Source organism: Magnetospira thiophila (assembly GCF_054657015.1).
On the sequence record NZ_BAAHXF010000001.1, the window covers coordinates 1,247,427 to 1,301,531 of the forward strand.

Genomic DNA, 54,105 nt, shown 5'->3' on the forward strand with positions numbered 1-54,105 from the left:
CCAGTTCATCCGGTCGGATGAATGGCACCTCGCAGCCCCACTGCTCGGCCACGGCAATAATCTCCGCATCGTCGGACGATAGAATCAGCCGGTCGATATAGCTTGAATTTTGGGCCGCCTCGATGGTCCAGGCCAGCAACGGTTTGCCGCCAAGATCGAGAATATTCTTGTGTCGCAGCCGCTCCGATTTGCCGCGCGCCGGAATCACCGCCAGAACCGTTTTACCCTCGATCATCTTCCGGCCATCCCTGCCAAGGGAAATTATCCCCTCCGTTACGTCCTCGGGGTCGATTCGCATTTCGCCCGAGGACCCGTTCGGCTACCCTCGGGGCCGAACCAGCGGCTCCCCCATCATTAGGATACAGTATTGAATGTCAATGTTTTCACCCGCAATTCTGCCGATTGTGTTTCTGGTCATCTCCAATACGTTCATGACTTTTGCGTGGTATGGACATCTCAAGTTTACCGACAAGCCGCTGTGGCTTGTGGTGATCGTCAGCTGGTCCATTGCCTTCGTCGAATATTGCTTCGCTGTGCCGGCCAATAGAATGGGACACGCCGTTTATTCGGCGGCCGAGCTCAAGACCCTCCAGGAAGTGGTGACTTTGGTCGTGTTTGCCGCGTTCTCGTTTCTGTATCTCGATGAACGCCTCAACCTCAACCACGCCATTGGATTTACCCTGATCTGCGCCGGAGCCTTTTTTGTGTTCAAGGCGCCCCTTCGGTAACCGGGTTCAATTTTTTCGCAACACCAACGAAAAATTGTTCGAGGGCATGGGGATCTTTTGCACCAGTTCGAGACCGTGGCGGGCCGCTTCGGCTTGGACATCGGCCAGATCTCGCACCCCGAATTCCGGGTTCAGGCTTTTCAGCCATTGTTCGAATTGTTCATTGCTGGGGGCCGTCTGCTGGCCGTCGATCCGGTAGGGTCCATAAAGATAAAGCAGGCCGCCCGCCTGTAAAATCGCGCCCGCCCCGCGCATCAGCCCTTCGGTGCAGGCCCAGGGGCTGATATGCACCATGTTGATGCAGATCACCGCTTCGGCGCTTTCCAGGGGCCACGGCCACCGGGCGACATCCAGCACCAGCGGCGGTTTCACGTTGCCATGGCGGGCCTGGGCGGCCCAGGCGGCGATGCTGGGTGATGCCTCCGGGTCGGCATCGCTGGGTTGCCAGGTCAGGTCGGGAAAATGGTCGGCGAAGTAGGCGGCGTGCTCTCCGGCCCCCGAAGCGATTTCCAACACCCTGCCGGTGGTCGGCAACAGATCCCGCAGCACCTGCAGGATCGGCTCCCGGTTGCGGGCGGTGGACGGGGCGAAGCGGCGCGGGTCCGCAGGGTCGGAGGGCTGTTGCATGTCCCAAATCTGGGGCAGGGGCAGGGGCAATTCAAGGGCTTGAGCCCGCCTGATGGCTGTGATAGGCAGAGCCATGCTTGATCGTCTTCGCCGCCTCTTTGCCGCGCCTGCCAACGACAACGCCGACGGACTGGATATGTCCGAGGCGGTGGCCGCCCTGCTGGTCTATGCCGCCCATGCGGATGGCCAGTTCGAAAGCCGCGAGCGTGAGACCATTTCCCGGTTGCTGTCCCGGCAGTTCGACGTCTCTCCACCCCAGGCTGACGCCTTGATCGCGGCGGCCGAATTGCGGGTCGAGGACTCGGTCGAACTGTATGGCTTCACCCGCGCCGCCAAGGATGTCATGACCCACAAGGAACGTCTTGATTTGATGGAAATGATGTGGGAAGTGGTGCTCGCCGATGGCGTCATCGACGATTTTGAATCCAACTTGATGCGGCGGCTGGCCGGTCTCATTTATGTTTCGGACCGCGAAAGCGGCGAAGCCCGGCAACGCGCCGCCGAACGAATGACCCCTTAATTCCATCCCTGACGCTCTGGAGACCCTGAATGACCTACGTCGTCGTCGAAAACTGTATCAAATGCAAATATCAGGACTGCGTGGAAGTCTGCCCCGTGGATTGTTTTTACGAGGGGGAGAACTTCCTGGTCATCCATCCCGACGAATGTATTGATTGCGGGGTCTGCGAGCCCGAATGCCCGGCCGAAGCCATCGTGCCCGATACCGATGACGGACTGGAGGAATGGCTGGAAATCAACGCCAAGTACGCCGCAATCTGGCCCAATATCGTGCGCAAGGGCGATGCCCCGGCGGACGCCGCCGACTGGGACGGCAAGCCGGATAAAAAAGCCCTGCTCAGCCCCAATCCCGGTGAAGGATCGGAATAAAACACCGACTTTCGGGCCACGGAACCTCCCTCAGTCGTATTTGAGGCCTGTTTTTTCGCCCTATTTTGTGCTATAAGGCTGCCGCCGGTCCCCCTGGGATCGGCGTTGGTTGTTGGGATCTTGGATGGGTTTGTGTGGATTCCGGGGGCAGCCGTTCGACATCACGGCCCAGTTTGCAATGGTCTCGCCGGATTTTCCGGGCGGGAGGGTCATTTGTCGGCTGTCTTGCGTCGATGCACTTGAGTTGAACATTGGAGAATTGACTATGCCGAAGTTGGACTTGGCTTTCACCACGGGTGATTTCGTCGTTTACCCGACCCATGGGGTCGGCAAGGTGCTGGGAATCGCCACCGAGTTGATCGCCGGTTACGAATTGCAGTTGTTCGTTATTTCCTTCGACCAGGAACGCATGACTTTGCGCGTCCCGGTGTCCAAGGCGGGAACTTCCGGCCTGCGTAAGCTGAGTTCGAAAAAGATCATGGATCAGGCGTTGACCACCCTCAAGGGTCGGGCGCGCGTCAAGCGGACCATGTGGAGCCGTCGGGCCCAGGAATACGAGGCCAAGATCAACACCGGTGATCCGGTCTCCATTGCCGAAGTGGTGCGCGACCTGCACCGCAACGTCGGTCAACCGGACCAGTCGTTCAGCGAGCGTCAGATCTATGAGGCGGCCCTCGACCGTTTGGCCTGCGAATTCGCCGCCATCGAGAAAATCGACAAGGACAAGGCGACCGAAAAGCTGGAGCAGGTTCTGACCGCCGCCTGAACCCGGGCCGGGTCAAAAAATAAAAAGACGGTTGTCTCGAGGCAGCCGTCTTTTGTTATGTCCGGCGAAGTGATACACAGGTGCCCTCGGAATTTTCAGGAACAGGACCCAGGCATGGCGGGCAAAATGGGCTCGGAGGCCGATTGGTTTACCCAGCTACCGGCGGAAGGCCGTCGCTGGGCCGTGGGGGCCATTCATAGCGACGTGGACAAGCTGCGCGCCCTGCACGGCGAACTGCGCCGCCGACTGGGCCCGGACGACGGCGTGGTCTATCTGGGCAATTACACCGGCTATGGCCGCGAAGCCATCGAGACCCTCAACGAATTGCTGATGTTCCGCCGCTGGATCATGGCCCGCCCGGGGGCCCAGTGCCGCGACGTGGTGTTCCTGCGCGGCATGCAGGAAGAAATGTGGCACAAGCTGTTGCAGATCCAGATCGCCCCCGATCCGCGCGGCATTCTCATGTGGATGCTCGACCGGGGAATCGGCCCGACCATTCAGGCCTATGGCTCGACGGTCAGCGAGGGTCTCAGCCGCGCCGAAAGCGGCCATCTGGCGCTGGCCCAATGGACCAGCCGCCTGCGCGACGCCCTGCGCCGCCATGACGGCCACAATGCCTTGATGAGCGCCCTGCGTCGGGCCGCCTATACCGCCGATGGTGACATGCTGTTCGTCAACGCGGGCATTGATCCCGACCGCCCCCTGTCGGCCCAGACCGACAGTTTCTGGTGGGGGGCCCGGGGCTTCGATTCGCTGACCACGCCCTATGAGGGATTTGCCCGGCTGGTGCGCGGTTTCGACCCGCGCAACAAGGGCGTTCTATATGGTGACCACAAAGCCTCCATTGATGGCGGCTGTGGCCGTGACGGCAAGCTGATGGCGGTCTGTTTCGCCTCGGCTCATCAGATCGTTGATGAAATCGAAGCCTGAGGACATCGGAAGAGAGCCCGTTCAGCATTCAGATTTCATATGAAATCAACGGATACTCGGCCAGCGGTTCATAGAAAGCGCCCTCGCGGCTCAAGTGGCTGCGAAACAAAGTAAAGCGCGACACCTCGAAGACCTCGGACAGAAATTGCGCATGGCTTTCCAGATACGAGGCCGCCTGATCCAGGGTCAGATTCTTGGATCTTGCCAAGGTGACATGGGGTTTGAACTTGCGCGGCTCCGGCGGCAGGCCTGTCCGCACCACCGCCGATTCGACTTTGCTGAACAGGTGCAGCAGTGGCGAGCTCTTGTCGGTTCCGGCCCACAGGGATTTGACCTTGTCGCGCTTATCGAAGCAGCCCACGCCGGACAGGACCATGGGGAAGCGGGGGGCATAAATGCCCGACAGCGCCGCATCCAGGTCTTCAGCCAGATCGCCATCCACCTCGCCGATGAAGCGCAGGGTCAAATGGAAACTCTGCGGCTGCACCCAGCGCACGCCGGGCACCCCGTGACACAGCCGCGCCAGTGACTCCTGGACCGAAATCGGAAAGGGAATGCCGACAAACAGGCGCAACATGGCGGGGCTCCTGGATTATGGGGCCGGATAGGGGCTTGCGTCGTGGATCGCCTCAATGGCTGAATAAATGTTATCGGACAGAGTGATATCGAAACTGTCTAAATTCATCTTCAGTTGCGCCAAGTTGGTCGCCCCGATGATCGTACTGGTCACGAAGCGTCGGGAATGAACGTAGGCCAGGGACATTTGCGCCGGATCAAATCCATGATCCCGGGCCAGACCCACGTAAGCCGCCGTGTCTCTTTGAGCGCGATCAGATAAATAGCGCCCGAACCGTTCCCACAGGGTACAACGCGCCCCGGCCGGTCGTGCCCCGTTCAGGTATTTTCCTGATAGCACCCCAAAAGCCAGCGGCGAATAGGCCAGCAGACCGCAGTCCTCTCGGATCGCCACTTCGGCCAGCCCGACCTCGAAACTGCGATTGAGTAGGGAATAGGGGTTTTGAATCGACTGCATGCGCGGCAGGCCCAGACTCTCCGCCGTGGCGAGAAATTTCATCAGCCCCCAGGCGGTTTCATTGGACAATCCCAGATGGCGGATTTTCCCTGCCGCCACCTGCTCGGCCAGAATTTCAAGCACCTCGGCAAAGGCCGTAAAATCCTGGCCGTCTTGATGCACGTATCCCAACTGGCCGAAATAATTGGTCGCCCGCTCCGGCCAATGGAGCTGATAAAGATCAATATAATCGCTGCGCAGGCGCTTCAGGGAGGCGTCCAGGGCGGCCACAATATTGGCCCGGTCGAACCGCATTCGGGGTCGGATATGGGCCACGAACTCCCCCGGCCCGGCCACCTTGCTGGCGATGATCAGATTATCCCGACCGCCGCGCGCCGCCAGCCAGGACCCGATATAGGATTCCGTACGCCCCTGAGTTCCGCCACGCGGTGGGACCGGATACATCTCCGCCGTATCAATGAAATTGACCCCATGGTCCAGTGCCATGTCCAATTGGGCATGGGCTTCGGATTCCGTATTCTGTTCGCCGAACGTCATGGTCCCGAGACAGACCCGGCTGACCTGCAAGTCAGTTCGACCCAGTCGCGCATAATTCATTCCGAGCGCCCCCTGTTGCCGCTACAAAAATAGCGTCATCACCCCGGTATAGCCATAGAGACGATTATGTGAAATTTCACCGTTGGCGAAAAAGCCGATCATCGGGATATCGCCCAGAACCTCACGAATCAGCGCGCTTTCGGCCCCCAGTTCGCCGAACATATGCGGCCCCCGGGCCAGACAGGAAACATAAATCGCCCCGCGCGGCGGCCCGGACAGACGCTGTTGCATTTTCTGCAGGGCCTTCAACAGGTCGCTGCGGGCGCTTTGCGGATCGCGGCGCACGAACATTATCCGGTCCCCCGGCTGCACCGTGTCGCCGACGCCGATCCAGCCGCGCGCCGGGTCCACCGCCAACAGATTGCGCACCAGATAATCTCCGGTATCCGAACCTTCCACCGGCAAGGCCACCTGTACGTAACCGGCCAGCCGCGCCAGATCCCGGGACAGCAGTTCGCCCACGTCCTCCTTCAGCACCTCCAGCGCCGGGCGGCCGTCCAATCCCACCACCACGTTGTCCAGACAGTCGGAAATCACATGCGACCCGGCCAGCGGTGCGCAGCCCTGGCTGAGGCCGGTCATCACCGCGACCTCGGGGGCGAACAGAACCCCCGACAGCCCGCCGCCGGTCACCGTGTCGGCAATGGAATAATGGGCCTGCCGGGACGAGGTCAGGCCGCCGACCAGATACAGGTCCAGTTCCTCATCCATGGCGGTGAGAATAGCCGGAATGTCGGCGTTGGTCGGATCGCCATGCACCAGCGCGAAGGTCGGCTGATGATCGCTGATCCAGGACTGGACGGCGGTGGAAAAATCCAGCGATTCCGTGGCGATCGAAGAGAACGGTTGGCAGACGTCCCCCGGCCAGTCGGCGATCATCACGGCCAGGGCGGGCCGGTCGAAGATCTCGGTGCCATTGGCATGAATGCCCCGTCCGAGAGTGCCGGTCCAATGGGCCAGCCCGGTTTTCTGGCGCAAATAGGTCAGAATGCTCCCCAGATCCTCGGCCAGCGCGTCGGTGGCATAGACAAAACCCAGGCAGGCCCCCTCGGGCAGCGGCAGCAGCGCATCCACACAGGCCTTGGCCGCATGGGCCCAGTCATCCTCAATAGCGATGGCGGTCTTGAATGTTGAGGTCATGGGCTCTCCGCGAGTACCTTCTCCATATAGGGAAGCAGTGCCTTCACCACCACCCCCACACCGGCTTCATTGGGGTGTAACCCGTCCTTTTGCAGCAACTCTGGATGGGCCGCCACGCCGTCGAGGAAAAACGGCTGCAACAGAATATCATGCTTGGCCGCCAACCGGGCATAAAGCGGATTGAACTCGGCGGCATAGTCGGGACCGAGATTGGGCGGTGCCAGCATTCCGGCCAGCAGCACCCGCGCTCCCCGTTCCCGGATGATCTGAATGATGGCGTCCAGATTGGCTTCGGTCAGCGCCGGATCGAGCCCGCGCAGCCCGTCGTTGGCCCCCAGTTCGAGCACCACCACCCGGGGCCGGAGCGCCATCAGCCATTCAATGCGGCTCAGACCGCCCGCCGTGGTATCGCCGGATACCCCGGCATTGATGATTTCCACGTCATGGCCGCGCTCCCGGAGCGCCTGTTGCAGACGCCTGGGGTAGGAGGCCTCTTCGGGCAGGCCATACCCGGCGGTCAGGCTGTCGCCCAAAGCCAGAATGCGCAGCGGCTCTTCGGCCAAAGCGTGACTACTTAGCAGCAGAATCATCAGCCCCGCGTTGACAAGGCGGCGGAGCAGGCCATATGCGGAAGGAAAGGGAGCCACCGAACATGATCTCCAAACAAGTGGGACGGGAATCGGACGACGGCGACGCCGTCCGACTGTCGGACATTCATCTTAGCCTGACCAGTGCCGCCGGTCCGGTCAATATCCTTCGTGGCGTCAATTTGACCGTCGCCCGGGGCGAGGCGGCGGGAATTGTCGGTCCGTCGGGCTCCGGCAAGACCACGTTGTTGATGGTCATCGCCGGGCTGGAGCGCCCCACCTCGGGCCGGGTGCGGGTCGCCGGGACCGATCTGGACGGGCTCGACGAGGACGCGCTGGCCCGTTTCCGCCGCCAACAGGTCGGCATCGTGTTTCAGAATTTTCATCTGGTCCCGACCATGACGGCGCTGGAAAATGTCGCCCTGCCGCTGGAATTCGCCGGGATCGACAATGCTTTCGACCGGGCTCGCGACGGCTTGCAGGCGGTCGGTCTGGCGCATCGCTTGAGCCATTATCCGGGTCAGTTGTCGGGCGGCGAGCAGCAGCGGGTCGCCCTGGCCCGTGCCTTCGCCCCCGAACCGGCCTTGCTGCTGGCCGATGAGCCGACCGGCAATCTGGACCACGACACCGGCCAGACGGTGATGGACCTGTTGTTCGATCTCAAGGCGCGGCGCGACACCACCTTGTTGCTGATCACCCATGATTCCGAGTTGGCCCAACGTTGCGGACGCCATATCCAGGTGGCTGACGGACAGGTGACCTCGTGAGCCATTGGGGACTCGCCCTGCGACTGGCCCGACGGGAGTTGCGCGGCGGACTGGCCGGATTCAGGGTGCTCATCGCCTGCCTCGCCCTGGGTGTCGCCGCCATTGCCGGGGTCGGTACCCTTGATGCCGCCCTCAGCGAGGGGCTGCGCGCCGATGCCCGCAAGCTGTTGGGCGGCGATCTTTCGGTCAAGCTGGTGCAGCGCCCGACCACCCCCGATCAACGGGCCGCCCTGGCGGCGGCGGGAACCCTGTCCGAGGTGGTGGAAATGCGGTCCATGGTCCGCCGTTCGGACGGTCAAGGCCGCCGCTCGCTGATCGAATTGAAAGCGGTGGACGGGGCCTATCCCCTGGTCGATTCGGTGACCCTGGAGGGCGGGGCGTCCCTGGCCGAGGCCCTGGCCCGGCGCGGTGGTCATTGGGGAGCGGTGATCGATTCCAATCTGCGCGTCCGCCTGGATTTGAAAATCGGCGATCTGGTGCGGATCGGGGCGGCAGAATTCGAGATTCGCGACGTCATCCAACGCGAGCCCGACCGGGTAGCCAGCGTGTTTTCCTTCGGCCCCCGGCTGATGATCGCCATGGACGGCCTGCAAAGCACCGGGCTGATCGTCCCCGGCTCCCAGATTCGCTATCTGACCCGCCTTTTGCTGCCGCCGGGCGGTGACGGGGGGCGGGTGATCGCCGACCTGGAGGCGCGGTTTCCCGACGCCGGATGGGATCTGCGCGGCACCGACGAGGCCGCACCGGGCATTTCCCGGTTCATCGAACGCATGGCGCTGTTTCTGTCTTTTGCCGGGCTGACTGCGTTGCTGGTCGGCGGCATCGGGGTAAGCAACGCGGTGACCGCCTATATGGACGGACGGGCCACCACCATCGCCACCCTGAAGTGCCTGGGCGCTTCGGCGCGGCTGGTGTTCCGCATCTATATGGCGCAGGTGCTGGTTTTGGCCGCCGGGGCGATTGCCCTGGGACTGCTCATCGGGGCGCTGGTGCCGCAGGTCGCCGCCTGGGCGCTGGACGGTCGCCTGCCGGTGCGCATCGTGCCCGGTCTGTATGGCAGCGAATTGGCGCTGGCTGCCCTGTTCGGCCTGTTGACCGCTGTCACTTTCGCCGTCTGGCCGCTGGCCCGGGCGCGCGGTCTGCCCGGCGGGGCCTTGTTCCGCGACACGGTGGCCCCGGCGACGGGCCGCATTCCCTGGGCCGACAAGATCCAGGTGGCGCTGGGCGGGGTGACGCTGGCCGGGCTCACCATCGCCACCGCGCCGCGCCGGGATTTCGCCTTGTGGTTCGTCATCGGGGCCGCCTTGACCTTGCTGTTGCTGCGCGGGGCGGCCTGGGGGATCGCCGCTCTGGCCCGCCGCCTCCATCCCCGTCGCCCCAGTTGGCGGCAGGCGCTGGCCAATCTGCACCGACCCGGCGCGGCCACGGCCAGCGTGGTGGTGTCCCTCGGTCTGGGGCTTACTGTTCTGGTCGCCGTCGGATTGATCGAGGGCAACCTGCGCCAGCAAATCGAACAGCGCCTGCCCGAACGCGCCCCCTCGTTCTTTTTCATCGACATCCAGCCCGATCAGGTGGCCGACTTCGACCGATTGGTGGCCTCCCATGCGGGCACCTCCGACCTGCAACGGGTGCCCTCGGTACGCGGTCGCATCGTCGAGATTGCCGGACGCCCGGTGGATCAGGTGGAAGTCGCCCCGGACAGTCAATGGGCCATTCGCGGTGACCGGGCCCTGACCTATGCCGCCCAACCCTCGCCCGACGCCAAGATTATTGACGGCCAATGGTGGCCCGCCGACTACCAGGGCGATCCGCAGATCAGCCTCGACTCCGGATTGGCCCGCGGCTTCGGAGTCGGGATCGGTGATACCCTGACCCTTAACGTGTTGGGACGGCGCATCACCGGCACTATTACCAGCCTGCGTCGCATCAACTGGCGTTCGCTGCGCTTCGATTTCGCACTGATTTTATCGCCGGGCCTGCTGGAAGACGCCCCTCACGCCCATATTGCCGCCGCCCATGTCACCCCGGATCAGGAGGAAAGCCTGGAACGGGCGGTCGCCGATGGCTTCCCCAATGTCTCGGCCATCCGGGTGCGCGAGGCCCTTGATGCGGTCAGCGCCATTCTGCAAGGCATCTCTCAGGCGGTGCGGGCCATCGCCGCCGTCACCGTGCTGGCCGGTATGCTGGTGTTGGCCGGGGCCATCGCGGCGGGCCGCACCCGGCGCTTGCAAGACGCGGTGCTGTTCAAGGTCCTGGGGGCCACTCGGGGCATGATCCTGCGCGGCTTCCTGCTCGAATACGGGTTGCTCGGGCTGACCACCGCCCTGATTGCCGCCGCCGTCGGCAGCGCCGTCGCCTGGGCGGTGATCGTGCATCTGATGAACTCGGAATGGGTCTTCCTACCCGCTGTTGTCGTTCTGACCACCGCCCTGAGCCTCGCCGTCACCATCGGTCTGGGTTTCATGGGCACCTGGCGGGTGCTGGGCGAAAAAGCGGCACCGCATTTGCGGAATGAGTGAGCTGCCCCAAAAAGGACACAATCTCACCACGGTCCCACCATTGATTTTTCCACGGGTCCTGCCATATTAATCGCAGGACGAAACAACTTCTTCGGAGTGAGGAATCCCATGGCTTTCAATCAGAACGACCGGTTCCAGGGGCGCAGTCGTGCCGAACATATGAGCCCCGCTGAGGCCCATGCCGCCGGGATTGATGTCGGCCTGCGCAAGTACATGCTCAGTGTTTACAACTACATGGCCGGGGGCGTCGCGCTGACCGGGGCGGTGGCCTATCTGGCCGCCAACACCCCGGCGATCCTCAACCTGCTCTATTCGGTGGGTGCCGATGGGCGGGTCGGCCCGTCCGGACTCGGGTATCTGGTGATGTTTGCGCCGCTGGCCTTCATCCTGGTGATGAATTTCGGCCTCAATAAAATGAGCGCCTCGACCCTGCAAATGGTGTTCTGGGCCTTTGCCGCCACCATGGGCCTGTCCCTGTCGCATATTTTCCTGACCTATACCGGGGTCAGCATCACCCGCGTGTTCTTCATCTCGGCGGCCTCCTTCGCTGGCTTGAGCCTCTATGGCTACACCACGAAAAAGGACTTGTCCGGCTTCGGCTCGTTCCTGATCATGGGGCTGATTGGCATCATCATTGCTAGCATCGTCAATATCTTCCTGGCCAGTTCCGCCCTGCAATTCGTCATTTCGGTGGTCGGTGTGCTGGTGTTCGCGGGCCTGACCGCCTACGACACCCAGAAGATCAAGTCGATCTATTCGATCACCGATGGGGCCGAGGTGATGGCCAAGAAGTCGATCATGGGCGCGGTGAACCTGTATCTGGACTTCGTCAACCTGTTCATGATGCTGCTGCAGCTGTTCGGCAATCGCGAGTAACCCAGCCGCACAACAATCAAAACCCCCGAGGGTCCGCCTTCGGGGGTTTTTAATTTCAGGGCGCGTCCGCTGTCCCTGACGCCGGTTCCTGCGAGACCGCTTCCCGGTTCTGGTCGGGACGGAACACCATGTCGCGCAGGGTGACGATGCCCAGCGGTTCCCGTTGCGGGTCCAGCACCATGGCCCGCGAAACGCCGAACTTGGTCAACAGCCGCATGGCATAGCGGATATCCATGTCCCCATGCACGGTGATCACCGGCTTGCTCATGACCTCGTAGACATTGACCCGCTCCGGTGCCCGATCCTCGGCCATCACCTTGCTGGCGATGTCGCTGACCGAGATCAGCCCGTATTCATCGTTGCGATCCCGCCGCTCCACGGCCAGCGAACCGGCCCCGTTGGCCCGCATCATGTCGATGGCATCCTGTACCGTCGCGGTGCGGGCAATCTTGTTGATCACGTGGGTCATGACATCTTTCACTCGGACAAGGTCGGTCATCACGCGCTCCTTAGATCTTGCTGTCGACTTCTTCAAGCAGGGTCGGCAACTGGGTTTTCAGACCCACCGCATCAGCGATGGCCATTTCGAAGGCAATTCCGGCCCCCGGCTCCGTATCAAAATCCCCCGCCTCGGCAATGGCTTCGAGAATAGGCCGGGCCAGGGGCTCGGCCACCAGGAACAGCACCAGATCCCGCTGGGAAGCCAGATCCAGGCCGAGAAAGGTCTTTTCCGGCTCCAGCCCCTCGCCCCGCGCGCCGTTGAGCACCGTGGCCCCGGTCGCCCCGGCCTGACGGGCCGCCTCCATGATTTTGCTGGTCTTGGTATCGTTCACCAAGGCGATGATCATCCGGAGATTCATGTCTCATCCTCTTCCGTGGTTTTTCGTTCGTGCCGTTTCGCCAACCAGTCGGTCAATTGCGCATAACCCATGACGGTCATCATGGGGAACAGGCTGGCGAAGGCGATCAATCCAAATCCATCCACCAAGGGGCTGCGGCCCGGAACGCTGGCGGCCAAGCCCAGACCCAACGCCGTCACCACGGGAACGGTGACCGTCGAGGTGGTCACGCCACCGGAATCGTAAGCCAGCGGGATGATGAACCGGGAGGCCCGCAGGGTCTGCAAAATCACCACGACATAGCCTGCCATGATGTACCAATGCAAGGGCGTTCCCGTGACAATGCGAAAGGTGCCCAGGGAAACCCCGACCGCCACCCCCAGCGCCACCGCCATGCGCAGCCCGAACGCCTTGAGGGTGCCACCGGAAATCTGTTCCGCCTTCAGGGACACGGCGATCAGCGCCGGTTCCGCCACGGTGGTGGCGAATCCGACGGCGAATCCGAATATGTAGATCCACATGTAATCCTGCCAACCGGCCAGGGAGAGATCTTTCAGCCCCAGAAAGGCCGGATCGGTCAACTGTTCCGCCATGGCCCGTCCGATGGGAAACAGCGCCTCCTCCAATCCCACCAGGAACAGCGCCAGTCCGATGATGACATAGACGAATCCGCCCAGAATCCGCCCCAGGTTGGCGGGCACCTTGCGGATCACGGCAATCTGAAACACAAACAGAATGATCGCGATCGGCAACACATCCAGGATGGTCGCCCACAAAATATCAGCCAGGAGCAGAAACTGTCCCATCACAGAATCATCCCGTAGGCCAGGACGAAGATCATCGGCGTCAGGCTGGCGAAGGCGATCAGCCCGAAACCGTCGATCAACGGATTGCGGCCCTTGATCACGCTGGCCAGACCGACCCCCAGCGCGGTCACCAGGGGCACCGTGATGGTCGAGGTGGTCACACCGCCGGAATCATAGGCCACGCCGATGATCTCTTTGGGGGCAAAAAACGTCATCACCACCACGATCAGATAGCCGCCGATGATCAAATATTGCATCGGCCATCCCTTGATGATGCGGAACACCCCAAGCACCAGGGCCGCTCCCACTGACAGGGCGACGGTGAGTCGCAGTCCCAGGGCATAACTGTCCATGGCCTGGGCGCTGTCTTCGATGGCCTGCGCCTTGGCGGCGACCCGGGCCGCCTCCTGGGCGACGGCGGTCAGCGCCGGTTCCGCCGCCGTGGTGCCGAATCCGAGACAGAAGGCGAAGGCCAACAGGGCCGACAGGCTGCCTTTTTTGGCAAAGGCCTTGGCCATCGCCTCGCCGAGCGGAAATAAACCCTGCTCCAGCCCCTGCACGAACAAGGCCAGTCCGAGCACCACCAGCAGCAGACCGATCACGGTCTGCAACAAATTGGGAAAAGGTTGTTGGACCACCACGACCTGAAAAAAGGCGATAACCAGAATAATCGGCGCCAAATCCCGGATGGCGTCCACGATCAGTCTGGAAAATCGGGTCAGGAAAAACGTCATGGCCTCCCGACGGGTTGGTTTATTTAAGTATAATCAAAAGGATGAGGAGACGTCCAGCCCGGGACGCCCTCAATCCCCCAGCAGGTGCAGGACCACTTGGCGCTGGTGCGGGCGGGCCCGATGCTCGAACACATACAGCCCCTGCCAGGTGCCGAACAGCGCCCGCCTTCCGGCTACCGGCACGCTCACCGAGGTATTCGTCAGGGCACATTTGATATGGGCCGGCATATCGTCGGGACCCTCGTTCTGATGGGTGAACCAGGGCTGGTTTTCCGGCACCAGACGGCAAAAAAACTGGTCCAGGTCCCGCTGCACCGCCGGATCGGCATTTTCCTGAATGGTCAGACTGGCCGAGGTATGGCGGATGTAGACGGTCAGCAGGCCGTTTTGAAACCCGCTGTCGTGAATCCAGCGCTGCACCTGGACGGTGATTTCATGCAGTCCCCGTCCGCCGGTAGAAACATCGAGATATGTCTGAATCTGTCGCATGAATTTTGTTTAGCATGATTTACCCATCGGGGGCCAGATTCTCTGTTATGCTGCACTGCACAATAACCCTTGACATCAGGCTTTATAAGGTCTAAAAAGGAATTCTATGTTGCAGTGCAGCATGGTGCTGTACTGGGTTTCAGGGGTGCCTTCGGGGTCCCTGCGACAGAATCGCTTAACGAGAAAGGATTCATCCCATGTTGACCAAATACGAAGATTTCGTGGCCTTTTCCAAGGCCTATGCCGAAGCCGTGACCGCGTCCAGCGCCGCCGCCAAGGCCGGTGCCGAGGCGATCACCAAGAGCCTGATCGACCTGACCAACGCCGGTGTGGCCCGGACCGTGGCCCAGACCAAGGCCCTGAGCGGTCTGAAAACGCCGGAAGCACTGATCAAGGCGCAGACCAAATTCGCCACCGAGAGCCTCGATCAGGCCTATCTGGACGGCAAGGCCCTGGCTGATCTGAGCGGCAAGGTCGCCCAGGACGTGAGCGCCCCGCTGGCCGAACATGTGAAGTCGGTCTGGGCGCTGTTCCCCAAAGCGGCCTGAACCGCTCCCCATCGGGCATAAAAAAACCGCCGGAGTGATCCGGCGGTTTTTCGTAGCGTCGAAACGCAAACAGATTACTTGGACTCTTCTTCGATGTAGGCGATCACATCGGCAATATCGTCGTCTTTCTTCAGGCCCGGGAAAGCCATCTTGTTGCCCGGTACGAAGGCCTTCGGGTCCTTCAGGTATTCGGCGATGGTCGCTTCGTCCCAGGTCTTCCCGGCGGCCTTCATGGCATCGGAATACTTGAAATCGTCGATGGAAGCGGAAGCGCGACCGACCACGCCGTACAGCGACGGACCAACCTTGTTCTTGCCTTGCTTGACTTCATGGCAGGCTTTGCACTTCTTGAAAACCTTCTTGCCGTTCTTCAGATCGGCGGCATTGGCGCTGCCAACGGCCAGGACAGTGGCGAAGGCCGCGAGGCCGAGGGTCAGAGTGTGGGTCAACTTCATCATGCTTCTCCGTAATTGCTGGCTTGGAACATTTCCTTTGCGCCGTGGGCCGGGAATGGGTCTTCCGCCATCCCAAAAAGGCGTTTGCAAAGGATATGTAACGGATTCATCAGAAAGGTTCCAGTGTTGCCTAAAATTTTTTTATTTTCCGGCCTCGGCGGTCTACAATTGCCGTTTGGGAACCTCATGCCCCTGTTTGGGCACTCATATGCAAGCTTTACAGCCTCTGAAACCCTGAAAGCAGGTCCATCGTGTCGAATCTCAGCCTTTTTGCTTTGGTGTTGATCCTCCTCGGTGGCCTTGTCCCCACCGGGGCGCGGGCCTTTTGCATCGTCAATCAGACGGACGTTCCTCTGCACGCCGAATCCCTTGGCAGCGACGGATTCGCCGTCGATATTCCGGCCGCAGACCGGGCCTGCTGCGCCGCCGGTCAATGCACGGCCCCCACCACCCTGCTGGTGGTCAGCGGCTATGTGCCGGTCACCGAAGGTCGCCCCGGCTGGCAGGCAGAGTGCCGGGCCCGCATTGCCCCTGGCGGCCAAGTAACGGTCATCGGCACATTGAAAAAAATTACCTGTAACGTCGGGGGTGGTTCCTGATCGGATGACTCCCGGCTCGCACGCTTTTCCAGGCCCGCCCAACGACCCGGATGGCCCTTTGGTTGCTGCCGCCCTATCCGGCGACGGTCGGGCCTTTGGTCGGCTGATGGAACGCCTGCGCGACCGGGTTTTCCACTTCGTGCTGCGCAAGGTCAATAACGGCCAGGACGCCGAGGACCTGACCCAGGACACGTTCCTGGAGGTCTATCGCAAACTGCATAATTATCGCGGTGAGTCGCGCTTTTCCACCTGGGTGCTGGGGGTTGCCCTGAATCTCAGCCGCAACCATGTCACCCGCCGACCCGAGCGCCGCTATCGCATGGAATCCACCGATGAACTGGGCGATATGGTCGATGGGACCGCCGGGCCTCACGAGCAGGCCCGCTCCAACGCTTTTGCCCAAGCCGTCCGACAAGGCATGGCGATGCTCAGCGAGGAGGCGCGCGAAGCTTTGCAGCTGGTGACCCTGGAAGAGCTGGATTACAAGGAGGCGGCGGAAATTGCCGGGGTGCCCATCGGCACCCTGAAAACCCGCGTCTTCCGTGCCCGCAAGGCCCTGCGCGAAGCGTTGCGCGATGCCGGGCAGGAGGATTTTCTCGCCCCATGAAACTTTTTGACGCCGCTTGCCCACTCAGGATCATGGAGAAGGACCACGCCCCATGACTCCCATTGACGACGCCACCGAGGAATTGCTCAGTCGCGGCCTCGACGCCGACCTGGATCGGGCCGAGATGCGCCAGCTATACCGGGTGGCGGCGCAGAATCCCGACGTGCCCCGGGAGATGGGGGAACTGGCCGGTCTCGAAGCGGGCATGCAGGCCGCCGATGCCCCTTTGCGGGCGGTCCGCCCGTCGCCCGCCCTGGCGGCCAATCTGGAGCGCCTGTTGACCCGCCGACCGGCACCGGCATCCCTGTGGCACTGGCTGCATATCCCACGCAGCTTCTCCTTCCAACCGTTGTCCTTTGCCGGAGGCGCTGCCCTGGCGGCGCTGTTGGTCGTGCTGGCCACCCCCCTGGTCACCCAATATGCCCCCGGCTTCCAGCGCCTCAACATCAACAACATGAAATTCGTCGATGCCCAGACGGACCTGGATTGGACCTATCAGTTCCTGCTGCATCCGGGGCAGTCCACCCGCGTCACCCTGGACCTGGGGGATACCCGGCCGGTCCAGTTGCAGTTCGAGGCGCCCCGCCCGACGCCGCTGACCATCGTCCATCAGGCCCCCGGCCTGCGCCCGGACACCGAACGGCGGTTGACTATCGACGGCATCATGTACGCCTCGCTCCGCGACCCGCGGCCCGGCGATGTGGTCGAACTGCGCAATGACGGTCAAGTGCCGGTGCTGGTCTATGCCTATACCAACGGCTACGGCGGGTCCTGGGTCAGTGCCAAGGACGACCGGTCGCTTTAACCGTAAAGATGTAAGTCCCGTCCATGCCGTTTGAGCCAGGCGCGGCCCGAAGTCGCGTGCTCGGTCAGCCGAGCTACCAGGGCATGAAAGCGCGGCCCATGGTCGCGAATGGACAGATGGGCCACCTCGTGGGCAACCACGTAATCGAGCACCGCCTCGGGGGCCAGAATCAGCCGCCAGGAAAACGACAAATTGCCGTTATGGGCACAGGACCCCCAGCGTGACCGTGGGTCACGCAGGGTAATACGGCCATGGGAACGGCCCAGATCGGCGCAAATGGAGGCGGCGCGGGTGGTGATGTCCCGCCGCGCCTCGGCCCGCAGCCAGTCGTGCAGCCGTCGCGACAGGTGGGCCGCATCTCCGGCCACATGGATTTCCTGGGCTTCCGCTAGACACCAGACACTGCCCCGCGCCCCGGGCCGGTGACAGAGCCGATGCGGTTCGCCGCGCAAGGGAATTTCCGCGCCATCGACAAACGGGCGGGGCGATGGGCGGCGAGTCAGGTGATCCAGAATCCAGCCGCCCTTGCTCTCGGCGAAGTGCTTGGCCTGGGCCAGGGGCACCCCGGCGGGCAGGGTGAGCAACACCCCGTCCCCCTGCGGATCGAGGCGCAGGATCATCCGTCGGGCACGTTTGTGACGGCGGATGCGCAACGGCACCGCCCGGCCATCGAGATCGAGCAGGCAGCAACCGTCGTCCATGATCAGCGGGGTGAAATCAGATCGATATGCAGCGAATCGAGGGCCTGGAACAGACGATCGCTTTCCGCCGCCGACAAGGGCCGCAATGGCGGTCGCAGGGTGAGCCACTCGGCCGAGCCGTCGAGCCGCGCCAGAACGGCCTTGACCGCCGCCGCCATGGGATAGGCTTCCACCTCGGCGCGCACCCGGCTGAGTTTGTCCTGACCGTCGGTGGCCCCCTTGAGGTTGCCGCGCCGCCAGTGGGACATCACTTCGCCGGCCAGATTCGCCGCCACATTGGCCACCGCCGTGATGCAGCCCGCGCCGCCCGCCTCGAGAACCGGCAGCAAAAACTCATCGGAGCCGGAAAATACGCCGAACCCCGGCAGTTCGCGCAGAATGTCGCGCATGTTCTCCAGGTCGCCGGAGCTGTCCTTGACCCCGACCACCGTCTCCGGATAGGTGCGGGCCAGATAGGCGATCACCCGCAAAGGCAGCGGCACACCACTCAGTTGCGGGAAATGATAGAGATAGATCTTCAGCCGGTCGTCGGCGACGCTGTCCACCAGCACCGTGAAGGCGTCGATCAAGCCCTGATCGGCGACCTTTTTGTAATAAAAGGGCGGCAGTACCAGGCACCCGGCGGCCCCCATGGCTACTGCATGGCGGGTCAGGCGTACTGAATCGGGCAGGGCGCAGACCCCGGTGCCGACGATCACTTTGTTCGCCGGTATCTCGCCATCCTCAATCAGCGCTTCCAAGGCCAGCATGCGCTCGTCGGCGGTAAAGGAGTTGGCCTCGCCGGTGGTGCCGAACAGGGCCAGGGCATCGCAGCCCTGATCCAACAGCCGCCGACAATGATCCGCCCAGCGCCCGATATCGGGGGTCAGGTCCGGGGTCATGGGGGTGGCCACGGCGGCCATCACCCCAGAAAGGGTCGATGCCTCTGTCATGAATCGGTTATAGCGCTATTCCGGCCAGGAGACGATATGGTCTTCCAGGTCTCCGGCATCTTTTTCCGCCACCGCCCGACCGCGCACCGATTGCCGGGCCCGATGCACCGATTCCGCATCGCCGGTGACCAGCGGATGCCAGACGGGCAGGTCCCGACCTTCACGGAGCAAACGATAGGCGCAGGTGGAGGGCAGCCAGCGGATGGTCATCAGGCTGGTCGGCGTCAGTTCGATACATTCGCTGATCTTGAGGGTGCGGTTTTCATAGTCCTTGCAGCGGCAGCTCCGAATATCCAGCATCCGGCAGGCCACGTTGGTGAAGGCCAGTTCTCCGTTGTCCATGTCTTCGAGTTTTTCCAGGCAGCATTTGCCGCAGCCGTCGCACAGGGATTCCCACTGCTCGCGGGTCATGTCGGCCAGCTTGACGCGCTTCCAAAAGGGGATTTCCAGCATGTCCATTCCTCAAACCCGGTCAATCAGATGAATGAAGGACCCCGCGACGGACCCGGTACGGCACCCCGCCGGACCCAAATCCACGCCGCGCGCATCCTGGCAGTGGAACAGCGGCGCGGCGGTGTTTTCAGCCTCGATGGTCGCATAGTGAAATTCGTGGCCTCTCAGGGCCTCTCCGGCCCGTCCCAAAGGCGTGTCACCCGCCAGCGTCGCCGTACGATAGCCCAGATGCAGCTTGCGGCGGGCAAACGAGGTCTCCAACGGCAACAGACTGGCCATTTCGTGGCGCTGACCGTCGCTGTCGATCAGACCCCGCCCGAGCACCATGTAGCCGCCGCATTCCCCATAAACGAAGGCCCCACGCGCCGCCGCCCGGCGCAGGCCGTCCAGAAAGGTCCGGTTGGCGGCCAGCCGCCCGGGATGCAATTCCGGATAACCGCCGGGCAGATAGACCGCGTCCGCCGCGTCATGGGGGGCCTCGTCGGCCAGCGGCGAGAAAAAGGTCACGGACGCCCCGGCCTCCCGCCAGCCGTCCAGCACATGGGGATAGCAAAAGGCAAAGGCTTCATCCCGGGCGACCGCGATCCGCTGACCCAACGGCACCAGCGGCGGTGCGGCGGTCGCCGACGGGGGCAGGGTCGCCGGGCGGGCCAAACCTTGCAGCAGCGACAGATCCAGGTGCGCCGCCACCAGATCGGCGGCCTCGTCGAGAAACGCAGGCAAATCCGCATGTTCCACCGCCTGCACCAGCCCCAAATGACGCGACGGCAGACTCAGAACCTCGGCCCGTGGCAGACAGCCGACGATGGGCATGTCGGGCAGATGCAGCGCCATGGCGGCCCGCAAATGGGCTTCGTGAGTCGGCGACCCGACCCGGTTGAAAATCACCCCGGAGAGGGTCACATCCGGACGATGGCTCGCGAATCCTCGGATCAGCGCCGCCGCCGAGCCGGTCTGCGCCCGGGCATCGACCACCAGCACCACCGGCCAGCCCAGGATGGCGGCCAAATCGGCGGTCGAGCCGCTGTCCGCCGTTGCCCCGTCGAACAGCCCCATGACCCCTTCGCACAACAATAGACCAGTGGCGGGCGGCACATGGGCCAAAGCCTGCGCCAGGGTTTGCCGACGCATGGCCCAGGGATCGAGGGTCGGGCAGGGATGCCCCGTCGCGGCGGCATGGAAGGCCGGATCAATATAGTCGGGGCCGCATTTGGCCGAGGCCACCGCATGTCCACTACGGGCAAAGTGACGCAACAGTCCCAGGGTGACCAGGGTCTTACCGCTGCCCGAAGCAGGCGCGGCGATAATCAGTCCGGCAGGGGCGAGACTCACAAGAGCTTCTCAAGCCGTTGGGCCATTTCCTCAGGGGCCATGCCGTGCGGGAACAGGGCGGCCATGGTGCCGGTTTCGTCCATGAAATAGGTGAAGGCGGAATGGTCCATCAGGTAGAAATCCTCCCCCTTGCCCTCTTCGCGGACCTTGGCGAAATAGGCCTTGTAGGCCCGCGCTGCCTGTTGGATCTGTTCCGCCGTCCCGGTCAGGCCGATGATGTTGGGGGAGAAATAATCCACGTAATCCGCCAGCGCCTCCGGCGTATCGCGCTCCGGATCGACGGAGATGAATAGCACCGGCAGATCCTTGGCCTTGTCGCCGACCATTTCCAACGCATCGCCAATGGCGCTGAGGCTGGTCGGGCACACATCGGGGCAGAAGGTATAGCCGAAATAGACCATGAACGGCTTGCCGAGGAAGTCCTTTTCTGTGACCTGCCGCCCGTCATGGGTGGTCAGGCTGAACGGTCCGCCAATGGCGCCGGTCTGTTGCGCCAGATTGATCGACACGCCGCCCCCGTCGCCATTTCCCGACATCAGGAACAGCCGCCCCCCCAGAGCCGCCGCCAAAGCCAGGACGACCAGCAGAATGATACTGAGATGTTTATTCACCCGAGTGGCCTCCCCAGCCTCAAACGGTCAGCATTTGCCATGCCATATAAGTGAGAATGGCCGCATTGACCACCAAAAGAACCGGGGCCACCCGGATCAGACCTTCCCGCCAGTGCTGTCCGGCCAGATGACCGGCCAGCCCGACCGCCAGCAGACTGGGCAACGTGCCCAAGGCAAAAGCCCCCATGCCCATGGCACCGGCTGTGGGGTCTCCGGCCGAGGCCGCCGCCGCCAGCGCCCCATACAACAGGCCGCAGGGGATAAATCCCAAGGCCATACCCAACATATAACCCCGCCAACCAAGCGGACGGGCGAACAGCGGGCGTACCCAGCCGCCCACATGGCGCGACCACCAGCTCTCGCCGCTTCCGCTGCCTCCCGGCCAGGCCCTACTCGGCCACAGGGCGCGCAGGGCATAGCCGATGAAAAACAACGCCGCCAGGGCCAGCAACAGGGCCGACAGCCAGCGGTAGCCGGACATCGAGATTGCCCCACCGGCCAGCAATGAGACCCCGGCCCCCAGCCCCATATAAGTGGTCATGCGCCCCAGGTGGTAGGGAATCAGCGCCGCCCCGGTCAGACGCTGCCATTCGCGCATTTTTGTCGCGGGCGTATCCTCCAGCCGTGCCGTGATCTGCGACAGCACAAACGGCCCGCACATGCCGATGCAGTGGGTCAATCCGCCGAGCAGCCCGGCCATGAACAGGCTGACCAACAGGCCGCTGTTGTCCACCGCCACCACCTTGCAATGGGCCAGTCCCGATTCCAACAGGGTCTGCATGAAAAAATTTTCGTCCACCGAAAGACCTCGCCTTGTCCGTATCGACCTTGATAGCTTGTTTGTCCGGGGCTTGCAAAGGGCCGGAGACATAAAATTATTGTAATATTATACCAAATTCAAGGCTGCTGGAGTCCCTCCATCGGGAAGCGTAGACTGCGGCCATGGATTCCTCGGCTCAAAAACCCTTGCGCGCCGGTTGGACCACCGGGGCTTGCGCTGCGGCGGCGGCCACAGCGGCATTTCAGGCCCTGCATGGCAAGGGCTTTCCCGACCCGATGACCATTCAGTTACCCCGGGGGCTCCTACCTGCCTTTGCTCTGGCCCGCCGGGAATGGCACGCCCATACGGCCTGTGCCTCGGTGATCAAGGATGCGGGCGACGACCCGGATGTCACCCATGGGGCGGAAATCATCGCCCGGCTCACCCTTGCCGACCGGCCCGGGATCTTTTTCGCCGCCGGAGAGGGGGTCGGACGGGTCACCCGCCCGGGGCTGCGGCTGGCGGTCGGAGAACCGGCGATCAATCCGGCACCGCGCCGCATCATTTCCGACAATATCACCCGCTTGGCCGAGCAACTGGGGGTGTCGGTAGCAGTGACCGTCACCATTTCCATTCCCGGCGGGGCGGAATTGGCTCGGCAGACCCTCAACGGCCGTCTGGGCATTGTGGATGGGCTCTCCATTCTCGGCACCACCGGGGTGGTGGTGCCCTATTCCGCGTCGGCCTGGATCGACAGCCTGCATCGCGGGGTCGATGTGGCCCTGGCCTGCGGGCATCGACAGCTTATTGCCGCCACCGGACGCACCTCCGAGGCTGCCGCCCGAGCCCGCCTGAATCTGCCCGAGGAGGCGGTGCTCGACATGGGCGGTTTCGCCGGATCTCTGTTCAAGTATCTGCGGCACAAGCCGGTGCCCCGCCTCTGCATCGCCGGGGGTTTCGCCAAACTGGTCAAGCTGGCGCAGGGGAATCTGGATCTGCATTCCAAGGCCTCGCAGGTGGATATGCAGCGCCTCGCCCAAATGTTTGGCGACCCCTCGGCGGCCCATGCCAATACCGCGGCTCAGGTGCTTGAATTGGCACAATTGAGCGGGATTCCATTAGGCAACCGGGTCGCCGCGGCGGCCCGCGAGGTGGCTCGCCAACATCTCAAACCCGAAACCTCGGTCGAAGTGCTGGTCATCGACGGGACCGGGGAGGTGGCCGGTCATGCGCCGTAGACATCTGCTGATCCTGGGCGGCACCCGGGAGGCCCTGGCCCTGGCCCGGGCCACCTGGGAGACCTTCCGGGTGACCACGTCCCTGGCCGGGACCACGTCCCATCCCACACCGCCGCCGGGTGCCCTGCGGATCGGCGGTTTCGGCGGCACCGAGGGCCTGACCCGTTATCTGCGCGACGAATTCGTCGATCTGTTGGTGGATGCCACCCATCCCTACGCCGCCCGCATGTCCCGACAGGCCCGCGAGGCCTGTGCCCTGGCCCAGGTGCCGCGCGTTCAGCTTTATCGCCCCGGCTGGACTCGCTCGGCGGACGAAACCTGGATCGACGCCGAGACCTGGAGCGACGCTGCCGCCCGCCTGCCCCGATTGGGACGCCGGGTGTTCCTGACCATCGGGCGTCAGAATCTGGCCGCCTTTGCCCGTTGTACGGACTGTTGGTTCCTGCTGCGATTGCTGGAAGCGCCCGACCCGCCGTTGACCTTTCCCAATCATCACCTGTTGATTGGTCCGCCTGCCGCACGAATCGCCGACGAAATGGCCCTCATGCGGACCCATCGGATCGACCTTCTGGTCAGCAGGGATTCCGGTGGGGCGGCGGCGGCCAAGATCGGTGCGGCGCGGCATCTGGATCTGCCCATCCTCACCGTGCGCCGCCCGCCGCCGGAACCGGGACCCAGGGTCGAAACCGTTGCCGAAGCCCTGCAATGGCTTGGGTTGGGGACCGAACTCCCACAAAAGAGGTAGAAAATCGTTGTGAATTCGCAGCTTGAAGGGGTGGCCTTTTGGCTTCAGGGGTGATTAAATGTTCGCTCAGGGAAAATGAATAACAATGGAAGATCCTTGATGGGCGAACACCCAGCCTCCGCCTCGGACCGTCTGCATGAACTGCCCAAGGACATCGCCCGCAAGATCGCCGTTTGCGTGGTCGAGCGCGATCCGAGGGTGCAGCTTGATATTTCTGACTCCCTGCTGTCCTTCTATCAGGTTTTTCAATTCAGCGGTGCCCAGCAGGCCATCGACAGCATGTCGCGCCGCCCGCCCGCCGTCTTGTTATTGGACGAATTGGCTCCGCCGCACGGCGGGATGAAGGTGCTGCAAAAAATCCGCGATACGGAAAGTTTGAAGGCCTTGCCGGTGATTTGTATGCTGGACAGTCATAATCCCGGCTTCATTACCGATGCCAAGACCCTCGGAGTCACCACGTTCCTGCGCAAACCGTTCAAGCGCAGCACCCTGATCGGGGCCATCTCCGACGTGGTCAACCATCAAGTGGAGGCCTCGTGGGAAAAGATCGAGCCGGTACAGCGCGCCGCCTTGCAGGAAACCGTGGGTGTGTTCAACAGGATTTCCGATTTGATCAGCGAAGGCACGGAGATCCCCTATAAGGACGTTCAGGACAGTTGCGATCCGCTGATCAAGGCGGTGCACAATCAGTGCTATTCCGATATCCTGACCAACGTGCGCGGCCACGACAACTATTCCTATGTGCATTCCCTGCGGGTCGCCACCTTCCTGACCATTTTCGGCCATGCCGCCGGGTTCCGCGATGATGAATTGCAGACTCTGGCCTCCGGCGGGCTGGTCCATGATATCGGCAAGATGTCCATTCCCCACGAGGTGCTCAACAAGGCCGGGAAGCTTGATGACGAAGAATGGAAAATCATGCGCAGTCATGTGGATATCACCCAGGAGATCCTCAAGCGCAGCGACGACATTCCGCGCGGCGTGCGCATCATCGCCGAACAGCATCACGAAAAGCTCGACGGCAAGGGCTATCCCCATGGCCTGGCCGGTAAGCAGCTCAATGAGCTGGCCCGCATGGCCTCGATTGTCGATATTTTCAGCGCCCTGACCGACCGGCGGGTCTACAAGGACCCGATGCCAGCCGAAAAAGCGCTCGACATCATGAAAAGCATGAGCCAGGAGATTGATCAGACCCTGCTCGCCCTGTTCACCCAGGTGCTGCTCGACAGTCAGGCGAGAAGCGGGGCCCTATAAAAAAGGGCACCGCCGAAGCCGTGCCCTTTTTAGAAAATTAAATCTTCACAAGATCGTTCAGGCGTCCTGCATCATCTCGTCCAGGGCGTCGCCCTCGACCATCGCGGTCGACTTGTTGCGGGACCGCTTGTACAGGCCGTAGCCCGCCGCCGCCACGGCACCGCCCAGCAGCGCCGGACCCCAGGCCCCGAGACCCAGGCCGAGACCCAGGCTCAGACCGCTGCCGGTCCAGATGGTCCCCGCCGCCGCCGTCTTGGTCGCCATGGCTCCCCCGGTGCCCGCCGCCGCCTTGGCGACAGTGCCGGTCGCCGCAGGCTGCACCAGCGCCACGGTTTTGCCCATGGTGGCGCAGGCCCCCTTGTTGACCATCGCCGCCGTCTTCATCATCGCGCCGCCGGTCGCCGCCTTGGCCGCTACCGCGCCCGCCGACGGTTTGACCACCATCCAGGTGCTGATTTTTCCGGCCATCATCGGCGCCTTGCCGACGGTAATGGTCTGACCGATCAGGCCATTGGCCTGACCTGCCGTCGCCATCTTCAGGGCCATGATCTTGCTGCCACCTGCGGTGGGTTGCAGGAACAGCCACTTGCCGGCCCCCTGGCCCATGGTGATGGGATCGAGAACCGTGAAACTCTTGCCCGCCATGCCCGCAGCCATGGTTGCCTGACGCGCCCCTTCGAGCTTGATCATGGTGATGGAACCACCACCCACGGCCTTGGCCGTGCCCGCCGCACCGGCGGCACCCGCCGCCGCACCGGCTGCAACTGCACCCTTGGCCGCCATCGGCTTGAGCACCAGCCATTTGCTGACCCCCATGCCCGCCATGCCTTTGGCCTTGGCGACGGTGACCGTCTTGCCGACCATGGTGGACAGCTCGGTCGCCTGACGGGCACCTTCGAGCTTCAGGGCCACCGTCTCGCCGACGCCCCCCGTCGGAGTCAGGAACAACCAGCTGGTCAGACCCTTGCCCGCCGTGGCAACCTTGCCCACGGTGTAGGACTTGCCGGTCATGCCCGCTACCTTGGTCGCCTGGGCCGCTCCGGCCAGTTTCGCCATTACCAGTTCGGCTGCCATCTCATGTTCCCCTTATTCCGAGACCGCGCCACCGGCGCGATATAGTATTGCTGAATATCCAAATTGCGCGGCCAATAATCGCGCACTTTCTTCTTCGTATCATACTTGACGAACCTTTGTAAATTGAAGACATGCAAAAAGCGTCGAGTAATACTATAACAATAAGTATAAATCTCAATTGAAATTGATAATCGTTATCATTTGTAAATCAATACCGGAACATATTTGCACTTTGTATCAATCAGTATTGCCGATATTATGAATCCTTCCCAAATGGACCCCATCTTTTCTGTATACAGCGCCGCACAGCCCCGCCCTCGAACAACAGCCGACCCCGCCCATGCCCTTTCTTGTGATCCTGCCCGGATTGATTCTCGGTTTTGTCCTGGTCACCCTGCTGCTTAACGGCATCGGGACGGCGCGACGGCAGCTTCGCGAAAAGTCCGCCCTGCAAAAACGGATCGCCATTCTGACGCAGCATGAAGAAAAGCTGTTGCTTTCCCTGGGTCGGCTGGAAATGGATCTGGCGGCTCGACAGCGACGGAAAATTGCCGAAATGGAGGCCCAAATCAAGGCCCGAAAACAACAAGCCGAGCAAGAGGTTGCCGACTGGGTGGCGCAGGAGAAACAGCGACGAGCAGCCCCGCCGAAGTCCAATCCGACACCGCGGAACTGAACAATCCTTGACTTCCGCCGCCAGTCCGACAAGGTTCACCTCCCAATGGGGGGTGGTGACCTTTGTATGACATGATCGTTCTGGAAAGCCTGCGTAAGAGCTTCGGACCGGTGGTCGCCGTGGACGGCATTGACCTGAGGGTGCAACGCGGCGAGGTCCTGGGGTTTCTCGGACCGAACGGGGCGGGCAAGTCCACCACCATGAAAATGATTGCGGGCTTTCTCGATCCAGATTCCGGCACCGCGCGGGTCTGTGGTCACGACGTGGTGGACGATCCGGTGGCGGTCAAGCGCTGCCTGGGCTACCTGCCCGAAGGTGCCCCTTCCTATGGCGACATGACTCCTGCCGCCTTTCTCGGCTTTGTCGCTGGAATCCGCGGCTTTGACGGCTCAAGGCGGCGCGACCGGGTGGATCGGGCAGTTGAGCGCACGGCGTTGCAGGAGGTGTTGCACCGGCCGATCAATACCCTGTCCAAGGGCTTCCGGCGGCGGGTCGGACTGGCCCAGGCGATCCTGCATGATCCTGAAGTTCTGATCCTTGATGAACCCACCGACGGGCTGGACCCCAATCAGAAGCATCATGTGCGCGAGCTGATCCGCGACATGGCGGCGGACAAGGCGATCATCGTCTCGACTCATATCCTCGAAGAGGTCGAGGCGGTCTGTACCCGCGCCGTGGTCATCGGCGGCGGACGGGTGTTGGCCGACGGCACCCCGGCGGCGCTGACCGGTCCCGACGACAGCCTGGAATCGGCCTTTCGCCGGATTACCGGCCACCTGAGCCAATGGGAGCATATCCATGGCTAGGACCGACCGGGGACGCCATGTGAAGCTGATTTTCCGGCGCGAGCTGGCGGGCTATTTCTCCACCCCGCTGGCCTATGTGTTCATCGCCGTGTTTCTCTCCCTATCCGGGGCCTTCACCTTTTTCGTCGGCGATTTCTTCGGTCGGGGGCAGGCAGACCTGCAAACCTTCTTTCTCTATCACCCCTGGCTCTACCTGCTGTTGATTCCGGCAGTGGCCATGCGTCTGTGGGCCGAGGAGCGCAAAAGCGGCACCATCGAGCTGCTGATGACCCTGCCGGTGTCGGTCACCGAGGCGGTGCTGGGCAAGTTTTTCGCCGCCTGGGCCTTTGTCGGCCTGTCCCTGGCCCTGAGCTTTCCCATGTGGATCACCGTCAACCTGCTGGGTGATCCGGACAACGGGGTGATTTTCGCCAGCTATCTGGGCAGTCTGTTGATGGCCGGGGCGTTCCTGGCCATCGGGTCCTGCATTTCCGCCCTGACCCGCAATCAGGTCATCGCCTTCATCGTCGGGGCCGTGGTCTGCTTTCTGTTCACCATGAGCGGGGCCGAAATGGTGCTCACCCTGCTGCACGGCTGGGCGCCGCGTATTCTCATCGAGGCGGTCGGCAGTCTGAGCTTCCTGACCCACTTCAACGCCATCACCCGCGGGGTCATCGACCTGCGCGATCTAATCTACTTCGCCGCCATGATTACCTTTTGGCTGTTCGCCAATGTGGTGGTGGTGGATCTGAAACGGGCCGCCTGACCATGCGCCGATTGACCCATATGGACCGTTCGCGGCTGGCCGTTCTCGGGCTGATATTGGGGGCGATCATTCTTTTGTCGGTCAACGTGTTCGCCAATGTGGCCCTGCGCGGCTGGCGGCTCGATCTGACCGAGGACCGGCTGTACACCCTGTCCCCCTCGACTCAACAGGTTTTGCGCGACATCGACGAGCCGGTGCGGCTGCGGCTGTATTTTTCCGAGGTTCTCGGCGAGGCGGTGCCCAGTCTGACCACCTATTACCGGCGCATTCGCGAATTGCTGGAGCATTACCAGGACCTGTCCGATGGCAGGGTGATCGTCGAAATCATCCACCCGCAGCCGTTTTCCGACGAGGAGGACCGGGCGGTGGCCGCCGGGTTGAAAGGGCTGGCGATCAATGACGGCGGCGATCTCGCCTATTTCGGGCTGGAGGGGACCAATGCGGTGGATGGCCTTCAGGTTATTCCGTTTTTCGCCCCCGAGCGCGAAGCCTTCATCGAATACGACCTGACGCGGCTGATTCATGTGTTGTCGCGGGCTCAGCAGCCGGTGGTCGGGCTGATTTCCACTCTGCCGGTCAACGGGGCCTTTCCCCAGACCGGGCGGCCCTGGGTCATCGCCGATCTGATGCGCGAGTTCTTCGAGCTGCGCGACCTGGGCACTGATTTTCATCGTCTTGATGCGGATCTGGATCTTTTGATGGTGGTCCATCCCCGCGATTTGCCGCCCCGGGTGCTTTATGCCATTGACCAGTTCGTGCTTGGCGGTGGACGGGCGCTGGTGTTTGTTGATGGCTTCGCGGAACGGGCCCCCGAGGGAGCCGAGGAATCGGACTTCAATCAACTGCTCAAAAAGTGGGGCCTGCGATTGCGTCCGGGTGCCGTGGCCGGAGACCGAGAGGCGGCGCGCCGGGTGTCCACCCAGGCCCCGGACGGCCGCCCGGTGATCAGCGACTATGTGGCCTGGCTGGCCTTGCAGCCGGAGAACATGGAAGGCTCCGACGTGGTCACCGGCGATCTGAAGGTGCTCAATCTGGCCACCGCCGGGGTCCTGGAGCCGCTGCCCGGGCGGCTCACCCAGGTCACCCCGCTGCTGCATACGGGCGTCGAGGCGATGCTGCTGGACAGCGCCGATTTTCGATCCCGCCCGGATGTGGTGGCGCTGTTCCGCGATTTTCAACCCGGCGGCGCGGCGCTGCTGCTGGGAGCGCGGGTCAGCGGCGAGGTGGATACCGCCTTCCCCGACGGTCCGCCCGCCGAACCGGGACTGTTGAGCGGTGCCGACGACAGCCTGCATCTGCCCCGCTCGGCCAGTCCGATCAATGTAATGGTTTTTTCCGACAGCGATATGCTGCAAGACCGGTTCTGGGTCCGCATCGAAGAACGGGCCGGTCAGCGGTTGATGGTGCCGTTTTCCAACAACGGCGATCTGGTGATCAATGCCCTGGAAAACCTGAGCGGCGGTTCGGCCCTGGCCGGGCTGCGGGCGCGGGGACGCTCCGAGCGGCCCTTCAAGCTCGTTGAAGACATCCGAAAACGGGCCGAAATGCGCTATCGGGCCAACGAACAGACCCTGCTCGACCGGCTCAAGGACCTGTCGGCCAAAAGCCGCGCCCTGGGTGCCGGGGATGCCCGCAACGACGGTCTGCTGCTGTCGGCGGCGGACCGTCTGGAGGCGGAAAAAATCAAGGGCGAGATGACCGCCACCCGCAAGGCCCTGCGCAATGTGCAGCATGTTCTGCGGCAAGATATCGAGGCCCTGGACGGCTGGCTGAAATTCGCCAACATCATCGCCATGCCGCTGCTGGTCGGCCTGATCATGCTGGCCGTCGCCTGGCAGCGGCAACGGCGCAGTTCCCGTCGTCGCCTGCTGAAAAAAGCCGGGAGCCGCCCATGAAACCGCAAACCGTTTTGAGTCTGGCCGTGGCGGCCGTGGTCTCGGCGACGGCGGCCACCTTCACCCTGTCCCACTATGCCGGACCGGAGGCCCTGCGCACCGCCGATCCGGGGCCGGTGCTGCCGGGCATGTCCGAACGGCTGGGCGAACTCGCCGTCATCACCGTGGAAAACGCCCACCAGCGGGTCACCCTGCGCCGTGCCGAAGGACTGTGGGGCATCGAACAGCGCGACGGTTTCACCGCCGATCCGACCAAGGTGCGCGATCTGGTGCTCGGTCTGGAGCGGCTGCGCAAGCTGGAACCCCGCACCCGGCTGGCCCGCAACCATGACCGGCTGCATCTGAGCGACCTCAAGGCCAAGGATTCCCAGGCCCACCGCCTGACCCTGATCGACCTCGACGGCCATATCATCGCCGGATTGATGGTCGGCAAGCGCAATTACAACATCGGCGACGGCGGCTTGAGTGGCGTCTACGTCCGCACCCCGGAGTCCGACGACACCTGGCTGGCCCGCGGCGAACTGCCGTTCAGCGCCAATCCCGTCGACTGGATGGATCGGCTGCTGGTCAATCTGGCGGCGGACGGCATTGACAAGTTCACCCTGTTTCATCCGCAGGACGACGTGATCATTCTGACCCGTGATCCGATCAACGGGTCTTTCATGCTGGAAAATACCCCCTCCGAGGCCGGGGCGCCCCATCCCGAGGCCATTGCCGGGCTGGTGGGCAGCCTGGACCTCCTGCTGTTCGACGATGTGCAGCGGGCCGACCGTATACCCTTCGATCCCGACGGCAGCCTGCTGATCGAAGTCCAAAGCCGCGCCGGTCCCTTGTTGCGCATCACCATCGCCCCCTACGAAGGAGCCCACTGGGCGCGCCTGTCCCTGGGCCCGGACTTGCATCCGGACTCGTCGCCGAACGCCGAACGGCAACGTCTTCGGGAGGCGGTGCGGCGGGCCGATGGCTGGCTGTTCCGCATCCCCGAATCGGTAGTGCGGCGGCTCGACCGCAAAATGGCCGATCTGGTGGATTTGCCCGAATAATCAGGACATCTCGGGAACCGGACCGGCCAGCAACCCGAACAGCAACGCCAGGGCGAGCAAAAAGGCCGCCTCGTCCCAGCGGGTCAGGCCCGGCGCATGGAGCACCTGATCTTGCATGAAATAGGCGGCAAAGGCGGAAAACAGCGCCCCCAGCCGCAACAGCGAGCCGAACACATGCCACAGGCCGGGTTCGCCGCTGATCACCGCCAGCAGCAGGGCTCCGCCGAAAAACAATCCAACCCGAATCAGGCTAGGGCGGTTGCGGGACAGAAATTCCGGTGACAGATCCAGGGCCATCACATGCTCGCTGTGCAAATCGGATGAACTTCAGACCGCATGGTATCGATTCACCCTTGTTTAACCCTTCCGGTCCTACCCTCAAAGTGACATCCGCGCAAGTACGGACACCGCAACCTTAGGAAACGAGGTATTGGTCATGATGATCCGACCGACCGAGGGATACGACACTTTCGACGCCCGCCTGCGGGCCGCCCTGGTAGCCGGGACGCCGCTCGGCGACCTGGGTTCCATGGGGGTCATTCGCGCCTGGCTGGATATTTGCGAAGGGCTCCGCCGCAGCGACTTTCCGACCCTGATCCCTGATACCCTGGCCCTGTTGTCCACCGATCCCGACTGGCGGGCCTGCCTGGAAGATTGCGGATTGGGCACCACCAAGCCCCGCTCGCACCTGGAACTGGGCATGGTGGTGGCCTGCTATGCCCATCTGCGCGATGCCCGCGAGGACCCTTCGGAACGCCTCGACCGGGTGCAATCGGGCTATGACAGCCTGCAACGGAGCTTCGCCGCCCTGGACAGCGCCGCCCGCCGATTGGGCGCGGACTGCGCCGACCTGGACCGTCAGCTGGGTTCCCTGGAGGCCGATGTGGAAGAGTACCGAAGCGCTCCCCACACCCTCGCCGCCTGAGGCCCCCATGCACGGCCTGATCGCCGATCTCGGCGGCACCCATATCCGCTTCGCCCTGTGCGACGCGGCGGGGTCCATTGATCATCCCCGGACCCTGCTCTGCGCCGACTATCCGGGAATACAGCAGGCGGCGGAGGCCTATCTGGCCGACGTCGCCCCCGGCGAGACGCCGCGTCTGGGAGCCTTCGACGTGGCAGCTCCGGTGGATGGGGATCAGGTCACCATTACCAACAATCCGTGGATCTTTTCCATCGAGGATACCCGGCGCGCCCTGGGGCTGGAAAGCCTGGTGGTGGTCAACGATTTCGCCGCCAATGCCCTGGCCGCGCCGCACCTTTCGGAAGCGGATCTGTTTGCCGTCGGCGAGGGGCGCGCCCGGGCCGGTCGCCCGATGGCCGTCATCGGCCCCGGTACCGGGCTCGGCATGGCCTTGTTGACACCCCACGCAGGGGGTTTCCTGGCCCTGCCCGGCGAGGGGGGCCATGCGACATTGGCCGCCATGAGCGACGAGGAGGCCGAGGTCATCGCCCTGCTGCGCCGCAAACACGGGCATGTCTCGGCGGAACGGTTGATTTCCGGCAGTGGGCTGGTAACCCTTCATGAAACCCTGTGTCGCCTGCGCGGTCGTCCCCTGGAGCCCATGACCCCGGCCGAGGTGGGGGCCAGCACCGACCCGCTGTGCCGCGAGGCCCTGGACATGATGTTTGCCCTGCTTGGCACGGTGGCGGGCAATCTCGCCCTGATCGGCGGTGCCCAGGGCGGTGTCTACGTGATGGGCGGCATCGTGCCCCGGTATGTGCGTCGATTCCAGTTGTCCAAGTTCCGCCAACGGTTCGAAGCCAAGGGACGCTTCGAATCCTACCTTGAGGCCATTCCGACCTGGGTGGTGACCCATCCCGAGCCCGCTTTTGCCGGATTGGCCCACCTGATTGCCCAGCTTTCCGAACCCCGGACCACCGACCATGCCTGACTTCGGACCCGACGTGCGACTCGACCGCCCCGCCTATGTGGACCCCACGGCCCGCCTGTACGGCAAGATTACCGCCGAACCTGATGTCAGCATCTGGCCCTATGCGGTGATTCGGGCCGAACTGCATGATGTGTGGATCGGGCGTGGCAGTAATATTCAGGATCATGTGATGATTCACGTGGCCTGGGGTGGGCCGACCCTGATCGGTGCCCATTGCTCCATCGCCCATCGGGCCACCCTGCACGGCTGCCGCATCGGCAATCATTGTCTGATCGGCATCGGCGCGACCGTCATGGACGGTTGCGTCATCGGCGACAACTGCGTCATCGCCGGACATGCCTTCGTCAAGGAAAACACGGTGATTCCGGATAATTCCATTGTCATGGGCACCCCGGCCCGGGTCACCGCCCGGCGCAACAATTTCATTTCCAACAAGCTTAACGCGCTGATTTACGAACGCAACGGGCGGGCCTATGCGGTGGGCGATTATCGGGCCTGGAGCGGTCCCGACTTCGATGCCTTCCTGGCTGACAAGCGGGAAACCCTGGAAATCGAATACGCCCATCGCTACGGAATCACCGAGCCCGCTTGACGAACGCCTCCAACCATCCCAAATTCCAAGCAGGGCGTGGGAACGCGAATTTGGTTTCCGCGCCGGGTGCCCGCCCGGGACCCGCATTTGGTGTTCGCTCTTATTCGAGGTCGCCCAGGAGGTTTCAATGTCGCGTATGGCCACTTTCAACAGCCCGTTGCTGCTCGGTTTCGATCATTTCGAGCGGCTGCTTGACCGGGTCGCCAAAAGCTCCGCCGATGGCTATCCCCCCTACAACATCGAACAGGTGGACGAGTCTCATCTGCGCATCACCCTGGCGGTAGCCGGTTTTTCCATGGAAAATCTGAGCATCACCATCGAGGAAAACCAGTTGATGATTCGCGGCCAGAACAGCGACGACGACGGCGAGCGGGTCTACCTGCATCGCGGCATCGCGGCCCGCCAGTTCCAGCGCGCCTTCGTGCTGGCCGAGGGAATCGAGGTGATCGGAGCCAACCTGGACAACGGTCTGTTGCATGTGGAACTGGAACGTCACGAACCGGAAACCCAGATTCGATCCGTTCCCATCCGCACCGCCGCCAAACGCAAAACCATCGACGCGGAATAAAAAGGAGAACAACATCATGACGCGACAGATCGACCATCCGACCCCGACAGCCCCCGAAATCGGGCTTTTCGACCTCGCGGCCCTGGGCCTGGGCAGCATTGCCTATGTGCGACCGGTCCAAATGCAGGATGAGATGGTCTACGGCATCTTTTCCGCCGACGGGACCCAGATTGGCATGGCCTCCGGGGCAGAAGAGGCTTTTATCGCCGCTCGTCACAACGACTTGCAACCGCATTTGGTTCACTGACCGCCGATCATTCGCGCACCAGGCTGCGTTCCGCCGGAAAATCAATGGTCACCCGGGTGCCCAGGTTCAGTTCGCTATCGAGGGATAGGGTGCCGCCGTGCATCTCGGCCAGGGTCTTGGTCAGATAAAGGCCCAGGCCGGTGCCCTCATGGGCATGGATGGCGCTGTCGCGAATCTGCTCGAAGGGACGGACGACCCGTGGAATGTCCTCCTTGGCGATGCCGATCCCCGTATCGACGACCTCCACCCGAATGCCGCCGTCCTTGCGCATGCGGATCATCAGGTTGACTTCGCCGCCGACGGGGGTGAACTTGACCGCATTGGACAGCAGATTGAGCAGGATCTGTTTGAGGCGCAGTTCGTCGCCGAGAATCCTCGGCAGACCGGCCGGCAGTGCGGATTTCAGGGTCAGGGCGTGGGTGCTCGCCCGGTCGCTGACCATGCGCAGGCATTCCCGGGCCAGCTGCAACAGATCCACCGGCCGACTTTCGATTCTCAATTCACCGGCCTCGACTTTCGACAGATCCAGGATATCGCCGATCACTTGCAGCAGATGTTGACCGGAAAAGTGAATGTCCTTGGCATATTCTGCATATTTCTCGTTGCCCAGGTCGCCGAAAATTCCAGCGTCCATGATCTCTGAAAAACCGATGATGGAATTCAACGGCGTGCGCAGCTCATGGCTCATGTTGGCCAGGAATTCCGACTTGGCCCGGTTGGCCAGTTCCGCCGCTTCCTTGGCCTTGATCAGGTCCACCTCCACTTGATGGCGTTCGGTCACATCATGCAGATAGCCCTCCAGCACCGTGCCTTCGCCCTCGAACTCCAGGGCGATGCCGAATTCCTGAATCCACCGCCACTCGCCATCGCGTCGTTTCAAACGATAGGACAACTCGAAGGATTCCCCGAGACGGGCTGCATCGCGGACGGCCCCGGGAATCCAGGCGGCATCCTCGGGATGGGCCAGGTCGCGCAGGGTCAGGTCACCGGCCATGAAGGCCTGGCGGGGATATCCGGTGATTTGTTCCACCCGGTCGTTGATGAACAGAATTTGGTGGCGGCTGTCGTGGCGGCTCAGATAAATCACCCCGGGCACGTTTTCAGCCAGTGAGCGAAAGCGCTGCTCACTGTGTCGCAGGGCCTGTTCGACCTGTTTGCGTTGGGTGATGTCATGCAGGGTGATGATGGATCTGAAGCCCTGCCCCGACGTCATGGGGCTGACCGTTGCCAGGATCGAGACCAGACGTCCATCCTTGCCGAGACCCTCGATTTCCTCGGTGAACCCGGCGGTTTTTTTCAGCGGCTGGGCCGTCAGACGGCTTTTCAGGCGGGCCCCCGGCGATCCGACGATCAGGCGGGCGATGTCCATGCCCAGGGCTTCGGCTTCCGTATAACCGAAAATGCGCTGCGCCGCCTCGTTGAACGACTGGATTCGGGCATGATGATCGACCGTGACGATGCCCTCGCCGGCCGTATCGACCAGGGTGCGGATCTGTGCCTCGCGGTCATGCAGGCGGATCAACCGTTCCCGCGCCACCAGGGCGAGCAGGGCCATGGCCGACAACAAACCACTCAGCATCAATCCGACCAGTAGCGAGGCCAGGGGCAGCGAGGAGCGCAGATTCTGCACGAAACGATCCGTCGGATGGAGTTGCAGCGTCCACAGCGAACTGCCGATGGTCAGGCTGTGGGAACTGGTATAATCGCTCAAGGCGGTATTCCCGGTATGGGAGGATTCGAATACCGGCAGGTTATCCTGCGAAATTTCCAGCCAGAGATCGCGCACCATGTCGACCGGCAGGATGGCCTTGAGCAACGCCTCGGCCCCGATCACCGCCATCACGTATCCTTCGAGCCCCGGATCACCCATGACCGGCACATAGATCTCGAACCCCAGGGTCCCGGCATTGATTCGAAAGGGTGCCGTGGTGGCAAGCCCCCGGGTGCGTCGGGCCAATTCCAGGGCCTCCGAGCGCACGACGGAATCGAACAGATCCGCTTCCTTGAGCCACCCGTTGCCGTCCGGTGGATAGACCCAACGCACCCGGGGTTGTGGGTCGACCCAGGCAATGGCCAAGTATCCCGGCTGATCCAGGATCAGGTGCGCCGCATCGCCGACCCAGAGGTCCTGGGACGCGGTACCCTGCGCCGCCCAGCGCCGCCCCATGCGGTGCAGATCCTTGAAATGGGTATTGAGCACCTGCGAAATGCCGCCCAGAATGCTTTCCGCCTGGCGCCCGAGAAAGGCCTCAATCTGCCGCTCCTCGGCCTGCCGCTGGCCCTGCCAGGTCAATAGGGCAATGACCACCCCCGCGCCCAGAATAATGCCGGGAATGGCCGTCTTCAGGACCCATCCAGGCATTCAGCGCCCTCCCGCCCGGGGCAGGATGAACTTTTTGGCCTCCCACATGAAACCGTCTCTGTTATCCGTTTATTTTATCCCTTTGAGTTAAAGGGTTTCTGGCCGCGATGTCCAATGGAATTCGGTTCGCTGGCGCAATGGATCACGGGAGGGATGGCATATTTTCGCGGACGGTGCTAGAAGCCCGCCCATGACCGATCTTACGCATATTCGCAACTTTGCCATCATTGCCCATATCGACCATGGCAAGTCGACTCTGGCCGATCGCATGATCCAGCTTTGCGGCGGCCTGATGGACCGGGAGATGAAAGCCCAGGTGCTCGATTCCATGGATATCGAGCGCGAACGGGGCATCACGATCAAGGCGCAGACCGTGCGCCTGAACTACACCGCCCCCAGCGGCGAACGCTACATCCTCAATCTGATGGATACCCCGGGGCATGTGGATTTCGCCTATGAGGTCAGCCGCTCCCTCGCCGCCTGCGAAGGCTCGCTGCTGATCGTCGATGCCACCCAGGGCGTGGAAGCACAGACCCTGGCCAACGTTTATTTGGCGCTGGACAACGACCACGAAGTCATTCCGGTGCTCAACAAGATCGACCTTCCGGCCTCGGAACCCGACCGGGTCCGCCAGCAGATCGAAGACGTGATCGGCCTGGATGCCTCCGAGGCGGTACATATTTCGGCCAAGACCGGCCTCGGCGTGCCCGATGTGCTGGAAGCCCTGGTCAAGCGCCTGCCCGCGCCGACCGGCGACGCAACGGCCCCGCTGAAGGCGCTGTTGGTGGATTCCTGGTACGATTCCTATCTCGGGGTGATGATCATGGTGCGGGTCTATGACGGCACCCTCAAGCGCGGCATGAAGGTGCGCATGATGTCCAATGGCTCCCTGCACCAGATTGATCAGGTGGGGGTCTTCACGCCGAAAATCACCAAATGCGACAGCCTCGGCCCCGGCGAGATGGGCTATATCACCGCGTCCATCAAGACCGTCGCCGACACCAACGTCGGCGATACCATCACCGAAGACAAGAACCCGACCAAATCCCCGCTGCCCGGTTTCAAGCCGTCGGTGCCGGTGGTGTTTTGTTCGCTGTTCCCCTCCGACGCCGCCGACTTCGAGGATTTGCGCGATTCCCTGTCCAAGCTGCGGCTCAACGATTCCAGTTTCGAATATGAACCGGAGAACTCCGCCGCCCTGGGCTTTGGATTCCGCTGCGGCTTCCTCGGTCTGCTGCATCTGGAAATCGTCCAGGAGCGGCTGGAACGGGAATTCAATCTCGACCTGATCACCACCGCCCCCAGCGTCGCCTACGAAATCACCATGAGCAACGGCGAAAGCATCGCCCTGCACAATCCGGCCGATTACCCCGATCCGAGTCAGATTGCGACCATCGCCGAACCTTGGATCAAGGCCACCATCCTGGTGCCGGACGAATATCTGGGCGCGGTGCTGTCCCTGTGCACCGAGCGACGCGGACAACAGATCGAGTTGACCTATGCCGGTTCGCGGGCCATGGCGGTCTATCGGCTGCCGCTCAACGAGGTGGTGTTCGACTTTTATGACCGCCTGAAATCCATTTCACGGGGCTACGCCAGTTTTGATTATGAAATCGACGGCTATGCGGAGGGCGACCTGGTCAAGGTCGGCATTCTGGTCAATGCCGAACCGGTGGATGCCCTGGCCTTCATCTGCCATCGCGGTCAGGCGGAATTTCGCGGGCGGAATGTCTGCGAACGGCTGAAAGATCTGATCCCGCGTCAGTTGTTCAAGATTCCCATTCAGGCGGCCATTGGCGGCAAGGTGGTGGCCCGCGAGACCATTTCCGCCATGCGCAAGGATGTGACCGCCAAATGCTACGGCGGCGACATCACCCGCAAACGCAAGCTGTTGGAAAAGCAGAAGGCGGGCAAAAAGAAGATGCGGCAGTTCGGCAAGGTTGAAATCCCGCAGTCGGCCTTTATCGCCGCCCTGCGCATGGGGGACGACTGATCCCCCATATTGCTGCAAGGGTGCCTAATTCTTGTCTTTCTCTGCCTTGTTTTTCTTTTCCTTCTTGTCGTCGCCGCTCAGACCCTTCGACATGCCCTGACCCTTGGACCCCTTGGCCCGGCAATGGGCGCTGACCTTGTTGCCCTTTTGGGTGGTGTAGCTTTCGACCCAGGTACAGGACTCCTTGGCCGCGCAATCTGCATTGGACAAGCCTTTGCAGGCGCTGGTTTCGGCGGCCTGGGCCGCTCCGACGCCGAAGCCCAAGACGGCAACAACGACGGCAACTGTCTTCAGGACACGGAATTGCATTCTTATTTCCTTTTTCGGCGTTTCAGGGCACCAGCTTGTAGCCACCCGGTTCGGTGACCAGCAGGCGGGCATTGGATGGATCGGGCTCAATCTTCTGGCGCAGGCGGTAGACATGGGTTTCCAGGGTATGGGTGGTGACCCCGGCGTTGTAGCCCCAGACCTCGCCCAGCAGCACATCGCGACCGATGACCTTGTCCCCTGCCCGGTACAGATATTTGAGGATCGAGGTTTCCTTGTCGGTCAGCCGGATCTTTTTGTTGGTGGCATTGTCCAGCAACTGCTTGGCCGCCGGTTGGAAGGTGTAGGGGCCGATGGTGAAAACGGCGTCCTCGCTCTGTTCATGCTGGCGCAGATGGGCGCGAATGCGGGCCAGCAGCACCCCCATGCGGAACGGCTTGGTCACGTAATCATTGGCCCCGGCGTCCAGGCCGAGAATGGTATCGGAATCCGAATTGGCCCCGGTCAGCATGATGATCGGCGATTTGACGCCGTTTTTGCGCATCAACTTGCAGACTTCGCGGCCATCCATGTCCGGCAGCCCCACATCGAGCAGGATCATGTCGAAATGATCGCCGGTCGCGGTGGCCAGCGCCGCCTTGCCGCTCTCGACCACTTCGGTCTCGAACTCCTGATGCAGCTTCAATTGCTCGATCAGCATGTCGCACAGGGTACGATCATCGTCGACGAGCAGAATTTTTTTGCCTGGGGTCATGACGTTCTGGGGTTGTTGCACGGGGTCGATAACGGTAACACTTCCGCCACCCGCCCGAGAAGGCTAATGTGGCGTTCCCCGCCCAGGCGGGACCCAGAATTTATATGATATCGACCAGAGTCCCGCAAGCAGCCCCATGCCCCATCGATCGAGCCATTCCGTTCCGACCTCCCGTCAGTCCGTTTCCCTGTTGAGCGTCGAACGCGCCGTCTCGGAATTGCGGCGGGGGCGGCTGGTCGCCATCGGCGGCGGCGACGGGCGGACCCTGCTGACCTGCGCCGCCGAGGCCGCCACCCCGGAGGTTCTGGAGTCGTTGCGCCGTTTGACGCAAAGCCGTCCGCTGCTCAGCCTGACCCAGCGGCGGGCCGCCGTTCTCGGCCTGCTCGACGGACCGCTGCGGGGGGACGATTCGGAACAGGCCAAGGTGCTGACTCTCGATCCCCAGGACCCGCTGACCGCCCCCATGGCCGCCGCCCTGGCCGATCCCCTGGCCTGTTCGACGGCTGAATTGGCGGCCCTGTTGCCGACACCGCCGCGCCTCTCGCTGGTGCCTCTGTACAGTTGTGAAAGTGCTGCCGTCGGTCTGACCAAAATCGCCCGACTGCTGCCTGCGGCGGTCACCGCCGAGATTCACAATCCCGAGGCCCACGACGACCTGGGGCGATGGACCGCCCGGCATCAGATGTTGCTGCTCGATGGCGGAGATGTCTTTCAGTACGAAGCGACCAGCGCCCGCACCCTGCGCCGGGTCAGCGAGGCCCAGGTTCCCCTGGCCGATGCGGAATCCACGCGAATCGTCGCTTTCCGACCGGTGGATGGCGGGATTGAACATCTGGCCATCATCATCGGCCAACCGGACGGGACGCAGCCGGTGCTGACCCGTCTGCATTCGGAATGTTTCACCGGCGACCTTCTGGGTTCCCTGCGCTGCGACTGTGGCGACCAGTTGCGCGGGGCCATTCAGGAAATCGCCCAGGTGGGCAGTGGGGTTTTGCTCTATCTGGCCCAGGAAGGCCGGGGCATCGGCCTAGTCAACAAACTGCGCGCCTATGCCTTGCAGGATCAGGGCGTGGATACCATGGATGCCAACGAGCTGCTCGGCTTCGATGCCGACGAGCGGATTTATCTGCCGGCGGCGGAGATGCTGCGGCAACTGGGATTTTCCAAGGTTCGTCTGCTGACCAACAATCCGTTCAAGGTCGAGGCCCTGTCCCGCTGCCGGGTGGATGTGGTGGAGCGTGTCCCACACAGATTTCCCTCCAATCCGCATAACCAGACCTATCTGGCGACCAAGGCCGATAAGGGCGGTCATCTGTTTTAAGCCCTCAGGGCGGCAAAATGTTCCCGGCAAAAGCCGCCCCTTTTTATTCAATCGAACAATAAATTTATTGATATCAAAGTGTTGCATCCTGGCATGCGGTCTGCATTGGATTTGGCAGACAGCAAGAGGATCGACCCATGACCCCACTTTCCGCCGCCGAACAATCCCCCGCCCATGTGCAACCCCTTGAGGCGTCCCTGCCCGGTCCCGGGGGTACCGAAGCGGCGATGTTCGGCGACGATGGATTGACCTTCGGCGACTTTGTGGATGCGATCAATCCGCTGCAACATATTCCTATTGTCGGCACCCTCTACCGCCAAATGACCGACGACGAGATCGCTCCGGCCCCGCGGGTGGCGGGCGGCACCCTGTTTGGTGGTCCAATTGGTCTGGTGGTGTCGCTGATTGATGTGTTGGTGGAAAATCAGACCGGCAAGGACATGGGCGAACATGCCTATGCCCTGTTCACCGATCCGGACGAAGTCCCTCCGGAGGGGGATGAAAATGCTCCGCAGCTGGCCGCCACCGAAACCGCGAACGCACAAATGGTCGCCAGCAGCAGCTATGCGGGGGTTTCAGATTGGGCGCGACAGGAAATGGCCTTCCGTCAAGAGGTGGCGGCCCTGCAACAGAAACAACGCGGTGCCCCGCTGGCACTGGCCGAAGCCAGCCCCGTCTCGCCGGTGCGCGGCCTGCCGGTGCATCCCACCACGCCCGCCCCCCGCAACGAGGCCGGTCTCGGCACCCAATTGTTCGTCCAGGCCATGCGCAGCCAGCCGCCGCAAGAGGCCCTGGCCCTGGCCGCCGTGCCGCCGGTCCGGCCCGCTGAATCGGCCGCCGCCTCGACCAGCGGACCGGAATTGGCCCCGGCCCCCGTTTCCTCTGCCCTCGAAGACCGGCTGCAGGCCCTGGCGGCCCAGAATCCCTGGGAACAACAGCAACAGCAGCAGCAACAGTTGGCCGACGGCTGGTTCGCCCAGTCCATGATGGAAGGTTTGAACAAGTATCAAACGGCGGACGGCATCGCCCGGTAATATCATGATCATTCATGTGGATGGCCAAGGTTTTGTCTCCTGGGAAACGCAACGGGTCCGCTGCGCCCTCGGTCGCAATGGCCTCGCTGTCGATAAACGGGAGGGCGATGGAGTTACCCCCATTGGCAGTTTCCCTTTGCGCCGTTTTTTTTACCGATCTGACCGCCTGGGCGAACCCAATACCCGTCTTTCCGGTCGGGCACTGACCCCGGAGGACGGCTGGAGCGACGATCCGGATGATCCGGCCTATAACCGGCTGGTCACCCTGCCCCATCCCTGGCGGCATGAAGTCTTGTGGCGCGAGGACCCTTTATATGACGTGATCGTGGTGCTCGGTTACAATGACGCCCCGGTCCGGCAGGGCGCGGGCAGTGCCATCTTCCTGCATGTGGCGCGGCCCGACTACGCCCCGACCGAAGGCTGCGTCGCCCTGGCCCTGGAGGACCTGCTCGCGCTGCTGAAAATCTGCGCGCCGGGCGATTGTCTGGAGGTCACGGCGTAAGCGGCGGGCGACCGCCAAATATCGCCGTGCCGATTCGCACCGAGGTTGCCCCGAATCGGATGGCAATGGGAAAATCGCCGCTCATGCCCATGCTCAGCTTCTCCAGGCCGTTGCGTTCGGCGATTTGCGCCAACAGGGCGAAATGCAATGCCGGTTCCTCGTCCTGGGGCGGAATGCACATCAGGCCGCGCACCGGCAATTGATACTCTTCTCGGCAGGACCGGATGAAGGCGTCCGCCGCGTCGGGCTGCACCCCGGCTTTCTGCGCTTCCTCGCCGGTATTGACCTGCACATAGAAGTTCACCGCGCGCCCCGATTCGGACAGGGCGCGGGCCAGATAGCGGGCCAGTTTGGGCCGGTCCAGGGTCTCGATGACATCAAACAACGCGACCGCCTGGGCGGTCTTGTTGGTTTGCAGGGGGCCGATCAGATGCAGCCGCACATCCGTGTAATCCTCGCGCAGTTGCGGCCATTTCTCCGCCGCCTCTTGGATTCGGTTTTCACCGAAAATCCGCTGTCCCGCCTCCAGGGCGGCCCGAATCACCGACGGCGGATGGGTCTTGCTGACGGCCACCAGATCCACCGCCCCGGCGGGTCGCCGGGCCTCGGCCTGGGCCTGGGCGATTTGTTGGCGGATGGCTTGGAGGTTGCCCGCCACATCGGTCTGCGCGATCATGGTTTCCCCATCACCATAGGATTGACATGGTGCCGACCCTAACAGACCTGGCCCGCCGCCTCAATCAACGCGGCACAGGTGGGCTTTCGCCGCTGATTCTGTTGACTGATTGTCATCGCCTGCCCGATCCCACGGTGCTGTTGCAACGGTTGCCGATGCCCTGCCTGATTATTCTGCGCCATCCGGACGCGGTTTTTCTGCGTCAGCTCGCCCAGCGGGTCACGCCGCTTTGTCAGGCCCAGGGTCATAAAGTGCTGATTGCCAATGAGGCCCGCCTGGCCTGGCAGGTCGGAGCCGACGGGCTGCATCTTTCCGAATCGGCCTTAAGTGCCGGTCGGGCTTGGTGGAAACTTTGGAGCCCGCCCCACTGGATTCTTACCGCCGCCGCCCATTCCCCCTTGGCCTTACAACGGGCGGAAAAGGCCGGGGTTGCTGCGGTGCTCCTCTCGCCGGTTTTCGCCACTCGCAGTCATCCGGGCGGACAAACTCTCGGGTCGCTGCGATTCGCCCAGTGGGCCAGAGGATTTTCCGGCGATGTCTATGCCCTGGGCGGTATCCAGCGGGAGACGATTTGCCGCCTGCTCCCCGGACCGGCCTCTGGGGTGGCGGGAATCGATCTGTTCCAAGCTTAAAAACAAAAAGAAAGGGCGACCGAAGCCGCCCTTTCCTCAATTCAGTCGAGCTTCCTTGGATCAGAAGGCGACTCTGACACCCGCAATGGCAGCCCAGCCACTGTTGTTGTCGGCGGTGGTGGCGTTGTTGCCACCGTCCCAATCGACATTCAGGATGGTGCCTTCCAGGGTCACGCCCGGGCCCATGGCATACTGACCACCCACACCCCAGACGGTACCTTCGTCCTTGGTGTTGTTGGTTTTGTCGCCTTCGGAATGGGCATAGGACAGGGACACGGCATAGGGGCCGGTCTCGTAGGCCACGCCCACTTCGTAACCGGAAGCGTCGGTTGCGTCGTTGGGGGTGGTGTTGCCGTTGCTCTGCTGGGAGGCACTGATCTTGTGCCAGCCGCCGGAGACGGTGAAACCGGCCATGCTGACCGAGGCACCGGACTGCAACAGGTTGCCCAGGTTACCGGCGTTGCCGTAGCCCAGTTGCGCCTTGACGGCGACACCGTCGAAGTCGGCCCCATAAGCGACACCGGCACCCCAGACGCCGTTGCTGGTGTTGGCTGGCTGGGTGTCGGTCTTGGTCGCCATGTCCGGCAGATAGGACGCGCCGACGGTGAAGCCCGCGAAGGTCGGGGACAGATAGGTAATGCCATCACCCTCGCCGTCGTCCACCTGACCGTCACTGGCGAAATCATCGGAGCGCCCGCCCGCGGTGAAGCCGGTCGGCATGACGATCCAGTCGTCCGCATCCACCAGGGCGTAGCCCTTGTGCGGGGCAGCAATGCTGATCATGTCCAGGGCGGTCACTTCCTCGCCCAGGATCACGGTGCCGAAGGTTTCGGAGGACAGGGACAGGGCGAACAGATCGGAGCCAGCGGCCGTGTCGTCCGCTTCCAGCTCGATCTTCACCGACACGGTGATGCCGTTGTCCAGCTTGGTGGAGCCGGTGAAATGAACCTCGACATCGGACTTGACGTCGACTTCCTTGTAATCGGTGGCCTTGGTGCCGCCGCCGAAATTGTCCTGATCGGCATAGCCGATATGTTCGTCCAGGAAACCGGATACGCCGATCTTGATCGGATCGGCTGCCTGCGCATGCGCGCTGATCATGCCTGCGGCGACCAGCGCCGTTGTGGTATAGAGTACTTTTTTCATTTTTTCGTTCCTTGCCTATTTATTGAGCAACAGATTGTGTTGACCGATCCATTGACCATTGCATATTCATTACTAGGCGCTTCACATGATCTGGGTCAAGAATCATCCAAATGGACTGTGTTAAAAACCTGACAGTGTGCTCTCTCTGCAACTCCGACTAAGGTACGTATTTGATCGGGGTCAGACGGTCAACCATGACCCCTACAAAGCAGAAAGGGCGGCCGAAGCCGCCCTTTCCCAATTCTGACTGAAGTTCCCGGATTAGAAGGAAACGTTCACGCCCGCAACCGCGGCCCAGCCGCTGTTGTTGTCGCTGGTCACAGCGTTGTTTCCGCCGTCCCATTCGACGTTCATGATGGTACCCTGCAGGGTCACGCCAGCACCCATGGCATACGTACCGCCAAGAGCCCAGACATCACCGGTGTCCTTGGTTCCACCAAGACCAGTCGTCGCACCCGTGCTCGTGTTCTTAGCCGGATTGTCGGCCTCGGAATGACCATACGCAAGAGATACCGCGTACGGGCCAGTCGCATAGGCCACACCCACTTCATAACCGGACATATCGGTCTGATCACCTGGGGTGGTGTTGCCGTTGCCCTGCTGGGAAGCACTGATGTGATGCCAGCCGCCGGAGACCGTAAAGCCAGCCATGCTGACCGAAGCACCAGTCTGCAGCAGGTTGCCCAGGTTACCGGCATTGCCGTAACCCAACTGAGCCTTGACACCGACGCCGTCGAAGTCGCCGCTGTACATGGTACCCACGCCCCAGACGCCATTGGTGGTGTTGGTCACTTGGGTGTCGGTCTTGCCCCCCATGTCCGGCAGGTAGGAAGCGCCGACGGTGAAGCCCGCGAAGGACGGGGACAGATAGGTGATGCCATCGCCTTCACCTTCGTCGACCATGCCATCACTAGCAAAGTTGTCAGACCGCGTACCAACACCAGCGGCTGTATTTGCCGTCCCAGCAAAGCCTGCCGTACCAATAACCGGGCGGGCGATCCAGTCGTCAACCGCCTCCAGACCACCCGGGCCATAGCCCACGTGCGGCGACTTGATGACGATCATGTCGAGGGCGGTATCTTCTTCGCCCAGGATCACCGTACCGAAGGTCTCGGAAGACAGGGACAGCGCGAATTCATCGGACCCGCTGCCGCCATCGTCGGCTTCCAGCTCAATGCGCACGGAAACGGTGATGCCGTTGTCCAGTTTGGTGGAACCCTTGAAGTGCACTTCGGCGTCGGACTTGACATCGAATTCCTTGTAATCGGTGGACTTGGTGCCACCATTGAAGTTGTCCTGATCGGCATAACCGATGGACTCATTCAGGAAACCGGAAACACCAACCTTGATCGGGTCGGCGGCTTGCGCGTGAGCGCTGATCATGCCAGCAGTGACCAGGGCGGTCGTGGCAAAGAGAACCTTTTTCATTTCAATTCCTCTCTCATTTCTCGATGCAATTCCGAGCAGCGCCCGGTCGATTGATCATTCAACACTCCTGAATAGAGCCATTTCGCAGGCTCAGGGTCAAGAACCATCCCCGTATGTTGTGTCAAATTTCGCGCAGTGTGTTTTCCGCGCAACAGTTTCCCTGCCCAGCACCCCTGGGAAGGCCGATTTTCGGCGATTCATATCCTGGACAACCGTCAAAACCGCCTTCATTTCCCAGCGCGTCTGACGTATATATCTTTCAACCGTCCCGTTCGGGAGGGCACGAGGGAGATTCAAGGTGCATATATTCGACCGATCCATCCGATTCGTTCTTTGCGGAGTGCTGGCGGGACTGTTTCTCTCCGCCTGCGAAAATGTTACACCCGGTGAGGGCGTGTCCTATGAAAAGTACAAAGAGCGTCAACAGGGGCAGGCGAAACCGGGTTCCGTATTCGGCGAAGGCGGCCTGTCGATCTTTGGCGACAAGAAGCTGCCCGAGGATCAACAGGGCGGCGGTATCGGCGTCAATGGTTATTTGTGGCGGGCCACCCTGGATACCTTGACCTTCATGCCCATCACCTCGGCCGATCCGTTCGGCGGTGTGATTCTGACGGACTGGTATTCCCCCCAGGAAACGCCGAACGAGCGTTTCAAGATGCAGGTCTATATCCTCAGTCGGGCGTTGCGGGCCGATGGGGTGCGGGTCTCCGCCTTTCGTCAGGTGCGCGTCGGCCCCGATTGGCGCGACGCCGCCCTGCCGGACAAGACCACCACCGATCTGGAAAACGCCATTCTGTTGCGCGCCCGTCAAATGCGCCGCGCCGCCACCCAGTAACATCCCTGACCCGGATCAAATTGCCCTGAAAGACTTCCATGTCCCGCTATAATTTCAAGACCACCGAAGCCAAGTGGCAACGCCTTTGGGAAGACCGGGGCACCTTCCGGGTCACCGCCGACCAGTCCCGGAAAAAATACTACGTCCTAGAAATGTTTCCCTATCCCTCGGGCCGCATTCACATGGGGCATGTGCGCAATTATACCCTGGGCGATCTCGTCGCCCGCTACAAGAAAGCCCGTGGCTTCAACGTGCTGCACCCCATGGGCTGGGATGCTTTCGGGCTTCCGGCGGAAAACGCCGCCATGCAGGCCGGGGTGCATCCGGCCAAATGGACTTACGAGAACATCGCCGCCATGCGGGCGCAGCTCAAGACCATGGGGCTGTCCTATGACTGGGACCGGGAACTGGCCACCTGCTCCGCCGATTATTACCGCCACGAGCAGAAGATGTTTCTGGATTTCCTCAAGGCCGGGCTGGCCTATCGGAAGGAATCCTGGGTTAACTGGGACCCGGTGGAACATACGGTGTTGGCCAACGAGCAGGTCATCGACGGTCGCGGCTGGCGCTCCGGGGAACTGGTGGAACGCCGCAAACTTTCGCAATGGTTTTTCAAGATTACTGATTTCGCGCAGGAATTGTTAGATGGCCTCGATTCGCTCGATCGCTGGCCGGACAAGGTTCGACTGATGCAGGAAAACTGGATTGGCCGCTCCGAGGGCCTGCGCATGTTTTTCGATTTGCAGGATCGCCCGGATCGTCTGGAGGTCTTCACCACCCGCCCCGACACCCTGTTCGGGGCCTCGTTCTGTGCCCTTTCGGCCCATCACCCCTTGACCGCGGAATTGGCGGAAACCAATGCCGCGTTGCGGGATTTCATCGTCGATTGCGACCGCCTGGGGACCAGCGAGGCGGCCATCGAAACGGCGGAGAAAAAAGGCTTCAATACGGGCATTCGGGCCAAACACCCGTTCATCGAGGGCAAGACCCTGCCCGTTTACGTGGCCAATTTCGTGCTTATGGACTATGGCACCGGGGCCATTTTCGGCTGTCCGGCCCATGATCAGCGGGATCTGGACTTTGCCCGCAAGTACGATCTTGAAGTCACCCCCGTGGTCTGCCCGGCCGATCAGGACCCGGCGTCCTTCCAAATTGAAACGGAAGCCTTTACCGACGATGGTCGATTGATCAATTCCGAATTCCTCAACGGCATGGATGTGTCGACGGCCAAGGATGCGGCCATGACCTGGTTCGAATCCCGAGATCGCGGCACCCGCACGGTGAATTACCGGTTGCGCGATTGGGGCGTTTCCCGGCAACGCTACTGGGGCTGCCCCATTCCGGTCATTCATTGCGACCATTGCGGCATCGTGCCGGTGCCCGAAACCGAATTGCCGGTTCGATTGCCTGAAGATGTGACCTTCGATATTCCGGGCAACCCGCTGGAGCATCACCCGAGCTGGAAAAACGTGCCCTGCCCGAGCTGCGGCAAACCGGCCCGCCGAGAAACCGATACCTTCGATACCTTCATGGAATCATCGTGGTATTTCGCCCGCTATTGCGATTCGAAAAACCAAACGACCGGCTTCGACCGGGAGACCGTCGACTACTGGCTGCCGGTGGATCAATATATCGGCGGCATCGAACATGCGGTCCTGCACCTGCTTTATTCGCGCTTTTTCACCCGCGCCCTGAACAAATGCGGCTACCTGTCGGTCCAGGAACCCTTTGCCGGGCTGCTGACTCAGGGCATGATCTGTCACGAGACCTTCCGCGATGCTGCCGGAAAGTGGCTGTTTCCCAGCGAGGTGACCGAATTGGACGGACAACTCGTGACCATCGAGGGGCATCGACCGGTCATCCAGGGACGCTCCGAAAAAATGTCCAAATCCAAGCGCAACGTGGTTGATCCGGAGCGCATCATCGAGACCTATGGGGCCGATACGGCGCGCCTGTTCATGCTTTCCGACAGCCCGCCGGAACGGGATCTGGATTGGACCGACTCCGGGGTCGAGGGAGCCTGGCGCTTCGTCAACCGTTTGTGGCGTTTGGTGGAGGACTCCGAACCGTCGTTGCCGAGCCCCGACGCGCCTCAGCCGAGCCTGGGCGACAAGGCGATGGCCCTGTACCGCACTTTGCATAAAACCATTGCCGCCGTCACCGATGATCTGGAAAAATTCCATTTCAACAAGGCTGTGGCCCGCATCCGTGAGCTGACCAATCTGTTGGCCGACTTGAATCCGGCGCAGCCGGATGAGGCCTGGGCCCTGCGGCAGGGACTGGAAACGGTGGTTCGCCTGAGTGGCCCCATGATGCCCCATCTTGGAGAGGAACTCTGGCAAATTCTCGGTCACGACCAATTGTTGGCGGAAACCCCATGGCCTGATTTTGAGCCGGCGCTGATTATCGAGGACATGCTCAGTGTCGCGGTGCAGGTCAACGGCAAGGTGCGCGGCCAGCTGGATCTGCCCCGGGATTGTGATCAGGATCTGGCCAAACAACAGGCGTTGGCGCTGGAAAATGTGATTCGAGCCATGGACGGCAAACCACCGCGCAAAATCATCGTCGTGCCCAACAGGATCATCAATGTGGTTATCTAGACATCTGGCGCTTGGGATTGTGCTGTTGGCCCTGGCCGGTTGCGGCTTTCGGCCGCTGTATGGGGACTTCCGTGCGGGCGACTCTCCGGCTGAACTGTCGCAAATCCATGTGGATCGCATTGAGGATCGGATCGGCCAGCAATTGCAGAATTACCTGTTCGATCGCATCAATCCCAAGGGACGTCCGAGTCGACCTCTTTATAGTTTGCGCATCAAACTTGAGGATTCAACCAACTATTTGGGGTACAACGAGAAGCAGGATGTCACCAGGGCCAATCTTCACCTGCAAGCCCATTACACTTTGTACCGCAAGGCCACGCATCAGATCATCAAATCAGGATCACTGACTGTCACCAGCAGTTACAATGTGATCTCATCGGATTTTGCCACGGAAATTGCCGATCGCAAGGCACGCAGCGAGGCGGCGCGATTGATGGCCGATGAAATCACCACCCAGCTTGCGGTTTTTTTCATTCAGCAGCGGGATAACCGTGCATCATCCCGGACGCCACAGAGTTAATCGGAGACTCCCGGCATGAAAATTTCCGGCGCCGCAGTCAAAGGGTTTCTCAATGCGCCGCCGACGCAAATCCGCGCCATCCTGCTTTATGGACCCGACGAAGGACTGGTGCGGGAACGGTCGCTGAGTCTGGTCAAGGGTGTGGTTCCCGATGCTCGAGACCCCTTTCGGGTGGTCGAATTATCCGCCGCCGACCTCAAAAATGATCCAGCCCGCCTGAACGATGAGGCTGCCGCCCTGTCGCTTACCGGCGGAAGGCGGGTCATTCGCCTGCGCGGCGCGGCGGATGGTCACAAGAAAATTTGCGAAACTTTTCTAAAGCAGACACTCGGCGATGCCTTGCTGATCATCGAAGGTGGCGAATTGGCCGCCGGATCCAGTTTGCGCAAATTGTTCGAAAGCCAGGACAACGCGGCGGCCCTGGCCTGCTACGCCGACGACGGTCGATCGCTCAACCAGGTGATCCGTGAATCCCTGGCCGAACATGGGTTGAACGCCACTTCCAACGCCCAGGCCTATCTGGCGACCCATTTGGGATCGGACCGGCAGATTACCCGCTCGGAAATTGCCAAGCTGGCTCTATACATGGGCCATGAGACCCAGGTTCGATTGGAAGATGCAATGGCCTGCATCGGCGACAACGGGGCCACCTCCCTGGATGCCCTGCTCATCGCGTTGGGCAACGGGGATCAGGCGGGGCTGGATCAGGCCCTGGAGCGGGTCTTGGTGGATGGCGGCACGCCTGTCGGTCTGCTGCGATTGGTCAACCGGCATTTTCAGAGGCTGCATCTGGCGGCTGGACACGTGGCGCGAGGACTGCCGGTGGAGCAGGCGATGAATCGCCTGCGTCCGCCGGTGATCTTCAAGATTGCCGACGCCTTTAAGAGCCAACTGAACCGCTGGTCACCGGATCGGCTGGCGCGGGCCTTCGAGTTGCTGGTGGCGGCCGAGGCGGACTGCAAAACCACCGGCTTTCCGGCGGAAACCATTTGCCGTCGCACCCTCATGCGCATTGCCCAGGCCGGTCGCGGCTAGGCCAGTTGCGCCGCCTCGCCGGGGCCGCCGTGAGTCAGCCGGTGCAGGATGTCGTCCAGCTGTTCCAGGGTGCCGTAATGCAAGGTGAGGCTGCCCCCGCGCCCGCCGAATTTGATATCCACCTGCAAACCCAAGAGATTGGATAGATCCCGTTCGAGGGACAGGGTATCCGCATCCTTGTCCAGCAGACGCGGTTTGCGGCTCGGACCATCGGAAACCTTGCGACCTTTTTTCACCAATCGTTCGGTCTGCCGCACGTTGAGACCCTTGCTCGACACCTTGCGGGCCAGCGATACCGGATCATCCGCGTTGAGCAGCGCCCGCGCATGGCCGGAGGTCAGGCTGCCGTCCTCGACCATCGCCTTGACCGGATCGGGCAGGCCGAGCAGGCGCATCATGTTGGCCACATGGCTGCGGCTTTTGCCGACCGCCTGAGCCAATTGTTCCTGAGTGTGGCTGAATTCGTCCATCAGGCGGCGGTAGCCCTCGGCTTCTTCCAGCGGCGATAGATCCTGCCGTTGCAGATTCTCCACCAGGGCGATTTCCAGCGCTTCCTGATCATCCATCTCCCGGATGATCACTGGAACCTCGTGCAATTGCGCCAGTTGCGAGGCCCGCCAACGGCGTTCACCGGCGATGATCTCGAACTGATTGGGCTGCTGCGGGTCCCGTCGCACCAAGAGCGGCGACAAAACGCCCTTGCTTTTGATGGAGCGCACCAGATCCTGAATGCCCTCTTCCTCGATACGATGGCGGGGCTGGAACCGGCTCGGTTTCAGATGCTCGATGGGCACGATCTTGGCCAAGCGGGACGAAGTCCCGTCGTTTGACGCCTGATTCAGGGTCCGGTCATAGGTTTCCGGTCCGTCGCCCAGCAGTGCCGAGAGGCCGCGCCCCAGGTTGGTGGTTTTTTTTGCCATTACGCGGCGACCCTCCGTTCGCGGCGCAGGACCTCGCCTGCCAGATTGAGATAGGCCTTCGATCCGGCGCAGCGGGTGTCGTAAAGAATGACCGGCTTGCCGTGCGACGGTGCCTCGGAAATCCGCACATTGCGCGGAATGACTGTCTTGTAGACGATGTCACCGAAATAGCCACGCACATCCGCCGCCACCATGTCAGACAAGTTATTGCGTTTATCGAACATCGTTAACACAATACCTTGTAGGTCCAGGGTCGAATTGAAGCTTTGGCGGACCCTCTCGATGGTCTTGACCAGATGGCTGACCCCTTCCAGGGCAAAAAACTCGCATTGCAGCGGCACCAGCACCGATTGCGCCGCCACCAGGGCATTGACCGTCAACAGGCCGAGCGCCGGCGGACAGTCGATGAGGATGTAGTCGAAGCCGATGCGTTGCTTTTCCAACGCCCCGCGCAGGCGATATTCCCGCCGCGCCATGGACACCAGCTCCAGTTCCGCCGCCGCCAGATCGACCCCGGCGGGGACCAAATGCAGCCCCGGAATACGGGTTTCCAGGACCACCTCGGACAAACCGACCTCGCCGAGCAACAGGTGATAGGAATTCACCTCCCGGGCCGACCGGTCGATGCCGAGCCCGGTGCTGGCGTTGCCCTGCGGGTCCAGATCAATGATCAACACTTTTTTATGGATCGCCGCCAGCGCCGTGGCCAGATTAATGGCTGTCGTGGTCTTGCCCACGCCGCCCTTTTGGTTGGCTATGGCCAGAATCCGTGGCCGCTTCAACCCGTCCTGTGTCAATTTTTCGCCCATTTTGCTCTAAAATCTCCCGCAGCAGGAGGACCCGACCCGCCGGATCCGAACGGCTTTTAATAATGTCGAGAGCGAGTTTCCACTTTTTCCGCGACTCCGTCAATTCAAACTCGACGTTTTTCCCTTTCAAAAAGAGTAAAAAACCCCCTTTTTTCAGGTGCGGTCGGGATAACTCGATGAGTTGCGGCAACGGAGCCAGGGCACGGGAGGTAATCACATCGGCCTGAAGCGCGGGAAGGGATTCAATCCGCGCCGTATGAACCGTCACCGGTGCACCGGTGGCCCGGGCCACCTCACGCATAAATATGCCTTTGCGCTGATCGCTTTCCACCAGATGAAACGGGCGCCCGGTCAGGATCGCCAA

62 protein-coding genes and 1 pseudogene (2 of these 63 running past the window's edge) are annotated in these 54,105 nt (G+C 62.0%); 34 read left to right on the forward strand and 29 right to left on the reverse strand.

All coding sequences use genetic code 11. The features are described 5' to 3' along the window. Positions 1–235, reverse strand: partial view of an acylneuraminate cytidylyltransferase family protein gene (locus ACYQ1P_RS06060; protein WP_460019446.1) — the start only. Its footprint begins 449 nt before the window's first position; the window shows 235 of its 684 coding nt (coding positions 1–235); the start codon lies at positions 233–235; the stop codon falls past the left edge of the window. Positions 236–371: 136 nt separating this feature from the next. Between ACYQ1P_RS06060 and ACYQ1P_RS06065 the strand changes: the two genes are divergently transcribed. After that, complete coding sequence (locus ACYQ1P_RS06065) at positions 372–728, forward strand: DMT family protein (protein WP_460019447.1); 357 nt, start codon at positions 372–374, stop codon at positions 726–728. A 6-nt stretch (positions 729–734) separates the two neighbouring features. Here the strand turns inward: ACYQ1P_RS06065 and ACYQ1P_RS06070 are convergent, their stop codons facing one another. Continuing rightward, on the reverse strand, positions 735–1,430 hold the full coding sequence (locus ACYQ1P_RS06070; RefSeq protein ID WP_460019448.1) for a DUF938 domain-containing protein: 696 nt from the start codon (positions 1,428–1,430) through the stop codon (positions 735–737). Between ACYQ1P_RS06070 and ACYQ1P_RS06075 the strand changes: the two genes are divergently transcribed. From ACYQ1P_RS06075 to ACYQ1P_RS06090, 4 genes are all read left to right on the forward strand, one after another. Then, positions 1,429–1,875 carry a tellurite resistance TerB family protein gene (locus tag ACYQ1P_RS06075; RefSeq protein ID WP_460019449.1) on the forward strand — a complete coding sequence of 149 codons (447 nt, stop codon included), beginning with the start codon at positions 1,429–1,431 and terminating at the stop codon, positions 1,873–1,875. The genes ACYQ1P_RS06070 and ACYQ1P_RS06075 overlap by 2 nt on opposite strands. Before the next feature lie 29 nt (positions 1,876–1,904). Then, a complete protein-coding gene (gene fdxA / locus ACYQ1P_RS06080; RefSeq protein WP_460019450.1) occupies positions 1,905–2,243 on the forward strand; it encodes a ferredoxin FdxA in 339 nt (112 codons plus the stop codon). A gap of 265 nt (positions 2,244–2,508) precedes the next feature. After that, positions 2,509–3,009 (forward strand): CarD family transcriptional regulator, encoded by a 501-nt coding sequence (locus tag ACYQ1P_RS06085; RefSeq protein WP_460019451.1) that lies wholly within the window; start codon positions 2,509–2,511, stop codon positions 3,007–3,009. 114 nt (positions 3,010–3,123) lie between these two features. Next, positions 3,124–3,939, forward strand: a complete 816-nt coding sequence (locus ACYQ1P_RS06090; RefSeq protein WP_460019452.1) for a hypothetical protein — start codon at positions 3,124–3,126, stop codon at positions 3,937–3,939. A 28-nt stretch (positions 3,940–3,967) separates the two neighbouring features. Here the strand turns inward: ACYQ1P_RS06090 and thpR are convergent, their stop codons facing one another. Genes thpR through ACYQ1P_RS06110 form a run of 4 tightly spaced genes read right to left on the reverse strand, consistent with a single transcriptional unit; the run spans position 3,968 to position 7,356 of the window. Then, positions 3,968–4,516: an RNA 2',3'-cyclic phosphodiesterase gene (thpR, locus tag ACYQ1P_RS06095; protein ID WP_460019453.1), complete on the reverse strand. Its 549-nt coding sequence runs from the start codon at positions 4,514–4,516 to the stop codon at positions 3,968–3,970. A gap of 15 nt (positions 4,517–4,531) precedes the next feature. Beyond that, entirely contained in the window at positions 4,532–5,569 is a 1,038-nt protein-coding gene (locus ACYQ1P_RS06100) for an NADP(H)-dependent aldo-keto reductase (protein ID WP_460019454.1), read from the reverse strand. Positions 5,570–5,590: 21 nt separating this feature from the next. Then, positions 5,591–6,709: an FIST signal transduction protein gene (locus ACYQ1P_RS06105; protein ID WP_460019455.1), complete on the reverse strand. Its 1,119-nt coding sequence runs from the start codon at positions 6,707–6,709 to the stop codon at positions 5,591–5,593. Beyond that, entirely contained in the window at positions 6,706–7,356 is a 651-nt protein-coding gene (locus tag ACYQ1P_RS06110; RefSeq protein ID WP_460019456.1) for an arylesterase, read from the reverse strand. The genes ACYQ1P_RS06105 and ACYQ1P_RS06110 overlap by 4 nt, the downstream gene beginning before the upstream one ends. A 5-nt stretch (positions 7,357–7,361) precedes the next feature. Here ACYQ1P_RS06110 and ACYQ1P_RS06115 point away from each other — a divergent pair, with 5 nt between their 5' ends. From ACYQ1P_RS06115 to ACYQ1P_RS06125, 3 genes are all read left to right on the forward strand, one after another. Next, complete coding sequence (locus tag ACYQ1P_RS06115) at positions 7,362–8,063, forward strand: ABC transporter ATP-binding protein (protein ID WP_460019457.1); 702 nt, start codon at positions 7,362–7,364, stop codon at positions 8,061–8,063. Further along, complete coding sequence (locus ACYQ1P_RS06120; protein ID WP_460019458.1) at positions 8,060–10,582, forward strand: ABC transporter permease; 2,523 nt, start codon at positions 8,060–8,062, stop codon at positions 10,580–10,582. The genes ACYQ1P_RS06115 and ACYQ1P_RS06120 overlap by 4 nt, the downstream gene beginning before the upstream one ends. A gap of 108 nt (positions 10,583–10,690) precedes the next feature. Continuing rightward, a complete protein-coding gene (locus ACYQ1P_RS06125) occupies positions 10,691–11,458 on the forward strand; it encodes a Bax inhibitor-1/YccA family protein (protein ID WP_460019459.1) in 768 nt (255 codons plus the stop codon). A 55-nt stretch (positions 11,459–11,513) separates the two neighbouring features. On the opposite strand, the gene ACYQ1P_RS06130 is transcribed toward ACYQ1P_RS06125, so the two are convergent. From ACYQ1P_RS06130 to ACYQ1P_RS06150, 5 genes are all read right to left on the reverse strand, one after another. Next, the gene (locus ACYQ1P_RS06130; RefSeq protein WP_460019460.1) at positions 11,514–11,957 is read right to left on the reverse strand and encodes a CBS domain-containing protein; all 444 of its coding nucleotides are present in this window, start codon (positions 11,955–11,957) and stop codon (positions 11,514–11,516) included. Between the two features lie 10 nt (positions 11,958–11,967). Continuing rightward, positions 11,968–12,318, reverse strand: coding sequence for a P-II family nitrogen regulator (locus ACYQ1P_RS06135; protein ID WP_460019461.1), 351 nt, complete (start codon positions 12,316–12,318; stop codon positions 11,968–11,970). Next, positions 12,315–13,103 carry a DUF1538 domain-containing protein gene (locus ACYQ1P_RS06140; RefSeq protein WP_460019462.1) on the reverse strand — a complete coding sequence of 263 codons (789 nt, stop codon included), beginning with the start codon at positions 13,101–13,103 and terminating at the stop codon, positions 12,315–12,317. The genes ACYQ1P_RS06135 and ACYQ1P_RS06140 overlap by 4 nt, the downstream gene beginning before the upstream one ends. After that, positions 13,103–13,837, reverse strand: coding sequence for a DUF1538 family protein (locus tag ACYQ1P_RS06145; protein ID WP_460019463.1), 735 nt, complete (start codon positions 13,835–13,837; stop codon positions 13,103–13,105). Before ACYQ1P_RS06145 ends, ACYQ1P_RS06140 begins: the two co-directional genes overlap by 1 nt. Positions 13,838–13,906: 69 nt before the next feature. After that, complete coding sequence (locus ACYQ1P_RS06150; protein ID WP_460019464.1) at positions 13,907–14,326, reverse strand: secondary thiamine-phosphate synthase enzyme YjbQ; 420 nt, start codon at positions 14,324–14,326, stop codon at positions 13,907–13,909. Positions 14,327–14,523: 197 nt separating this feature from the next. Here ACYQ1P_RS06150 and phaP point away from each other — a divergent pair, with 197 nt between their 5' ends. Continuing rightward, positions 14,524–14,874 (forward strand): TIGR01841 family phasin, encoded by a 351-nt coding sequence (gene phaP, locus ACYQ1P_RS06155; RefSeq protein ID WP_460019465.1) that lies wholly within the window; start codon positions 14,524–14,526, stop codon positions 14,872–14,874. A gap of 74 nt (positions 14,875–14,948) precedes the next feature. Here phaP and ACYQ1P_RS06160 read toward each other — a convergent pair whose 3' ends face one another. Continuing rightward, positions 14,949–15,329 (reverse strand): c-type cytochrome, encoded by a 381-nt coding sequence (locus tag ACYQ1P_RS06160; protein WP_460019466.1) that lies wholly within the window; start codon positions 15,327–15,329, stop codon positions 14,949–14,951. Between the two features lie 251 nt (positions 15,330–15,580). Here ACYQ1P_RS06160 and ACYQ1P_RS06165 point away from each other — a divergent pair, with 251 nt between their 5' ends. From ACYQ1P_RS06165 to ACYQ1P_RS06175, 3 genes are read left to right on the forward strand one after another with little or no spacing between them, the layout of a single operon-like run. Next, positions 15,581–15,928, forward strand: coding sequence for a hypothetical protein (locus ACYQ1P_RS06165; RefSeq protein ID WP_460019467.1), 348 nt, complete (start codon positions 15,581–15,583; stop codon positions 15,926–15,928). Between the two features lie 4 nt (positions 15,929–15,932). Next, positions 15,933–16,535, forward strand: coding sequence for an RNA polymerase sigma factor (locus ACYQ1P_RS06170; RefSeq protein WP_460019468.1), 603 nt, complete (start codon positions 15,933–15,935; stop codon positions 16,533–16,535). Positions 16,536–16,587: 52 nt separating this feature from the next. After that, positions 16,588–17,340, forward strand: a complete 753-nt coding sequence (locus ACYQ1P_RS06175) for a hypothetical protein (RefSeq protein ID WP_460019469.1) — start codon at positions 16,588–16,590, stop codon at positions 17,338–17,340. Here the strand turns inward: ACYQ1P_RS06175 and ACYQ1P_RS06180 are convergent. Genes ACYQ1P_RS06180 through ACYQ1P_RS06205 form a run of 6 tightly spaced genes read right to left on the reverse strand, consistent with a single transcriptional unit; the run spans position 17,337 to position 22,150 of the window. Further along, the gene (locus ACYQ1P_RS06180) at positions 17,337–18,041 is read right to left on the reverse strand and encodes a M48 family metallopeptidase (protein ID WP_460019470.1); all 705 of its coding nucleotides are present in this window, start codon (positions 18,039–18,041) and stop codon (positions 17,337–17,339) included. The two genes, ACYQ1P_RS06175 and ACYQ1P_RS06180, sit on opposite strands and share 4 nt — an antisense overlap. 2 nt (positions 18,042–18,043) lie before the next feature. Then, complete coding sequence (locus ACYQ1P_RS06185; protein ID WP_460019471.1) at positions 18,044–18,973, reverse strand: dihydrodipicolinate synthase family protein; 930 nt, start codon at positions 18,971–18,973, stop codon at positions 18,044–18,046. A 15-nt stretch (positions 18,974–18,988) separates the two neighbouring features. Continuing rightward, entirely contained in the window at positions 18,989–19,426 is a 438-nt protein-coding gene (locus tag ACYQ1P_RS06190; protein WP_460019472.1) for a YcgN family cysteine cluster protein, read from the reverse strand. 9 nt (positions 19,427–19,435) lie between these two features. Further along, a complete protein-coding gene (locus ACYQ1P_RS06195) occupies positions 19,436–20,758 on the reverse strand; it encodes a cobyrinic acid a,c-diamide synthase CobB (RefSeq protein WP_460019473.1) in 1,323 nt (440 codons plus the stop codon). Next, positions 20,755–21,369, reverse strand: coding sequence for an SCO family protein (locus ACYQ1P_RS06200; RefSeq protein ID WP_460019474.1), 615 nt, complete (start codon positions 21,367–21,369; stop codon positions 20,755–20,757). The genes ACYQ1P_RS06195 and ACYQ1P_RS06200 overlap by 4 nt, the downstream gene beginning before the upstream one ends. A 19-nt stretch (positions 21,370–21,388) precedes the next feature. After that, positions 21,389–22,150 (reverse strand): sulfite exporter TauE/SafE family protein, encoded by a 762-nt coding sequence (locus tag ACYQ1P_RS06205; RefSeq protein ID WP_460019475.1) that lies wholly within the window; start codon positions 22,148–22,150, stop codon positions 21,389–21,391. Positions 22,151–22,311: 161 nt separating this feature from the next. Here ACYQ1P_RS06205 and ACYQ1P_RS06210 point away from each other — a divergent pair, with 161 nt between their 5' ends. The 3 genes from ACYQ1P_RS06210 (at position 22,312) to ACYQ1P_RS06220 (ending at position 25,366) form a co-directional block, all read left to right on the forward strand. Next, on the forward strand, positions 22,312–23,367 hold the full coding sequence (locus ACYQ1P_RS06210; RefSeq protein WP_460019476.1) for a cobalt-precorrin-5B (C(1))-methyltransferase: 1,056 nt from the start codon (positions 22,312–22,314) through the stop codon (positions 23,365–23,367). Beyond that, complete coding sequence (locus ACYQ1P_RS06215; RefSeq protein ID WP_460019477.1) at positions 23,357–24,112, forward strand: cobalt-precorrin-6A reductase; 756 nt, start codon at positions 23,357–23,359, stop codon at positions 24,110–24,112. Before ACYQ1P_RS06210 ends, ACYQ1P_RS06215 begins: the two co-directional genes overlap by 11 nt. Before the next feature lie 99 nt (positions 24,113–24,211). After that, entirely contained in the window at positions 24,212–25,366 is a 1,155-nt protein-coding gene (locus ACYQ1P_RS06220; protein ID WP_460019478.1) for an HD domain-containing phosphohydrolase, read from the forward strand. 57 nt (positions 25,367–25,423) lie between these two features. On the opposite strand, the gene mamD is transcribed toward ACYQ1P_RS06220, so the two are convergent. Further along, positions 25,424–26,440: a magnetosome protein MamD gene (gene mamD, locus ACYQ1P_RS06225; RefSeq protein WP_460019479.1), complete on the reverse strand. Its 1,017-nt coding sequence runs from the start codon at positions 26,438–26,440 to the stop codon at positions 25,424–25,426. A gap of 340 nt (positions 26,441–26,780) precedes the next feature. On the opposite strand from mamD, the gene ACYQ1P_RS06230 reads away from it, so the two are divergent. The 5 genes from ACYQ1P_RS06230 to ACYQ1P_RS06250 all read left to right on the forward strand — a co-directional run bounded on the left by ACYQ1P_RS06230 (position 26,781) and on the right by ACYQ1P_RS06250 (position 31,605). After that, entirely contained in the window at positions 26,781–27,116 is a 336-nt protein-coding gene (locus tag ACYQ1P_RS06230; RefSeq protein WP_460019480.1) for a hypothetical protein, read from the forward strand. Between the two features lie 71 nt (positions 27,117–27,187). Beyond that, the gene (locus ACYQ1P_RS06235; protein ID WP_460019481.1) at positions 27,188–27,922 is read left to right on the forward strand and encodes an ABC transporter ATP-binding protein; all 735 of its coding nucleotides are present in this window, start codon (positions 27,188–27,190) and stop codon (positions 27,920–27,922) included. Then, entirely contained in the window at positions 27,915–28,667 is a 753-nt protein-coding gene (locus tag ACYQ1P_RS06240) for an ABC transporter permease subunit (RefSeq protein ID WP_460019482.1), read from the forward strand. The genes ACYQ1P_RS06235 and ACYQ1P_RS06240 overlap by 8 nt, the downstream gene beginning before the upstream one ends. Positions 28,668–28,669: 2 nt before the next feature. Continuing rightward, a complete protein-coding gene (locus ACYQ1P_RS06245; RefSeq protein WP_460019483.1) occupies positions 28,670–30,562 on the forward strand; it encodes a GldG family protein in 1,893 nt (630 codons plus the stop codon). Next, complete coding sequence (locus ACYQ1P_RS06250) at positions 30,559–31,605, forward strand: DUF4340 domain-containing protein (protein WP_460019484.1); 1,047 nt, start codon at positions 30,559–30,561, stop codon at positions 31,603–31,605. Before ACYQ1P_RS06245 ends, ACYQ1P_RS06250 begins: the two co-directional genes overlap by 4 nt. On the opposite strand, the gene ACYQ1P_RS06255 is transcribed toward ACYQ1P_RS06250, so the two are convergent. Further along, positions 31,606–31,902, reverse strand: a complete 297-nt coding sequence (locus tag ACYQ1P_RS06255) for a hypothetical protein (protein ID WP_460019485.1) — start codon at positions 31,900–31,902, stop codon at positions 31,606–31,608. Positions 31,903–32,041: 139 nt separating this feature from the next. Here ACYQ1P_RS06255 and ACYQ1P_RS06260 point away from each other — a divergent pair, with 139 nt between their 5' ends. From ACYQ1P_RS06260 to ACYQ1P_RS06280, 5 genes are all read left to right on the forward strand, one after another. Then, positions 32,042–32,530, forward strand: coding sequence for a hypothetical protein (locus ACYQ1P_RS06260; protein WP_460019486.1), 489 nt, complete (start codon positions 32,042–32,044; stop codon positions 32,528–32,530). Further along, positions 32,487–33,500: a glucokinase gene (gene glk / locus ACYQ1P_RS06265; protein WP_460019487.1), complete on the forward strand. Its 1,014-nt coding sequence runs from the start codon at positions 32,487–32,489 to the stop codon at positions 33,498–33,500. Before ACYQ1P_RS06260 ends, glk begins: the two co-directional genes overlap by 44 nt. Then, complete coding sequence (locus tag ACYQ1P_RS06270; RefSeq protein ID WP_460019488.1) at positions 33,493–34,092, forward strand: gamma carbonic anhydrase family protein; 600 nt, start codon at positions 33,493–33,495, stop codon at positions 34,090–34,092. Before glk ends, ACYQ1P_RS06270 begins: the two co-directional genes overlap by 8 nt. 127 nt (positions 34,093–34,219) lie before the next feature. Continuing rightward, positions 34,220–34,660, forward strand: coding sequence for an Hsp20 family protein (locus ACYQ1P_RS06275; protein ID WP_460019489.1), 441 nt, complete (start codon positions 34,220–34,222; stop codon positions 34,658–34,660). 16 nt (positions 34,661–34,676) lie between these two features. After that, complete coding sequence (locus ACYQ1P_RS06280) at positions 34,677–34,907, forward strand: DUF1150 family protein (RefSeq protein ID WP_460019490.1); 231 nt, start codon at positions 34,677–34,679, stop codon at positions 34,905–34,907. A 7-nt stretch (positions 34,908–34,914) separates the two neighbouring features. Here ACYQ1P_RS06280 and ACYQ1P_RS06285 read toward each other — a convergent pair whose 3' ends face one another. Beyond that, on the reverse strand, positions 34,915–37,269 hold the full coding sequence (locus tag ACYQ1P_RS06285; RefSeq protein ID WP_460019491.1) for a PAS domain S-box protein: 2,355 nt from the start codon (positions 37,267–37,269) through the stop codon (positions 34,915–34,917). A 190-nt stretch (positions 37,270–37,459) separates the two neighbouring features. On the opposite strand from ACYQ1P_RS06285, the gene lepA reads away from it, so the two are divergent. After that, the gene (gene lepA / locus ACYQ1P_RS06290) at positions 37,460–39,262 is read left to right on the forward strand and encodes a translation elongation factor 4 (RefSeq protein WP_460019492.1); all 1,803 of its coding nucleotides are present in this window, start codon (positions 37,460–37,462) and stop codon (positions 39,260–39,262) included. Between the two features lie 24 nt (positions 39,263–39,286). Here lepA and ACYQ1P_RS06295 read toward each other — a convergent pair whose 3' ends face one another. Next, a complete protein-coding gene (locus tag ACYQ1P_RS06295; RefSeq protein WP_460019493.1) occupies positions 39,287–39,571 on the reverse strand; it encodes a hypothetical protein in 285 nt (94 codons plus the stop codon). A 22-nt stretch (positions 39,572–39,593) separates the two neighbouring features. Then, the gene (locus ACYQ1P_RS06300) at positions 39,594–40,283 is read right to left on the reverse strand and encodes a response regulator transcription factor (RefSeq protein ID WP_460019494.1); all 690 of its coding nucleotides are present in this window, start codon (positions 40,281–40,283) and stop codon (positions 39,594–39,596) included. A 136-nt stretch (positions 40,284–40,419) separates the two neighbouring features. On the opposite strand from ACYQ1P_RS06300, the gene ribA reads away from it, so the two are divergent. From ribA to ACYQ1P_RS06315, 3 genes are all read left to right on the forward strand, one after another. Next, positions 40,420–41,604: a GTP cyclohydrolase II gene (gene ribA, locus ACYQ1P_RS06305; RefSeq protein ID WP_460019495.1), complete on the forward strand. Its 1,185-nt coding sequence runs from the start codon at positions 40,420–40,422 to the stop codon at positions 41,602–41,604. A gap of 137 nt (positions 41,605–41,741) precedes the next feature. Next, a complete protein-coding gene (locus tag ACYQ1P_RS06310; RefSeq protein WP_460019496.1) occupies positions 41,742–42,638 on the forward strand; it encodes a hypothetical protein in 897 nt (298 codons plus the stop codon). 4 nt (positions 42,639–42,642) lie between these two features. Continuing rightward, the gene (locus ACYQ1P_RS06315) at positions 42,643–43,140 is read left to right on the forward strand and encodes a L,D-transpeptidase family protein (protein ID WP_460019497.1); all 498 of its coding nucleotides are present in this window, start codon (positions 42,643–42,645) and stop codon (positions 43,138–43,140) included. On the opposite strand, the gene ACYQ1P_RS06320 is transcribed toward ACYQ1P_RS06315, so the two are convergent. Then, on the reverse strand, positions 43,130–43,816 hold the full coding sequence (locus ACYQ1P_RS06320; protein WP_460019498.1) for a YggS family pyridoxal phosphate-dependent enzyme: 687 nt from the start codon (positions 43,814–43,816) through the stop codon (positions 43,130–43,132). The two genes, ACYQ1P_RS06315 and ACYQ1P_RS06320, sit on opposite strands and share 11 nt — an antisense overlap. A 29-nt stretch (positions 43,817–43,845) precedes the next feature. On the opposite strand from ACYQ1P_RS06320, the gene ACYQ1P_RS06325 reads away from it, so the two are divergent. Then, complete coding sequence (locus ACYQ1P_RS06325) at positions 43,846–44,448, forward strand: thiamine phosphate synthase (protein WP_460019499.1); 603 nt, start codon at positions 43,846–43,848, stop codon at positions 44,446–44,448. A gap of 60 nt (positions 44,449–44,508) precedes the next feature. On the opposite strand, the gene ACYQ1P_RS06330 is transcribed toward ACYQ1P_RS06325, so the two are convergent. Next, a complete protein-coding gene (locus ACYQ1P_RS06330) occupies positions 44,509–45,594 on the reverse strand; it encodes a porin (protein ID WP_460019500.1) in 1,086 nt (361 codons plus the stop codon). A gap of 261 nt (positions 45,595–45,855) precedes the next feature. Then, positions 45,856–47,022 carry a porin gene (locus ACYQ1P_RS06335; protein ID WP_460019501.1) on the reverse strand — a complete coding sequence of 389 codons (1,167 nt, stop codon included), beginning with the start codon at positions 47,020–47,022 and terminating at the stop codon, positions 45,856–45,858. A gap of 298 nt (positions 47,023–47,320) precedes the next feature. On the opposite strand from ACYQ1P_RS06335, the gene ACYQ1P_RS06340 reads away from it, so the two are divergent. Genes ACYQ1P_RS06340 through holA form a run of 4 tightly spaced genes read left to right on the forward strand, consistent with a single transcriptional unit; the run spans position 47,321 to position 52,012 of the window. Next, entirely contained in the window at positions 47,321–47,857 is a 537-nt protein-coding gene (locus ACYQ1P_RS06340; RefSeq protein WP_460019502.1) for a DUF3576 domain-containing protein, read from the forward strand. 38 nt (positions 47,858–47,895) lie between these two features. Then, positions 47,896–50,457 (forward strand): leucine--tRNA ligase, encoded by a 2,562-nt coding sequence (leuS, locus tag ACYQ1P_RS06345; protein ID WP_460019503.1) that lies wholly within the window; start codon positions 47,896–47,898, stop codon positions 50,455–50,457. 25 nt (positions 50,458–50,482) lie between these two features. Beyond that, a complete protein-coding gene (gene lptE, locus ACYQ1P_RS06350; RefSeq protein ID WP_460019504.1) occupies positions 50,483–50,977 on the forward strand; it encodes an LPS assembly lipoprotein LptE in 495 nt (164 codons plus the stop codon). Between the two features lie 15 nt (positions 50,978–50,992). Continuing rightward, entirely contained in the window at positions 50,993–52,012 is a 1,020-nt protein-coding gene (gene holA / locus ACYQ1P_RS06355) for a DNA polymerase III subunit delta (RefSeq protein WP_460019505.1), read from the forward strand. Here the strand turns inward: holA and ACYQ1P_RS06360 are convergent. The 3 genes and pseudogenes from ACYQ1P_RS06360 to rsmG form a co-directional block, all read right to left on the reverse strand. After that, a complete protein-coding gene (locus tag ACYQ1P_RS06360) occupies positions 52,009–52,932 on the reverse strand; it encodes a ParB/RepB/Spo0J family partition protein (protein ID WP_460019506.1) in 924 nt (307 codons plus the stop codon). The genes holA and ACYQ1P_RS06360 overlap by 4 nt on opposite strands. Beyond that, positions 52,932–53,741, reverse strand: coding sequence for a ParA family protein (locus ACYQ1P_RS06365; RefSeq protein ID WP_460019507.1), 810 nt, complete (start codon positions 53,739–53,741; stop codon positions 52,932–52,934). Before ACYQ1P_RS06365 ends, ACYQ1P_RS06360 begins: the two co-directional genes overlap by 1 nt. Before the next feature lie 10 nt (positions 53,742–53,751). Beyond that, positions 53,752–54,105 (reverse strand): annotated as a pseudogene (gene rsmG, locus ACYQ1P_RS06370) (16S rRNA (guanine(527)-N(7))-methyltransferase RsmG); its annotated part runs 261 nt beyond the window's last position; the annotation flags it as partial.

Coding starts and splice junctions, on each gene's coding strand:
- lepA (WP_460019492.1), top strand. CDS start 37,460: ATGACCGATCTTACGCATATTCGCAACTTTGCCATCATTGCCCATATC.
- ACYQ1P_RS06330 (WP_460019500.1), bottom strand. CDS start 45,594: ATGAAAAAAGTACTCTATACCACAACGGCGCTGGTCGCCGCAGGCATG.
- ACYQ1P_RS06255 (WP_460019485.1), bottom strand. CDS start 31,902: ATGGCCCTGGATCTGTCACCGGAATTTCTGTCCCGCAACCGCCCTAGC.
- ACYQ1P_RS06245 (WP_460019483.1), top strand. CDS start 28,670: ATGCGCCGATTGACCCATATGGACCGTTCGCGGCTGGCCGTTCTCGGG.
- ACYQ1P_RS06170 (WP_460019468.1), top strand. CDS start 15,933: ATGACTCCCGGCTCGCACGCTTTTCCAGGCCCGCCCAACGACCCGGAT.
- ACYQ1P_RS06100 (WP_460019454.1), bottom strand. CDS start 5,569: ATGAATTATGCGCGACTGGGTCGAACTGACTTGCAGGTCAGCCGGGTC.
- ACYQ1P_RS06075 (WP_460019449.1), top strand. CDS start 1,429: ATGCTTGATCGTCTTCGCCGCCTCTTTGCCGCGCCTGCCAACGACAAC.
- fdxA (WP_460019450.1), top strand. CDS start 1,905: ATGACCTACGTCGTCGTCGAAAACTGTATCAAATGCAAATATCAGGAC.
- glk (WP_460019487.1), top strand. CDS start 32,487: ATGTGGAAGAGTACCGAAGCGCTCCCCACACCCTCGCCGCCTGAGGCC.
- ACYQ1P_RS06105 (WP_460019455.1), bottom strand. CDS start 6,709: ATGACCTCAACATTCAAGACCGCCATCGCTATTGAGGATGACTGGGCC.
- ACYQ1P_RS06315 (WP_460019497.1), top strand. CDS start 42,643: ATGATCATTCATGTGGATGGCCAAGGTTTTGTCTCCTGGGAAACGCAA.
- thpR (WP_460019453.1), bottom strand. CDS start 4,516: ATGTTGCGCCTGTTTGTCGGCATTCCCTTTCCGATTTCGGTCCAGGAG.
- holA (WP_460019505.1), top strand. CDS start 50,993: ATGAAAATTTCCGGCGCCGCAGTCAAAGGGTTTCTCAATGCGCCGCCG.
- ACYQ1P_RS06320 (WP_460019498.1), bottom strand. CDS start 43,816: ATGATCGCGCAGACCGATGTGGCGGGCAACCTCCAAGCCATCCGCCAA.
- ribA (WP_460019495.1), top strand. CDS start 40,420: ATGCCCCATCGATCGAGCCATTCCGTTCCGACCTCCCGTCAGTCCGTT.
- ACYQ1P_RS06335 (WP_460019501.1), bottom strand. CDS start 47,022: ATGAAAAAGGTTCTCTTTGCCACGACCGCCCTGGTCACTGCTGGCATG.
- ACYQ1P_RS06365 (WP_460019507.1), bottom strand. CDS start 53,741: ATGGGCGAAAAATTGACACAGGACGGGTTGAAGCGGCCACGGATTCTG.
- ACYQ1P_RS06300 (WP_460019494.1), bottom strand. CDS start 40,283: ATGACCCCAGGCAAAAAAATTCTGCTCGTCGACGATGATCGTACCCTG.
- ACYQ1P_RS06210 (WP_460019476.1), top strand. CDS start 22,312: ATGGATTCCTCGGCTCAAAAACCCTTGCGCGCCGGTTGGACCACCGGG.
- ACYQ1P_RS06150 (WP_460019464.1), bottom strand. CDS start 14,326: ATGCGACAGATTCAGACATATCTCGATGTTTCTACCGGCGGACGGGGA.
- ACYQ1P_RS06185 (WP_460019471.1), bottom strand. CDS start 18,973: ATGACAGAGGCATCGACCCTTTCTGGGGTGATGGCCGCCGTGGCCACC.
- ACYQ1P_RS06295 (WP_460019493.1), bottom strand. CDS start 39,571: ATGCAATTCCGTGTCCTGAAGACAGTTGCCGTCGTTGTTGCCGTCTTG.
- ACYQ1P_RS06230 (WP_460019480.1), top strand. CDS start 26,781: ATGCCCTTTCTTGTGATCCTGCCCGGATTGATTCTCGGTTTTGTCCTG.
- ACYQ1P_RS06070 (WP_460019448.1), bottom strand. CDS start 1,430: ATGGCTCTGCCTATCACAGCCATCAGGCGGGCTCAAGCCCTTGAATTG.
- ACYQ1P_RS06090 (WP_460019452.1), top strand. CDS start 3,124: ATGGCGGGCAAAATGGGCTCGGAGGCCGATTGGTTTACCCAGCTACCG.
- ACYQ1P_RS06250 (WP_460019484.1), top strand. CDS start 30,559: ATGAAACCGCAAACCGTTTTGAGTCTGGCCGTGGCGGCCGTGGTCTCG.
- ACYQ1P_RS06280 (WP_460019490.1), top strand. CDS start 34,677: ATGACGCGACAGATCGACCATCCGACCCCGACAGCCCCCGAAATCGGG.
- mamD (WP_460019479.1), bottom strand. CDS start 26,440: ATGGCAGCCGAACTGGTAATGGCGAAACTGGCCGGAGCGGCCCAGGCG.
- ACYQ1P_RS06235 (WP_460019481.1), top strand. CDS start 27,188: ATGATCGTTCTGGAAAGCCTGCGTAAGAGCTTCGGACCGGTGGTCGCC.
- phaP (WP_460019465.1), top strand. CDS start 14,524: ATGTTGACCAAATACGAAGATTTCGTGGCCTTTTCCAAGGCCTATGCC.
- ACYQ1P_RS06215 (WP_460019477.1), top strand. CDS start 23,357: ATGCGCCGTAGACATCTGCTGATCCTGGGCGGCACCCGGGAGGCCCTG.
- ACYQ1P_RS06125 (WP_460019459.1), top strand. CDS start 10,691: ATGGCTTTCAATCAGAACGACCGGTTCCAGGGGCGCAGTCGTGCCGAA.
- ACYQ1P_RS06275 (WP_460019489.1), top strand. CDS start 34,220: ATGTCGCGTATGGCCACTTTCAACAGCCCGTTGCTGCTCGGTTTCGAT.
- ACYQ1P_RS06240 (WP_460019482.1), top strand. CDS start 27,915: ATGGCTAGGACCGACCGGGGACGCCATGTGAAGCTGATTTTCCGGCGC.
- ACYQ1P_RS06310 (WP_460019496.1), top strand. CDS start 41,742: ATGACCCCACTTTCCGCCGCCGAACAATCCCCCGCCCATGTGCAACCC.
- ACYQ1P_RS06180 (WP_460019470.1), bottom strand. CDS start 18,041: ATGGACGACGGTTGCTGCCTGCTCGATCTCGATGGCCGGGCGGTGCCG.
- ACYQ1P_RS06285 (WP_460019491.1), bottom strand. CDS start 37,269: ATGCCTGGATGGGTCCTGAAGACGGCCATTCCCGGCATTATTCTGGGC.
- ACYQ1P_RS06160 (WP_460019466.1), bottom strand. CDS start 15,329: ATGAAGTTGACCCACACTCTGACCCTCGGCCTCGCGGCCTTCGCCACT.
- ACYQ1P_RS06145 (WP_460019463.1), bottom strand. CDS start 13,837: ATGACGTTTTTCCTGACCCGATTTTCCAGACTGATCGTGGACGCCATC.
- ACYQ1P_RS06130 (WP_460019460.1), bottom strand. CDS start 11,957: ATGACCGACCTTGTCCGAGTGAAAGATGTCATGACCCACGTGATCAAC.
- ACYQ1P_RS06190 (WP_460019472.1), bottom strand. CDS start 19,426: ATGCTGGAAATCCCCTTTTGGAAGCGCGTCAAGCTGGCCGACATGACC.
- ACYQ1P_RS06140 (WP_460019462.1), bottom strand. CDS start 13,103: ATGGGACAGTTTCTGCTCCTGGCTGATATTTTGTGGGCGACCATCCTG.
- ACYQ1P_RS06065 (WP_460019447.1), top strand. CDS start 372: ATGTCAATGTTTTCACCCGCAATTCTGCCGATTGTGTTTCTGGTCATC.
- ACYQ1P_RS06135 (WP_460019461.1), bottom strand. CDS start 12,318: ATGAATCTCCGGATGATCATCGCCTTGGTGAACGATACCAAGACCAGC.
- ACYQ1P_RS06220 (WP_460019478.1), top strand. CDS start 24,212: ATGGGCGAACACCCAGCCTCCGCCTCGGACCGTCTGCATGAACTGCCC.
- ACYQ1P_RS06205 (WP_460019475.1), bottom strand. CDS start 22,150: ATGCAGACCCTGTTGGAATCGGGACTGGCCCATTGCAAGGTGGTGGCG.
- ACYQ1P_RS06085 (WP_460019451.1), top strand. CDS start 2,509: ATGCCGAAGTTGGACTTGGCTTTCACCACGGGTGATTTCGTCGTTTAC.
- ACYQ1P_RS06270 (WP_460019488.1), top strand. CDS start 33,493: ATGCCTGACTTCGGACCCGACGTGCGACTCGACCGCCCCGCCTATGTG.
- leuS (WP_460019503.1), top strand. CDS start 47,896: ATGTCCCGCTATAATTTCAAGACCACCGAAGCCAAGTGGCAACGCCTT.
- ACYQ1P_RS06175 (WP_460019469.1), top strand. CDS start 16,588: ATGACTCCCATTGACGACGCCACCGAGGAATTGCTCAGTCGCGGCCTC.
- ACYQ1P_RS06260 (WP_460019486.1), top strand. CDS start 32,042: ATGATGATCCGACCGACCGAGGGATACGACACTTTCGACGCCCGCCTG.
- ACYQ1P_RS06115 (WP_460019457.1), top strand. CDS start 7,362: ATGATCTCCAAACAAGTGGGACGGGAATCGGACGACGGCGACGCCGTC.
- ACYQ1P_RS06360 (WP_460019506.1), bottom strand. CDS start 52,932: ATGGCAAAAAAAACCACCAACCTGGGGCGCGGCCTCTCGGCACTGCTG.